We start from the raw sequence: 57,671 nt of genomic DNA, 5'->3' as shown, positions 1-57,671 counted from the left end.
ATTGAAGTTGTCAGTGAAGGTTACCAACACTGGCTATTGCTGCGCCTAGTAAGCTCACCGGCTGAAATGCAACAAGGCATAGATAAACTTAAACAAACCACTAAGCTCTACCCTTACGGTAAAAAAGACAGCACTGAGTTTATTGATATTTCGGGCGTAGACTACAACACCATTCACGCGATGGATGCCACTTTCTACGACGAAATCAACGCGCTGATACAATATGAGCCAACGGCTATTTTTAATGCCGAATGGCTTTCGCTCGCCAAAAACCTTGGCATTGAAAAAGGTAAAGAGTTTACACCTGATGCGCGAATGCAACGGATTCTAACGGAAGCAGCTAAGCTCGCGACGGCAGAGGCTCGCTCAACCTACTTTCATCCGAAACAAGCAATGTTCCGCTATGAAGACAGACAGTGGTTTACGCCATTAGTCTCGGGCCATGAATTTAAAGATGACAATGGCGTGATAGACGCTGACATGCGCGCGACCTTCCACTTTATGGCCACCGGTATCACGCCAGACATGGTGACAAAAACCGTCGGTAAAGGCTCAGATTATTTACTGGCAACACGGGATGCTAACAAACAAGTTCTCGATGGCAGCAAACACTATACCGTTACCTTGCCGGCTAATGCACCGGTTGACAAGTTTTGGTCGTTTATGATTTATGACAACCAAACTCGTTCGATGTTAGAAACCGACCAAAAATCCGCAGGATTAGACGGTTTAAGTAAAAACATAAAACAAAATGCTGACGGCTCTATCACAGTACATTTTTCGCCAAACGCACCAAAAGGCATGGAAGGAAACTGGGTGCAAACCACGAAAGGTAAAGGCTTTAATATTATTTTTAGGATGTACTCACCAACCCAAGCTTGGTTTGATAACAGCTGGAAACCCAGTGACTTTATCGAAGTAAAATAAGCCTTTAATCCCTGCCCCCTTTACCGGGGGCATTACGCAAAGGCGGTAACAACAAGTTACAATGAGCTAAAGCCATTAATGAGATATCCACGCAATGAATATTCATACTAGCCATCAGTTAAATAGAGTCGACCTCAACCTATTAGTGGCTTTGGATGTGTTACTTAAAGAGCAGAATGTGACTCATGCAGCCCAAGTACTGTTTGTGTCCCAGTCAGCCATGAGCAGAAGTTTAAAGCGCTTACGGGAAACCTTTGACGACCCACTTTTTATTCGTACTGCTACAGGCCTGACCCCCACCACCAAAGCGCTTGAACTTGGCCAAGAGCTGCAAGCGATTCTGCCCCAGCTCAATGCCCTGTTTAAACAAGGCCAGTTTAACCCTGCAGAGTGTAATGACACCTTTTCCATCTCATTACCGACATTTTTGAGCAGTGCCGTTCTGCCAAGCCTAGTCTTATCGCTATGTAACGAAGCGCCCAACGTCAGTTTGATAGAAATGGCAGCTAAAAGTAACCCTTTCGATTTATTGGATAAAGGCAAACTCGACTTTGCCATTCATTATACTTGTCCTGCGGAATCAAAATATAAAGCGAGTAAAATCGGCAGTATTTATCCTAAGCTGTATGTCAGAAAAAACCACCCTTTGGCGAATAAGCCTTCCAGTTTACAAGAGATATTGCGCTATCCGGTGTTAGCGATGAATGTAGAAGATGATCACAAGCAGACTTTTAACACGCCATTACAACGAATTTTAAACCAACTCAAAAATCAGCCGCGGCCTAAGCTTCGCAGTACTCAAACTCACGTGTTAATGCAAATAGCAACACATTCCGATGCCGTCATATTTGGCATGAACGCGTTAAACTCAATGGCTCATTTCAATGCAGCGTTTGTTGATATTCATGACTTCGTAGACAGCCCCCAGTACCACGTTGACCTTTATTTACTGCGGCACCAACGTACGTTTACGTCTGCCGCTCATTCATGGATGGCAAACAAGCTGATCGAGACGTTAAAAAAGAGCATTTAACGCCAGCTATCCTCGTCATGAAACAACATCATGAGCCTCCGTAGCGGCAAAGGGGGAAGGTTACCTCTGCACGAGAACAAGTCTGACTATTCAATGCCGCTTAAATATGTACCAGCAAAAAGTGGCTAACACACGCACTTTCAGGTAAACGGCCAAATCAAGCATTACTGAATAATCGCGTAATCATTAAGTTGGATATTGTTAGCGTCAAGCGTGTCGGCGCCTTGTAACACGGCGGAGTCGTGATAAAGCTCGACTACTTTGACTTTAATATTACTCTTTTCCTGGCGAAAACGGACGATGCCAAATTGATCGGTATAACTGCCGTTGTGCATCAAGGTTAATCGCTCCCCGACTTTCAGACCATTTTTACGCCCTAGGTTTATTTGGATTTTATTATCACGAATAGCAATAACTTTGGCTTGGGGCGCTTCACAGGCTAACGCGGTTGAAGTATCTAACATCACTTCATCCATCACGGTTAACAATGATTGGCCGTAAGGGCTCCGCCAGAACTTCATGGATGCCAGGTCAATACGCGCTGTTTCTTTAAAGCCCCAAGTTGCCTGACGTCGGTAATGCTTACGCTCAAGGAGATCGCCACTTAAGCCGTCAAATAAATAAGTCACCAAGTAAAAATGACGCGGCGGATCTTTCACCCAAAAATCAAGCGCAGAACGTTCTTCCAGCTCAACCGATACATCTTCAATGGAGCCGAGCAATACAAATTGGGTATCTGCACGTTTGGCAAGCGCCTTTATTTGCTGCCTTACGGTTTCATTGCGAGCATCGAGTTTAGCTGGGTCAAAGCTGACATTTTGATTGATAAACTGGCGGATATCAAAACTGGTGTGATTGAGTTCCATCAGGTTATTTAGTTTATCCGAAAAGACTCGGTTTAACTCACTGATATCCCCTACTCTCGCCTGGTCTCGATTTTTCATCTTGAACCTTACCAAGGCCAAAGACTTAGCATACGCTTGCCCTTTGCATTGCTGCGCACGGGCTTGTGGAAAGACGTCTACTTGCACTGTAACGGTGATGGTATTCTTATCAAGAGTTTCATTGGTTACTTTCAATGCGCGGATATCCCCGCCGCCACTGACCGACAAGCTCTGTTGCTCGAGCACACCGTTGTTCACTTGCTGCAAACTCTGGATTGAACCGCCTGAATACAATAAAGCTTGTTTTACCGCGTCTTGTATCGCCGCATCTCTGGCAGCTTTTACATCATTACCGACGATAGCTTGACCTTGAGCTTCGAACCATTTAGCCCAACTCGGTTGTAACACCAGCGGCAAAACCAACAATAGAAGATAAATAACACGTTTCATCTCGTTACCTTATTCATTTATCGGCGTTACTTAATATCTCGTTTAACTATACACCCCATAGCTTGAGAGCATAGCGAATCACGGCTTCAAAGCGATTATGCTTGCTGTCTATTGTCGCGGCGATTTGAAAAACAAAGTAAGCCTGTTAATTTTGTATTAATGCAATCACTGTGCCATTTACAAGCGTCAAGAAATAGCCAACCAGATCTAAGCAAACATGGCACGTTTAGTGCTTTATTTTTATCATCATCGTGAATCGCCAAATTTCAGTCTGCTAGACTGCCATTTTCCCTTGGCAATTGAATTTAGCACTGCCTTTGGTAAATGATTCAAGCTTTGTTCGTAAAGGCCGATATTAACAATATGGTTTAACGTGCAGTAAAAATGTACAAGGTAAACGACTTTGTACTGCATTAAGGATTGCTCATGAAAGTCGCTCTCGCTGCCCTTTGCAGCTTCAGTTTATTGGCTTGTGCTACATCACAACCGTCTCAAGAAGAGGCGCCGCAAACTAATGAAACTAAGACCGGTTATTACGGTTCATACGTATCACCCGGATATAAAAGCTGGGGCCACGACACCCCGCCAGGTAAATATGCTATGCCAGGCGACAGAGCGGTAGAGCTAGATTACATCATTCGCGGCTTGGCCGATGAAATGTTTAAAAACCAAAACAGCCAAACTAAAAACACACCTATTGCAGTGACATCACTGGCGAACATGGACGACCTACAAAATACAAATTGGCTAGGGCTGGCCATTTCTGAAGCCTTTATCCATGAGCTTCACGTTCGCAACATGCCAGTGATTGACCACAAGCTCACGGGGAAAATTAAAGTCACTCCCGATGGCGACTTTGTATTTAGTCGCGAGTGGCAGGAATTAAAAGCCCGGATACCTGTTTACCGGATCTTTACTGGCACCATGTCTCGCAATAGTGAAGGCGTCATCGTCAATCTTAGAACCATAAATATGCAAAACTATTTGGTAGAGTCAACTGCCCGAGCATTTGTGCCCAACCGTTTACTGACAGGTGGCGTTAACAGTTTAGATACTGCGAATAAAGGCATTTATATTCAAAGGCACAGCGAGCCCAATGGCGAGCTAGGCCGTAAAGTCGAATTGGTTAAGTAGGGAGCGATAATGTCATTAAAACGAACTTATCTGATTGGCGTTTTATGCGCTAGCGTAGCATTAACGGCTTGCTCTAACTTCAGCAATACCCATGTTGAGTATGAAACCGCAAAACCGGATGAGTTTCCGGTGTTGGTTGCGGTAGGCTATGCCCCAATCGCTAACCAACCGGGTAAAAATAAGCAGCAAAAGATGCTCAACGCCATGCGAGCATCAAAAATTGACGCGTATCGGGAATTGGCGGAGCAACTTCATGGGCTGCAACTCACCAGCGGCAGTAATATGCATGAACAAACGCTCAGCGGCGATTACATCAAGGCAAAAGTGGATGGGGCTATTCGCGGCGCACGCGTCGTGCAAACCTACCCAGTCGGTGAGATGTATGCCACAGAGCTTGAACTCAACACTAAAACGCTGTTTTATATTAATGAAGTACAAACTCCGGCGCAAAAAGTGAAAGACATCACCTATTATTAAGTGCTGCCAGTAGTTTTTAACGTATCCAAAAAAGCCCGCATAATGCGGGCTTTCTTTTTGGTCGACAAACAGAAACTAAGTCACTGCTATTTCATGTTCTCTACGGCCCACGAAATAATCTCAGAGCGCTCTGAAACATTGGCTTCGGTAAACCAATAGGTCAACATGTCATAACCTTTTGAGCCTGGCTTAGCTTGACCCTTAATGGCTTTACGGTTCTTCAACGCCCAATCAATGAAGGCCTCTTGCTCAGCAGGTGTGACTTTATTAAACCAATGCTGCAACATTTGCGCTTCGGTAGAGAAATCAGAATTAGCACGGGTAATTGCCCCGGCGCTTGTTGCTGCAACGGCAGTCGTTGCTACAGGCGCCGCTGCAGGTGCAGACGAAGCTATTTCCCCACCACCAACGTTGTAGTCTTGTTGTGCTTTTTGATAACGCTTAACTAACCCTTGAATGTATGCAGCAGGAACCTCAAACTCAAGGCCTTTTTCTGCACCAGATACTAGTATTTCAAAAGGTAAACCAGTGTCTTTCGCAGCAACTAAAGTTGCAGTAGGTATAGGAAATTCAAACCACTGATTATTCATACAGTTATCATTACACATCTGGCTTGTCACTTTTTGTGCAGTCACTTTGCCTCGAATTCCGTCTACTCGATAATCTTCAAACTCTGATGTTGTTTGAAAATAAGATAACTCCATATGCACAATGGCATCACTTTCAGCCGGAGACGTTTTTGAAAAGCTTGTAGTAATATAGTACTGAGCAGCCGTTACTTTCGCGCCGGCTTCGCTGGTTGGCTTGGCTTGTACTTTTGTACCTTGCACTCGAACTGCGTTATAACCGATATCAATTTGCGTTTCCTTTGCAAACTCTTCAGATGAAGTAGAATTGGGATTAGCAGCGCAAGCCATTAAGCTAGCTGAAAGTGAAACGATCAATATTTTTTTTAGCATATAACTACCTATTTTTTTCAGCCATCTTAACATTTAATTTTTTTTTACTGCAATAAAAAACGCCAGCTTACGCTGGCGTTTAAGAGGTAGATACCGTTTTAAGCTTAGCTTAGAAACCGTATTCTAGACCAACACGTACAACGATGTCATCGTTCTCACCACGCCAGTCGATGATATCACGCTGGGCAACACGTAGGTAAGGTACGAAACCGTTTACTACGTACATAACTTGACCAGAAATGATGCTATCTTCATCAGATTGCTTAACACCTTCAACTTCAGACTCAAGGTTAGCAGTGTAACCTAGTTTAAAGCCTAGAGAGCCAGCCCAGTATTGCCCGATCACAGAGTAAGAATCCTGTTCACTCTTAACAGTTGTTGCGCCAGTTTTGTCTTTCGACTCACCAGATTTGTATGCAGCCGCTAGACCGAAACCTGCAGGTAGGCTAGCTTCGAAACCTACTAACCAACCAAATGTGTCAACATCAGCGCTACCGCGGAAATCTTGAGCAGCTTCTAGACCTGCGTGTAGGGTAACCATGTCAGCGAAACGGTAGTGAGCCGCAGCACCGTAGAAGTAAGAATCTTTAGATGCGTTGTCTTGACCACTTGAACTTTGAGAGCTAGGGTTAGCATCGTCATCACGACCTACAGCAAGAGCAAAGTTGAAGTTACCGAAAGATGGAGAATCGTAACGAATAGTGTTTGATTGACGATCGTAGTAGTATGCTACGTCACCGCCCCAGTCCCAAGAAGCACCTAGACCTGGGTTAGCGTATGGCCAGTCAATGATTTCGTACATTGGCGTTAGAACGCGACCGAAACGCACTTTACCCCAGTCGCCTTTAAGACCAACAAAAGTATCACGGAAACCTAACACACCACCGTGAACACCACCGTGTCCCCAGTCTACGTTATCTACGTAGCCAGATTCAACTTGCATGAAAACGTCGATGTTTTCAGTCATTGCTTTACCCGCACGGAAACCGATACGTGATTCATTCTCGATAACTGGACCTTTGTTCAGCTCCGGGTTTACGTCACCGCCAATAGCGTCACCGTAGCTAACTACAGAGATAGCTGCTACACCGTATACTTCTACGTTGAAATCGTTGTTTTCACCGATTTGGTACGCGTTTGCGCCCATAGATGCAGTTGCAAGCGCAGCTGCTACTAGAGTTTTCTTAAACATGTTCTCTCCTTGAGAATAGACTCAGCGTTTTAAGTCGACCCCTAATTGTCCATAAATTCCTATGTCCGTGGGGTCTGTCTTTCTTTTAAAATTGTAACCACATGGTTACAAATCCGTTTTAGGTAAAAAGCGATTTTCTTGCCTTCACCTCATGGGTACTCATACTACCTCTGCGATGGGATTTAGCAACACAATTTACCGAGTAAGAACTAAAAAACAGAGGTGAATCACAAAATAAAATTGAACTTTTTAAAACTCATTTTAAATCAGCAGGTTGAAAAATAAAAGAGATAGGAAATAGGTATATTTAGAGAGGGTTTAGAGTGATTTCATGAAAAAATCTAGCCCTAAATCACATAAAGTGAGCAGTCTTAAACCGCACTTTTATCCAGAACAATGTCATTTAAATCTCATTGACTTTGAATAGGATGCCAACATTATAGACACTTACGCTATACCAACAACGATTTAGGTTAAGTCAGTGGCGACAATTTGACCTAGCTCCGCTTTTTTGGCGTTTAATAAACCCATTACTTTAAAAAAAATGGATTCATCATGGCACTTTCTATACTCATCACAGGTTGTTCCAGTGGCATTGGCCAATATTGTGCCAAACAACTTGCCCTCGCAGGCCATCAAGTCTTTGCAACCGTGCGTCGAGAACAAGAGCATGCAGCTTTACTTGCTTGCGGCATTCAACCGATCCACATGGATCTCGCTGATCTCTCTTCGATCCAGCAAGGTTTTGCCGACATGATGCGATACTCAGGGGGGAAAATTGACATTCTTTTCAATAACGCAGCTTATGGCCAACCCGGCGCGGTAGAAGATTTACCCACAGCAGTACTCATCGAGCAATTTCAGGTCAATGTATTTGCGTGGCATGAACTATCACAACTCGCTTTAAAAACGATGAGGCAACAAAACAGCGGCCGGATAATTCAAAATAGCTCAGTATTAGGTGTTGTCGCGATGAAGTATCGTGGCGCTTATAATGCCAGTAAGTTTGCTTTAGAAGGGTTAACAGATACCATGCGGTTAGAATTAGGTGATACCAATATACATATAAGCCTGATTGAACCGGGGCCAATCGTATCTCGATTTAGAGAGCATGCCTTGGCAGCGTTTAGAGCCAACATTAACATAGAGGCAAGCCCACATAAAAAGGCTTACCAACAAACCCTCGCGCGATTAGCCGCAACCGAATCGAATAACAAGTTTACACTCGGGCCAGAAGCGGTATACCAAGCGCTATTAGAGGCCATTCATGCTAAACGCCCAAAAGCACGCTATCGAGTGACGACGCCAACCAAAGTGTTTGCCATGTTAAAAAGGCTGTTACCCACCTCATTGCTCGACAAACTATTAAAGCAGGTAGCTTAACCATGCCATTATCTCGCCTTTGCACTGTCATCTGTATTTTGCTTTTGCTGGTTGTAAGCACACCAGCGGGCTTTGCCAGTAACAGCCAACCGGCCTATTGGCAGCTGATTCATCAAAATGGCACCAAACTGACGGTATTGGGTTCAATCCACATCGGCCATAAAGGCCTATACCCATTGCCAATGCCGTTAATGCAAGCATTCAATGAAGCTGACAGCTTGATAGTTGAAGTCAATATCGCCGCAATCAGTCCGCAACATAAGCTGCAAGCGGCAAATATTATCCGCTTAACGCCAGGAAAATCTTTGCCGGACGTACTCAATGAGACAGACTGGCAAGCTTTACAGCAAGCCGCGACCAAGTTATCGCTCGACCTCAAAAGCTTTTACGGGTTTCAGCCTTGGTTTGTAACATTGAATCTCATGCAAACTGCCTTTGCAAAACAAGGCTATCAAGTAGATAAAGGCATCGATCAATATTTCTTAACCCAAGCTTTACTAAGCAGTAAACCCATCGTTCAATTTGAAACATTACCGCAGCAAATGCAACTTTTAAGAGAAGTTGCTTTACGGGACAACCTGACATTAGCTGAGGGTTTAACCCAACTTGATAAAGTCGCTAACGTTACTCAACAATCTTTGCAGGCGTGGCAACGCGGTGATTTAGATCAATTAGAGCAGTTATTATTAGCATTGGATGATATGCCGCCAGGCTCGCCCAGTTACCAACTGATGCTGACAAGCAGAAATCACGCTTGGGTTGATATCATTCAACAGCAACCTATCAAAAAGCACTATTTTATCTTGGTTGGTGCATTGCACCTTACCGGACCAGACAGCTTGATTACTCTGTTAAAGCATGCCGGCTTTCAAGTCCAAAGGAAACCTAAAGCAGATTGATCCAGATCATAACGCTCTGTTCACTTAATTTTTACACTTAAGAAAAAATGAACAGGAGAAATATGATGGATTTATGGATGGACTTATTATTTGGCAACGCCATTGGCCTCGCTTCAGTCAGTGTCATCGCTACCACTGTGGCTTTATGTACCTTCTATGCTGTCTATTTCTTACTGAAAGTAAAAAATGCCACGCCACAAGATTAAAATAGCCTTTTAACAAAGAAAAGCAGGCATTTAGCCTGCTTTTTTTATATCATCTGTTTGATAATGAAGTTTTTAGCATAACAATAACAAATATGTTTTGGATTGAGCCAAGGATCAGGTCTCTTTTTAGTAGATAGACAAAGGTGGCGGATCCATTATGGCATTCAGTAATTCAAATACTCACTCGCAGCAAAGCTCTATTCTCAGCGAACAAGAATTAGCACTTCTTACCGCCGATCCAAAACCTAAGGATCTCAACTTTGCAGTCTACAGCTATTGCCCCGATCTTGCGTTGCAGCATATTACCAGCCACGACTATTATGATCTTGCGACCCTACTGCCCGCATTAGCCACCAGCCCACGAGGCATAGCAGTAATCTTAAGCGACCGCGTCAGTCAGCAGCCACTGACGGACGATCTTTTACAGCTTTTGCAAAAACGCAAAGACATCAACTTATTCTGGTACGGTGAAATGCCGGATATGAACCTTGATATTCCGGCTTTTACTTACTGCCAAAGCCTAGCGTCTTTAGAAAATCAGTTACAGGCTTGGCAAACTAGGCGACAACAAATCTACCAACAATGGTTGGCCAGGTACCCTGTTACGCTGGTGGATCACCATGACGTAGCCAATAAACAACAGCTTTTGACGCAATGTGGCGTGCAAACGTTGACGCTTACCCGAGCGTCGCTACCAGAAAGTACCACTGAAGGTGCGCAATTGATCATAATTAACCTCGATCTTCCCGATCTGAGATTGATCGACTTGCTCACGGCACTGTCTCATCAGGATCAACGGCCACTTTTTTTGCTTTATGGTCAAATTAGTGAGAATCTCAGCCGCGCGGTGTACGCCATGGTAGAAAGTTATTCTTTCCCAGTACTTGCTTGCTTGACGTCAGTGCCAGATAAACGGCAATGGCAAAAATTGTTTATTACGCTTTTTAGCCGCTTATATTTAAAGCATTGGTTAGGGCAGCACTCAAAAATGGAAGGCGCTTTCCCCGTTCACCGGTTATCAGATAAAGCGATGCAGAGTTATTTATGCATGCCAAGCATGAGTATTGAAGAAATTGCGGCGCTGCCTAGCCATCAAGCATTACATAAAATCTTGTTTATCGATAGCCTATACGACTGGTTTCCAGAAGGCATTAAACGGGTCCATCGCCAGCAATTGGCACAAACACTGAACTGTTCCCCTGATCATATTGATATTTTATTTAATGATACAAGCAAAGCTCGGCCCGGTAATATCTTGTTTGCGTTATTGGTGATGACGCGCCTGGCAGGCTCTAAGGTTTATTGGTTAGTCGAGCGAGAGCAAGATTTGTCTGTCGACTTGCTAAAAGGCTTGCCCGTTTCTGACATTTTATTGTCTTCGCCATTAAGCCAGTTGCTGCTGAGCAAACCGACCGAAGAACTGCTGTCGTTCATTGAACTAGCCAAAGATCTCAATATACGTTTAGGTGCGACCTTGTCTAAAAATCAAAGCGCAACTTACGGCTTACATATGTACGGTATTGAGTTTATTTTAGATGATCGCCACTCGATTGAGCAGCTCAAGCAACCTACGCATTTAAGTTTAGTGGCTCACCAATAATATAACTAGCCGCCAAACCTCTACCTTTAATATACCCAACAAATTGCGCGACAAACCAGCGCAATAGGCCAATCACCTTAGAGCATCTCGGTTAAGTGGTGAGTTTGTTGCGTAAGTTGAATGATTTGACAGCTCAAAAGGTGATCCCCTTGACCAGTCGCGCCGCGCATCGTGGCAGTTTGCCACCGACAAAGTTGTCGCGCGTATTGCTCTCCCGCTTCTATAGTCAGTTGTAATTGCTTACTAAGGTGTTGATCTCCGCTGATAGTTTCAAGCTCAGACATTGCCTTAATTGCTGAAAGCTTTGCGGTTTCATACGCTAATTGTTGCTGTTTTAACAGCGTTTCTAAGCAGGGTTTAAGTGCAATGCGATTCGCTGCTTGCTGCCAACACACATCTAGGGGAGTCATAACTGCTGAAGTTCGTAAGTCTTTGCCACCCGCTAATCGCTCAGTGGAACTCTGGGTGGTAGTAGCTTCTTTTGGATGCGCACTTTCAGCAAAGCAAGAAGCGCTTACTGCAGAGCAAGCTAAAGCCAAGATCAGTAGCAAGTAGCCAACAAAGGGGCCACAAAAAGTGATAATAGTTCTGCAACAATTCATTTTGATACTCCAAACCACCGGCTTAAACATGAGAAAGCGTTTCCACCACCACTTCACTCAGCACTTTTAGCAATACCTCTACATCAATACTTTTGTGACTCAGGTGGCTTTAAGGTGCGGTTGAGATAATTAAGCTGTTTAAATTCACCTTCAATGGTGAGCTTACTAATGCTGCCATAATCCAAGCCCAACTTTACAGACTCAGTCACTGCAAGGTTGAGTTCATGTGCTACCACCGAGCGGATCACGCCAGCATGGCAAACAAGGGCTATGCACTGCCCTTGATGTGCCTGGGCAAGTGCTTGCCAAGCGGCTATCACTCGTCGGTGAAACTGACTTAAACTTTCTCCTCCAGGAATGCAAAAATGCAGTAACTCCTGTTGCCAAGCCGTTATCTGTGTCCGGCTGATTTCACTCCAGTTTTTTCCTTCCCAATGCCCAAAGTGGAATTCTTTGAGGCTATCAATTACTTGATAAGAAGAGTTCGATAAAGCGGAGAGTTGCTGCGCAAGTCCCGTGCACCGTGTTAATGGGCTAGTATATACCTGAGTGATGCCTTTGCCCTTTCCCCATTCTAACAAGCTGGCTTGCTGTAGCTGACCAAATTGACTCAGGCTGAGGTCAAGTTGGCCATAACACATGCCTGTCGCGATATCCGGTTGCGGGTGACGAATTAAGTAACAGCGCACAAGGTTGACCCTAACAATAAATAGACAGTGACTTCATATATTTGCTGAGAAGCGCCCAAACAGTCACCGGTAATCCCGCCCAATTGCTTTTTAAACCAACGATTGAGCAATATACACATCAAACTTAAGCAGGCTATTAATACGAGAATCGACTGCCAAGGCAGAAATGCCAGAGCCAATAGTGGCCAAATAGCCGCAAACATCAACTCAGGTAATGATAATGAAAGCTTGTGCTGCGCGCTTTTACTGTCAGTGTGCTCTCTAACGTATGGCAATAACGACATGCTTAGCAATGGAAAAAACCGGCTAACAGTATGCCCAACAAATAAAGCTAAAATGGGCTCAGCGGAGTCAGACAGCGATTGAAATTTAAGCAGCAGCAAAATGGTTAACCCAACGCTGGCATACGTGCCCACACGAGAGTCTTTCATGATGGTTAAAATCGCTTTTTTACCATAGCCCCCACCAAAACCATCACAGGTATCTGCAAAACCATCTTCGTGAAAACTTCCAGTCAACCAGATGGTTGCAGCCATCGACAGCAACACTGCTATCGGCAATGAAAACAGCATACCTGAAACATAAAGCACAAGAGCGGCAAACGCAGCCACCAAATAACCAATCAAGGGAAAAAAAACATTCCCTCGAGTCAGAGTTTCAGGGTCGTACTGCACACTCTTTGGGCCTGGAATACGAGTATAAAATGTTAAAGCATGAATAAATCGGGGCCACACCTTAGCCATCTTTACTGACACCCGCATCTTCAAATGACGCCATTTGATTGACAAACAGTACCGCAGACTGAACCAAGGGGTAAGCCACAGCCACGCCACTGCCTTCACCCAAACGCATATCCAAATCAATCAAAGCTTCTACCGCCATGGCTTTAAGCATCTTCTTATGTCCCAGCTCTTTCGAGCGATGACAAAAAATGGCGTATTGTAAAAATGCCGGATGCATCTTACTGGCCAACAAGGCCGCGCTGGAAGCAATAAAACCATCCACCAATACCAACATACGCAGCTCGGCGGCTTTAAGCATGGCTCCGCACATCATCGCAATTTCGAAGCCACCGAACTCGGCCAATACCTGCATAGGCGTGGACTTTTTCAACTGCGCCCGCTTCAAGGCTTTATTGATAAGTTTGGCTTTCCGCTCGACCCCTGCCTTGTCAAGTCCAGTGCCGACGCCTGTACATTCTTGTGCATCCAGATTCAGCACTGCCGCCATTATCGCAGCCGCAGAGCTAGTATTACCGATTCCCATTTCACCAAAACCAATGACATTAGAGCCGCGCTTGTGCCTATCGGCCACGAGTTCTGAGCCTTTTTCTAGCGCTTGTTGGCACTGTAAATCTGTCATTGCAGCTTGTTTGACAAAGTTTTGGGTACCTTTGCTAATACTTGCGTCTATTAAACCAACATGTTCTGGCAGCTCACCATTAATACCCGCATTAACCACTCTAAATTCAATGCCATGTTGCTGACAAAATACATTAATGGCCGCGCCGCCTTGCAAGAAGTTCATCACCATTTGCTGCGTGACAGCTTGTGGAAATGGGCTTACGCCAGACTCTACTACCCCATGGTCACCGGCAAATACCAACATTTGCGGCTCTTTCAGTTGTGGTGTGAGCGTCTGCTGCACTTGGCATATCTGTTTGGCTAACAGCTCTAACTTGCCTAGGCTGCCTATTGGCTTGGTCTTGTTGTCAATACAGTGAGCGATATCTGCATCTAAGCCGGTATTGAGAAGTGGAATGTCAAAAATCATGGCGATACCATTTTACAGGAGAGAATATGAAATAAGAGGCGGCAATTTGCGTCGAACATCTCGCCTCTTAAGCTGCCTTTTATGGGCTATAAGGTAGCATAAATCCCAGCCTAACTATAATGACATAGACTTGCCACAGTCAGTTATCGGTGGGCAGTCGACAACTATGTGACTTAAAGCAAAGGACTGAAGAGGTAACAGACGTTCTCAACAAAACGACGACCCACGCTACGTTGTCGCCATTGCTGTAAATCCAACCGATTAGAAGCTAAAAGATAGTGCATTTGCAAATTTAACACCGCTCCTGCAAAGTCGGCGTCATCAATTAACATGGTGATTTCAAAGTTTAACCAAAAACTGCGGCGGTCAAGGTTTACCGTTCCAACCAAAGCAACGCGTTCATCCACCACGATACTCTTAGTGTGCAACAAGCCGCCGGTAAACTTATGAATTTCCACCCCATCAGCCATTAGCTCGTCATAAAATGCGCTGGCTGCAAACTTCACCAGTAAGGAGTCATTTTTCGCAGGCATAATCACTTTAACTTTAACCCCGCGCTGCGCTGCCGCTCTTAGGGCCGCATGTAAGCCTTCATCAGGCACAAAGTAAGGCGTGGTTAAGACCAAACTGTGCTTAGCGGCATAGACCGAGGTTAATAAGATCTGATGGATGCAGTCTCCTTTAGGGAAAGGTCCAGAAGGTATTAGCTGTACATTGCCCTTCATGCCAGATACTTGCTGCGGCTGTACCGGAATGGTTTTGATTACGCGCTCACCGGTTTCCATTTCCCAATCGCACGCCAGCACTGCCCAAATAAAGCTGACAGCAGGCCCTTGCACCCTGACCATAATATCGACCCATTCGCCAACGCCCGCTTCTTTTTTAAAATACAAAGGATCGACCAGGTTCATGCTGCCGGTATAAGCGATGGTTTTATCTATGCTGATAAGTTTGCGATGCATGCGCAGGTCTTGCCGCTGCAAGAACATACGCCATGCTCCAACAGGTAATACTTCAACCAGTTGCACGCCACTTGCACGCATTTTTTTTGGCCAAGCCGACTTAAAAAAAGCTTTACTGCCAACCGAGTCTAGTAATACGCGGCATTGTACTCCCCGCTCTGCTGCATCACATAAAGCTTGCGCCATTAGATCTGCCAACCCGCCAGGGTGCCAAATGTAAAACTCTAAAAAGCAGCTGTGTTTTGCGTTGTGTAACTGTTCAATGATTTCGGTCAGGATTTTGTCCGTGTTATCGAGCAAGGTCAGCTGATTGCCTTTGAGGCTGGGAATATTGAGCAGGCTTTCGGTCAATTTGTGCATCGGCATTGCAATATCCGATATGACCGCGGTTTTTGCGCAAAGCTGCTGTTTGAGATCTTCCATAGTTTGCACAAATGGCTCAAACATGTCGGTGGCACGCTGCGCCCTTTTGCGGCCTAAGTTTAATTCACCAAATAAAAGGTAAAACCCTACCCCAGCAAAAGGTACGGCATAAATAATGGCAAGCCAAGACAAAGAGATACCTATCTCTCGGCGTTTCATAATTACCCGCAGCGATACCGAGCCGACAATAAGGGCATGAAAGGTGATAATTACCCATCCCCACACATCACCTTGTTGTAAATAGAACAGCGCTTTGTCTAGCCACATATTGCTTGTTTAAGAATTGAAATGTATAGCAATCTTAGCTTGTTTATTGGTTACAGCGAAGATAAAAAGCCGCTTCAGCCCTGCGCATGGGCGCGACCACATGATAACCTTGCACCAAGTCGCAACCTAAGTCTTGCACATAATCACTTTGAATATCTGTTTCCACGCCTTCACTGACCACATCAATCGCCAAGTTATCACCGAGAGAAATAATCGATTTAATGATGGCTTTTTCTACCGGGTCAACGTGAGCATTACGTAAAAACTCTCTTGAGATCTTGAGCTTGCCTATCGAGATATTTTTCATATGATAAAGCGAAGAACTGCCCATACCATAATCATCCAAAGCAAGTTGAATCCCAAGTTTGGTAATGTTCTTTAAATTCGCCCGCACCACACTTGAGTCCGCAGATAATACGTCTTCAAACATTTCAAACTCAAGCCATTGCCCTTGGCATTCGCTTTGTTTTAAAACCGCCATTAAATCGGCAATTAAGTTGTTTTGTGTCAGTGAGCTGAGGGAGATATTGACCGCCAAACGGCCAAAGTTTAGTCCTTGATCCTGCCAAGCTTTGGCTTGCAAACACGCTTGTCGAATAACCCAAAAATCGATTTGGCTGATCAAATCACACTCTTCGGCTACCGCAAGAAACTGTGCCGGCTCAATCAAGCCATAACTCGGATGATTCCAACGTAATAAGGTCTCAACCCCAGTGACGCAATTTTGCTTTAGGCTTAACTGAGGCTGGAAATAGACTTCAAACTCATCCTTTCGCAGCGCCATGCGTAGTTCTTTTTCGAGGGTAAACTGACGCTGCGCAGCAAGCGTAATTTCCTCTGTATAAAACTCGTAATAGTGGGTTCGGTCTTGCTTTACCCGTTGTAATGCTGCATCTGCGTTGCCAATCAGGCTATCAGGGGTTTCACCATCATCGGGATAAAGGCTAATGCCAATGTTGCAATTTAGGTACAAAGTATTGCCATCAACCGTCAGGCCGCAAGACAACATTTGTTCTATGTCTTTCGCTACCTGCGCAGCGTCTTGCTCGTTACACAACTCGTCTAAAATGAGCGCGTATTCATCACTGCCAAAACGAGCAACTACGTCCTTTTTATTACAAAAGTGAGTAAGTTGCTGCGCTACCTCTTTCAATAACTTATCACCAAAACCATGGCCTAAATTTTTATTAAAGCGGCTAAATCGCTCTATGTCTAAATGCATGACAGCAAGACAATGGCCATTTCGCTGCGCCCGTTGCATCAATTCATCTAAACGCTGGATAAAAAACAGTCGATTGGCTAATCCGGTTAAACTGTCGTGCATTTTCACGTAACGCAGCTTTTCTTCGGTTTCTTTTAATTTGCTTAAATCGGTAAACGTAGCAACGTAGTTAATAACTTGGCCTTGGGCATCTAGCACAGAAGAAATATTTAGCCACTGGTGAAATAGCTCTCCGTTTTTGCGTTTATTTACGATTTCACCGTGCCAAGAACCATGACTGCCCAACTGGTGCCAAAGTGACTGATAAAATGCCTCATCATGACGACCTGACTTTAGAATGGCTGGGGTAAACCCCACGACGTCGGACTCATTAAAGCCGGTAATACGGGTAAATGAAGGGTTAATCGATAAAATGGTGCCTTCTACGTCAGTAATGAAAATGCCTTCTTGGGTGGTTTCATAGACAATAGCCGCACGCTTCAAGCGCTTTTCAGATTTACGTTTTTCGGTAATATCTCGGCCCACACCCACTAAGCCCATCACCTTGCCTTGCTTATCACTAAAAGGCACTTTCAGCATGTCTATCCAATGCTGCTCACCATTATGATAAGTCAGAATTTCTTCAGAAGTCAGCGATTCACCGGATGTAACCACTTGTAAATCTTGTTGCTGACACATAATGGCTTGCTGACGTTCAAAAAATACGTCATCAGTTTGGCCTAAAATAACACTTTCATCGTGACCAGCAAAAACTTCAAATTGGTTATTACAACCTAAGAAACGACTTTGTTTATCTTTAAAGAAAATGAGATCTGGAATAGAGTTAATTAATGCATTAATGAGTGAATCTTGGTGCTCAATGCGCTGTTGCAAAACCCGATCAGAATGATGGTTTAAACAAAACTCTTTGAGGTTTATTGACTCGGCTTTTTCTGGCAAGGCACTTACCAAGGCTCGCTGAACCTCTGACAGGGGCTCATCGATCAGCAGCAGGCTAAAATCTTGCTGCAAGGCTTGGTTGAAATCGTCATCATTATCGACAAAGGTGATATCACAGTGAAGCGTACCGCTCAGCTGCATGACTAAGGACTTTATGAGAGAAGTATTGCGACCAAAATACAACACTTTTTTTGAATCCATTCTTTACACCTATGTTTAATGGCCAGATAAAATGACAATAGGAAATGCCAAAACAGCCTTTATAACAAAAATAAAACCGACACAAGCAAGCTAACATCCTAATCAACTGCTTATGGAAATATGCATTAATATATTCTGACAGGTTATGTTAAGTATCATCCCATAACCGCTTTTTAATAGTTAGTTAATATTGCGTTAATTGCCGGTAAAGTAACCAAGTTTAAATAAAAAAAAGATGCATAGATAAAGAACTGAGATCAAGGTCAAACTTAATTTATCAATAAAATATAAATTTACATTTCAGTGATAAAAATAAAAAAACGCGGCTTAAAGGCCGCGTTTAATTATTTGTTTAAAGTGTAAGCAACTTAGCCAAGATTGACCCGCGCATTACGGAACATACGCATCCACGGGCTGTCCTCGTTCCAATCACTTGGGTGCCAAGAGTTCGCCACCGAGCGGAAAACACGCTCAGGGTGAGGCATCATGATGGTGACACGACCGTCGGTAGTTGTTAAGCCCGTGATACCGTTTGGCGAGCCATTCGGGTTCGCTGGGTATTGCTCTGTTACTTTACCGTAGTTATCAACGTAACGCGCGGCAATAGTGCCAGAGGCTTCAAGGGCTTTCAGCGCAGAGGCATCAGCCACTTCAACGCGGCCTTCACCATGAGAAACAGCGATAGGCATACGCGAGCCTGCCATACCTTGGAAGAACAAGGACGGGTTTTGCTGAATTTCTACTAGGCTAAAGCGAGCTTCAAAACGCTCTGAATTATTACGTACAAAACGCGGCCAATGTTCCGAGCCTGGGATCAACTCTTTGAGGTTAGACAACATCTGACAACCGTTACATACGCCGAGTGCAAAACTATTATTACGCTCAAAGAAGGCTTGGAATTCTTCTCTTGCTCTTGGATTGAACAAAATAGATTTCGCCCAACCTTCACCCGCGCCTAAAACGTCACCATATGAGAAACCACCACAAGCAACTAAACCGGCAAAGTCTTCCAGTTTAACGTCGCCGGCTAAAATATCACTCATGTGAATGTCCGTCGCGGCAAAACCTGCGCGATCAAACGCGGCGGCCATTTCTAAGTGAGAGTTAACGCCTTGCTCACGCAAAATAGCCATTTTCGGCGCAGCGCCTTTAGCAATAAATGGCGCTGCAACATCTTCATTGATGTCGAATGACAGGTTCACGTTTAGACCAGGGTCGTTGGCATCGGCTTTGGCTTCAAATTCTTGTTGCGCGCACTCAGGGTTATCACGAAGCGCCTGCATTTGGTGAGTAGTTTGCGCCCAAATCACACGAAGATCATTGCGAGACTCACTCAGTACATTTACACCATTACGGCTAAAGCTCACTTGGTCATCTTGAGTGAGACCGCCAATAACGTGGCTACAAGCTGCTAAGCCGTGACCTGCTAATACGTTTAGTACTGATTCTTTGTCTGCTGATGCAACTTGAACCACGGCGCCGAGCTCTTCACTGAATAAAGCAGCCAAGTCGTCATTGCCCAACTGGTCAAGCGCTATGCTGACACCCGTGTGGCCAGCAAATGCCATCTCGGCAACAGTCGTAAATAAACCACCGTCAGAACGGTCATGGTAAGCCAGTAGCTTGTTGTCCGCGACCAAAGCTTGAATCGCATTGTAGAAACCTTTTAGCTGCTCAGCGCTGTCTACGTCAGGCACTGTGTCACCAAGCTGTTTGTATACTTGCGCCAAAGAAGATGCGCCAAGACGGTTTTTACCGTTACCCAAGTCAATCAAGATAAGGTCGGTATCACCTTGATCCGTTTTCAATTCAGGTGTGACTGTACTGCGTACATCTGTCACGCGGGCAAAAGCGGTAATAATGAGTGACAGTGGTGAAGTCACTTCTTTGTTTTCACCGTCTTGCTGCCACTTGGTCTTCATTGACATCGAATCTTTACCAACCGGGATCGTGATGTCTAACTCAGGACATAACTCCTCACCGACCGCTTTAACCGCTTCATACAAACCCGCATCTTCGCCAGGGTGACCGGCTGCTGCCATCCAGTTAGCAGACAACTTAAGACGGTTCATTTCGCCAATTTGCGTGGCAGCAATGTTGGTGATTGACTCCGCCACGGCTAAACGGGCAGAAGCGCCAAAATCAAGTAAAGCCACCGGCGTACGCTCGCCAATCGCCATTGCTTCACCTGCGTAGGTATCATAACTTGCAGCTGTCACCGCGCAGTTCGCTACAGGGATTTGCCAAGGGCCAACCATTTGATCGCGAGCCACTAAGCCCGTCACGGTTCTGTCGCCAATGGTGATCAGGAACGTTTTCTCAGCAATGGCAGGTAAACGCAACAGACGGTGCGCAGCTTCTGACAAGCTCACGTCACTTAACTTCAACGCTTCGCCAGCTGCTTTTTGCGATGTTACGTCGCGGTGCATTTTGGGTGCTTTACCTAATAATACGTCCATTGGTAAATCGATTGGCATATTATTGAAATGTTCATCTTCTAACGTTAAATGCAGCGCTTCAGTTGCTTCACCTAATACAGCAAACGGCGCACGTTCACGCTTACAAATAGCTTCAAAAACAGGCATGTTTTCAGGTTTAATCGCCATCACGTAACGCTCTTGTGACTCGTTACACCAAATAGCGTGAGGCGCCATGCCCGGTTCATCATTTGGAATCGCACGTAACTGGAATTTACCGCCACGACCACCATCATCCACTAGCTCAGGCATCGCATTTGATAAACCGCCCGCACCCACATCGTGGATAAACTGAATCGGGTTGTTGTCCCCTAGTTGCCAACATCTGTCGATCACTTCCTGACAACGACGTTCCATTTCAGGGTTTTCACGTTGCACTGACGCAAAGTCCAAATCTTCAGCAGACTGGCCAGAGTCCATTGACGATGCTGCGCCGCCGCCCAAACCGATATTCATCGCTGGGCCACCTAGGACCACAAGTTTAGCGCCAACCGGGATATCATTTTTCTCAACGTGTTCGCCGCGAATATTGCCTAGACCACCAGCCAACATGATAGGCTTGTGGTAACCGCGGATTTCTAAACCGTTGTGGCTATTTACCTGCTCTTCGTAGGTACGGAAGTAACCCAGAATGTTTGGTCGACCAAATTCGTTGTTAAACGCGGCGCCGCCCAAAGGGCCTTCAAGCATAATATCAAGGGCAGAAACAATGCGCCCAGGCTTGCCAAAGTCTGTCTCCCACGGTTGTTCAAAACCAGGAATGCGCAGGTTAGATACGGTAAAACCAACTAACCCCGCTTTTGGCTTAGAACCAACGCCCGTAGCACCTTCATCACGAATTTCACCGCCAGAGCCCGTTGCAGCGCCCGGCCAAGGAGAGATGGCAGTCGGGTGGTTGTGGGTTTCAACTTTCATCAAAATATGAATATCTTCTTGATGATAGTTGTACTCACGGTTCTCAATGCTTGGGAAGAAACGACCGGCTTTAGAGCCCACCATCACCGCGGCGTTATCTTTATAAGCACTTAATACGTACTCACTGTTATTCTCATAAGTATTTTTAATCATTTTAAATAATGATTTAGCTTGCTTACTGCCATCAATGGTCCAGTCTGCATTAAAAATCTTATGACGACAGTGCTCTGAGTTCGCTTGTGCAAACATCATTAATTCAATGTCATTTGGGTTACGGTTTAGCTTGATAAAGTTTTCAACTAAGTAGTCAATTTCATCTTCAGCCAGCGCCAAGCCTAATTCGGTATTAGCTTGCTCAAGCGCTGCACGCCCGCCACTAAGAATGTCTACGCTGGTCATTTTTCCAGGTTGCTCTGCCACAAACAATTTTGCCGCATCTGACATTTCATCAGAAACCGTTTCCATCATGCGATCGTGTAATACGCCGGCAACAGCAGCCAATTGGCTCTGGCTAAGCTCACCTTCGATGTAATAAGCAATACCACGCTCTAAGCGTTTAACATTTTCAAGGCCGGTATTGTGGGCAATGTCAGTCGCTTTTGATGACCAAGGAGAAATAGTACCTGGACGAGGTGTCACTAACACCAATTGGCCTACTGGCTCATGTTCTTGAATGGTTGGACCGTAAGTCAACAATTTAACAAGTACTTGATGTTGTGATTCAGTCAGTTCCGCTGATAAGTCGGCAAAATGCATGTATTCTGCGTAAATGTTACTAACTGGGAGTGATAAGTCCTGACATGCTTTCAGCAGTTGATTAACTCTGAATGCTGATAATGCTGGCGCACCTCGCAAGATTTCCATTAACGTATTCTCACTTAATAAATGGGTGGGTCTATAGATCGCGCGTATTATAGAGAAATTGTTAAAATAACGCCATACAACTTACGTGGTTTCGTTGTGCAATCTCAGCTTTGCAGCCAAACAGATGACTCTATGGTGGGAACCTGATATAAAAGAATGGTCGTAACAAGGATGTCGTGCAGTACTGTGAATAAATATCTCTTGCAGCCAGTCTTATTTTTGTTGTTCGCCATTATGCTATCTGCCTGTGAACCATTGCCTAGCGATACTCACATGCAACAAATCAAACAGCGTGGCGTGCTTCGCGTTGGCACTTTAAACACCCCGGTGAGCTACCTCTATGAAGGAGAGCAATTATCTGGCTTAGATTATGAGCTGGCTATCGCGTTTGCCGAGCGTTTAGACGTCAAACTGGATATGTCACCGGCGCTATCAATCGACGAATTGTTCAAAGAGCTGGATACCGGCAATATCGATCTGATTGCCGCAGGCTTGACCCTTACTCCAGAGCGAGCGAACAAATACCGCAGTGCCCCACCTTTTTACGAAGTCGCGCAAACCTTGGTCTACCGCACCGGCTCTAAAAAGCCACGTAAGTTTGAAGACATCGACGCTCCGGTATTAGTATTAAAATCGTCGGCCCACGAGGAATTTTTAACGCAATTAAAGTCTGAGCACCCTCACCTTAGTTTGCAAGCTATCGACGAAGAAGATCCGGCCGAGTTACTTAAACAAGTAGAAGACAGCGAAGCAAGCTATGCGCTGGTAAACGACGTGGTACTCGCGCGTTCGCAAAGATATTACCCCAACCTCGCAGAAGGCTTTAGCCTTGAAAACAAAGAGCCTGTGGCTTGGTTATTGAAAAAAAACATTGATGATAGCCTCTACGCTGCTTTGATAGAATACATAGGTGAACAGCATCAAGCAGGCGTGGTAGCCAAGTTAGAAGAAAAATACTTTGGCCACATCAAACGCTTTGATTTTGTGGATACCCGCAGTTTCTTACGCGCGGCAGAAAACGTATTGCCTGATTACAAAGCTTTGTTTGAAAAATACCAAACAGAAGAGTTTGACTGGATCTTACTGGCCGCCACCAGCTACCAAGAAAGCCATTGGAAGCCTAACGCCAAAAGCCGCACAGGGGTACGCGGAATGATGATGCTCACCAACAATACCGCCAAAATGATGGGAGTAAAAAACCGAGTAGATGCCGAAGAAAGTGTACGAGGCGGCGCCAAATACCTGACTTATATTCTATCCCGCATACCCGATAGCATCGACGAGGATGAAAAAATTTGGTTTGCCTTAGCTTCTTATAATCTAGGCTTTGGCCACGTAATGGATGCCAGAAGATTAGCGCGCAGTTTAGGTAAAGATCAAGACAACTGGTCTGACGTTAAGGATATTCTACCGCTATTACAACGCAAAAAATGGCACCAAAAAACCCGTTACGGTTATGCCAGAGGTGGCGAAGCAAAACATTACGTCAATAACATTCGCCAATATCAAGAAAGCTTAACCTGGCTGGTGAGAAAACAAGCAAGAGATAAGTTATTCGAACAACAGTTAGCCTTGCACCCTTGGGTTGAGCTGAGTGAATCCTTGACTGCGCCAAATAGCACACTAACCGACGAAACAACAACCGCAGACAAAAAGCCTGTTACTGAGGAAAAACCCTCCGCTGCAAAAGGGAATAAAGAGCCTTCAGCTAGTAAAAAGCCCTCAGCTAGTAAAGAGCCCTCTGCTGGTAAAGAGCCTTCAGCTAGTAAAAAGCCCTCTGCTGGTAAAAAGCCCTCTGCGACTAAAGCTCCTGTGGCAGATGAGAAACCAATTAAAAAGGAGCCCGGCGACAAACAAAGTGATACCGAAGCCTCAGCAACGGTTGAAACACCCGCAAACTCTACCCCTTCAGCTAAAAGCCTAGATACACCAAATTAGCCATAACTATAGTATGGCTACATACGCCACAGTTGCGTCAAAAACAGTGGCCTCAACAACAGTGACTTCAAAAATAGTCCCTTGATAAAAGCACAAGCCAAATGCTATTTAGCAGCATACTGTCAAAGCTATGTTTCGGCTTGCTGCTTGGCAGCCTTTTTGGCGGCCTTGTGCTGGGCCCGGCGCATTTTAAAAAATGCACTAATTTGTTCGCTGCACTGCTGTGCCAATACCCCTGCTGTGATCTCGGCTTGATGATTTAATTGAGGGTGAGCAGCAATGTTAAATACGCTCCCCGCCGCGCCTGTTTTAGCATCGCTGGCACCATATACCAAACGCTTCACTCGGCTATGTACAATTGCACCAGCGCACATGGGGCAAGGCTCTAGCGTGACGTATAAAGTGGCATCAACTAGGCGGTAATTTTCTACCGCGCGCCCTGCTTGAGTAATGGCCATCATTTCAGCATGCCCGGTAGCATTATGATCACAAATAGAGCGGTTATATCCCTCCCCTATAATGCGGTCGTTTAACACTACTACCGCGCCCACAGGTATTTCACCCAGTTGCTGCGCTTTGTCAGCCAAGGCTAACGCGTGTTGCATCCATTTTTCATCTTGTTGCACAAGGTACCCTTTTATTACTCACTGATATCGAATTCGGCAGAATCGTAAAAGCCGTCAAAAATGTCAAATTTAATCTAACTGTCATCACCAAAAGTTCTCAAAAAAACCTAAAGAAAAGTTACAGGCAATTGTTTTTAATACAAAAATAAATTAACACTTTAAATCTTCAGTTTTCCATTAAGCAAGTTTTCAGCCGCCAAAATACAATGCAATCCGTTCCTACTTCTTGATCATTTTGGAGATTTCCTAACATGTACAATGCTGTTAAGCATCTTACCACTGCGGCCATTATTGGTGGCTTGTGTACTCAACTGGCATTCGCAGGCCCGCAACATAATCATAGCCACCAGCCAGCTCCACAGTTCTCAGCATTTCTCTCACAATCACACATTATGAGTGACCAGTTTGTTAACTTAGACGTTCAAGATAGTTTGAGTTTTGAACTGCCTGAGCTGGGCATGGTAACCGCTGTATTAACCTCTCGGGTTGTTCGAGCAGACGGCTCTTTCTCTTGGTTAGGTCAACTGCAAGGTGACGTAACCGGACAAATTGCGCTGGTTGTTAATCAAGCCAGTATCACAGGTCAGGTGATGCTTGACCAAGCGCAATACAGTATTTACAGTCAAGGCCAAGGCTTAGTTGAAATTAAATCGCTGCCTATTTTGAGCTTACCAGAAAGTGACGGTATTCCCGCACCGACCTCACCCTCCTCCCGCGCTCAATTTCAAGTACCAGCCGCCCTAGCAGCAGGCAAAAGCAATATTGATATTCTGGTGGCTTACACCTCAGAAGCAGAAGCTGAAAGTACTACCAGCATTAAAGATGAAATTCAGTTGGCAGTCGATATCACCAACCAAGCATTTAGCAACAGTAATATCGATATTCAATTGAACTTGGTATTCACATACTTAACCGATTACCAAGAAAACCCTGCCACTTGTAATAAGATGAACACCCCATTAACGCAGCTGCGCTTACCAAACGATGGCGTAATGGATAATGTCAGCAGCTACCGTGAAAAATACGGCGCAGATTTGGTGTCTTTATGGCTCAGAGACGGCTGTGGTTATGGTGGTTTAGGCTATGTTATCCCAGCAGACTCTGCCGATGGCGGAGACTGGGCATTTACGACAATGGCGCGTTATTACGGCTTACACCAGTTAGCACTCGCTCATGAAATTGGTCATAATTTATCTGCATCCCACGACCGCGGCGTAGATCCTGAACACCAGGGCTATAATATTGGCTACGTCGATTACAGTAACCGTTTTCGTACCATCATGGCTTACAACCAGTCATGTTTTGATCAAGGGTATAATTGTACTCGTGTGCCACACTTCTCTAACCCAGCAATTGATTACGAATATCTGCCAGGTCAATTTGCCACCACAGGTGTCGCGATTGGCCTTCCAGAGCAAGCCGATAATGCGAGCGCATTTGCGAACACTCGCCACCAAGTAGCGGCTTTTCGCGATAGCAGCGGTTGTAACCCACAACATTTGCAACTATTTAGCCAAGCCCCCCTTTCCTTAGCACAGTACCAAGTTAATGAAACAATGCCATTAGCCGTGACTGTAGAGAGCTGTGGCCAGAAGGTAATTGGCGCCGAAGTCAGCGCTAACATATTTAATGAAACCGTGACTTTATTTGACGATGGCCTGCATCAAGACGGACAAGCAAACGACGGTATTTACGGTGGAGCTTGGCAGGGTAAAACTCACGGCGAGTACCGCATTGAATACCATGCCGTAAAAGGCAGCCAAGTTTCTGCCGCGCGCTCAGTTGCAGTGTCGGTCAACGCTGATTACATCTTAGATATCTCAGCTAAAGCCACGGTCACCGCCAGTAATGAATACAGTGCAACGTACGCTGCGGAAAAAGTGATAGATGGTAACACTGGGACATTTTGGGCAACTCGCAACTCTCTCTCTGAGAGCATCGATCTTAGCTGGTCACAAACCTACCAAATTGAGTCGGTTACGGTTAACTGGGCTAACAAATATTACGTTAATCAATTCCATGTGGAAGCGCTGCAAAATGGCAACTGGCAAAAAGTCAGTGAAGACATTATTGGCGACCCGCAAACTAACTTGGTACCGCTGAACATTACCGCCGATGCGATTCGTTTAGTGTTAACTAAACCGGCAAGCGACTTTTACGGCATTGGTGAAATTACGGTATTTGGCAAAGACCTGAGCGGCGATAACACGGCTCCAAGTATTGAGCTAATTTACCCTCAAACTGGCGTCACTATTCGCGAAGGTAATAACAGCTTAAGCTTGGTTGCCAAAGCGACAGATGTTGAAGAAGGTGATATAAGCCAAAAAATTGTCTGGTCATCCGACTTACAAGGCGAACTGGGACAAGGCGGTCAAGTCAATGGTATTTCATTGACTGCAGGCAGCCATGTTATCACCGCAAGTATTACTGATTTATCGAATTCAACAGATACTGCGTCATTGATCATTAATGTTGAAGGGGCAGCTAATACACCACCTGTACTAGAAATTCTGTCGCCACGCTATAAGGCTTCTCAAACAGCGGGCAGTCAATGGCAATTAAGCGCCGATGCATTTGACCAAGAAGATGGCAATATCAGCCAGCAAGTACAATGGTCATCGGATCGGGACGGTTTACTGGGTACAGGCGCGAATATCAGCGCAGTCTTAAGCGAAGGCAGCCACACTTTAAAAGCCCTTATCACTGACAGTAAAGGCGTGGAGGTATTTAAGTTTACCCAAGTCGTAGTTAAGCCAAACGAAGTACCAAACACCGCGCCAACATTAAATATCATTGCACCGCAAAATAACGTAGCACAAGCAGAAGGCAGCCAATGGTTACTGAGCGTTGATGCATTTGATGCCGAAGACGGCGATATTGGCCCGCAAGTAAAGTGGTCATCAAGCATTGATGGAGCTTTAGGTACCGGCGCTAGTCTGAATATCGTACTGAGCGCTGGTGAGCACGTGCTGCAAGCCAATGTTGCTGATAGCCAAGGTCTTGAGGTAATTGCATCTACCCAAGTTGTGGTCATTGCAAGCCCGAGTCAAAACTCTTGGGAAAAAACCACTGTTTACCGCAAAGGGGATGAAGTCGTTTACCAAGGCCAAACATATCGCGCGAAATGGTACGCACAAGGTGATGTACCGGGTGCCACGCAGTGGGGTCCTTGGCAAGCCTTGTAAGTTAACCACTTGATGACTTTTCAGCAAACGCGCGAAAGTCATCTCGAAATAATAAAAGCCACTCTTACAAGAGTGGCTTTTTTTCTCGCACAAAGCTCAGCAAGCAGCTTGTTCGATAAGACGCTCACCAAGCCATTAAAAATGATCGTTAGCCATCACCCTGACAAAGTAAATTGCGACAGCGTAATCCCTTTGAAACGCTCGAGTGTACTGACTCACATTCACTCGCAATTACCCCTTTGTGAACCGATCTATTACAATTTCGCAGCTACACTGCCACTTGCTGTACAGTTAAAGAAGCCTTACAACGGTTAGTCTTCAAAGCCCCTCTCTATAAAAAAATGTATAAACCATCTCATTGGGTTGAAGCGAAATGCGGTAGATCCTGCGCCCTTAGCTCTGGGAAGGACTCATTGCATTATCAACAAAATTCAGACTCTACTTGCAACAACACCTAGCAAGTTACGAAGCCCTTGAAAATGAGCGCTTAAATGCTCTTTCTAGCAGCAAAGGCAAGCCGGGCGCCTGCATCACCCTTGCCAATACTCCATGTCTGACAACCAGTCAACGGCTTTCACAAGTCCAGCTCAACTGAGTGACCAAATCCTTGAACAAGCACTGAATCTCGGGCCATTGCACAAGATTTTATGAAGCATTGGCAAGCTCAATTGTATGCTGATAAACGTCAGCATACAGCAGCGGCGAGATCTACATTGCATTGCCAATACTGAAATAAACTAAACAAGAAACTGACTTAATGAATACTTTACAGTGTGCAGAAAGGAGATGTTACCCAAGAACGGCTTGATGGGGTTAAGTCTTTAGGTTAAAAACAAAAAAAGTCCGCAGCTACGCGGACTTAAGTGTAGTTTATTGCCTGTTAGTGCCAGCGCTTGCTAAACGGAGGATTATTCCCACTCAATCGTCGCAGGTGGTTTGCCTGAAACATCGTACACAACCCTTGAGATGCCATCAATTTCGTTAATGATGCGGTTAGATACATGGCCGATTAACTCATATGGCAGGTGTGACCAACGCGCCGTCATAAAATCGATAGTTTCAACACAACGCAGTGATACCACCCAATCGTACTTACGACAATCGCCCATTACGCCTACCGAACGCACAGGTAAGAAAACCACGAAGGCTTGGCTTACTTTATGGTATAGGTCAGCTTTATGCAGCTCTTCGATAAAGATAGCATCGGCGCGGCGAAGTAAGTCACAGTATTCTTTTTTCACTTCACCTAGAACGCGCACACCCAAACCAGGACCAGGGAATGGATGACGATACAGCATGTCATATGGCAGGCCAAGCTCTAGGCCAATCTTGCGCACTTCATCTTTAAATAGCTCACGCAAAGGTTCAACCAAGCCCATTTCCATGTCATCAGGCAAACCGCCTACGTTATGGTGTGACTTGATTACATGTGCCTTGCCAGTTTTAGAGGCTGCAGATTCAATAACATCAGGGTAAATGGTACCTTGCGCTAACCACTTTGCGCTTGATAGTTTCTTCGACTCTTCATCAAAGATATCAACAAAAACATGGCCAATCGTTTTACGCTTTTGTTCAGGATCACTTTGCCCAGCCATCGCATCAAGGAAACGATTTTCGGCATCAACATGCACAATGTTCAAACCAAAGTGGTCACCGAACATCTCCATGACTTGCTGACCTTCGTTCAAACGTAATAAACCGTTATCGACAAACACACAGGTCAGTTTATCACCAATAGCACGTTGAATAAGCATGGCTACAACCGATGAATCAACGCCACCAGACAAACCGAGAATAACCTCGTCGTCACCGACTTGCTCTTTAATGCGAGCAACAGCATCTTCAATAATTGACGCTGACGTCCACAACGCGTCACAACCACAAATGTCTTTTACAAAGTGAGACAGCATGCGCTCACCTTGACGAGTATGAGTTACTTCTGGGTGAAACTGTACGCCGTAGAATTTCTTCTCTTCATTAGCCATTGCCGCAAATTGACAAGTCGCCGTGTTAGCAACCGTAACAAAGCCTTCGGGGATTTGTGATACTTTGTCACCGTGGCTCATCCACACGTCGAGCAAAGGTTTACCATCTGCAGACACTGCGTCTTCAATTGCTTGGAATAATTGCGATTGAGTTTGTACCTCAACTTGGGCGTAACCAAATTCGCCTTCGCCTTCGCCCTTGATGACTTCGCCACCCAATTGTTTCGACATGGTTTGCATGCCGTAACAAATACCCAATACAGGTACACCGGCATTAAACACATATTCAGGAGCACGTGGCGAGCCTTCAGCAGTCACACTTTCTGGGCCGCCCGCAAGGATAATACCGTTAGGGTTAAACTCTTTGATGTCAGCTTCTTCGACATCCCAGCTCCAAAGTTCACAGTAAACGCCAATTTCACGAATTCGACGCGCAATTAACTGAGTATATTGAGAGCCAAAGTCCAAAATAAGAATACGATGATCGTGGATGTTTTTAGTCATATTTCCTGCAACTCCAGGCAAAAAAGATTTCATTAAAAATGACAAAGACGGCCAGTTGGCCGCCTTGGTCTAATTATTCGTCAGCTTAGCCGCCACTGCGATAGTTTGGCGCTTCTTTACTGATGGTTACATCGTGCACGTGGCTCTCGCCCATACCTGCACTGGTGATTTTGACAAATTGTGGCTTAGTGCGCATTTCATCAATGGTAGCACTGCCGGTTAAGCCCATCGAAGAGCGTAAGCCACCCATTTGCTGGTGCACAATTTCTTTTAGGCGACCTTTGTAAGGTACACGGCCTTCAATGCCTTCTGGTACTAGCTTGTCTGCCGCGTTATCTGATTGGAAGTAACGGTCTGATGAACCTTTAGACATGGCACCCAAAGAGCCCATGCCGCGGTAAGACTTAAATGAACGACCTTGGTATAAAATTACTTCACCAGGCGCTTCTTCAGTACCGGCAAACATCGAGCCCATCATGACGCAGCTTGCGCCAGCAACTATGGCCTTGGCGATATCACCAGAGAAACGAATGCCGCCATCTGCAATCACAGGAATACCTGTACCTTCTAGGGCGTCAACCGCGTCAGAGATAGCCGTGATTTGTGGTACACCACAACCGGTTACGATACGAGTAGTACAAATTGAACCCGGGCCAATACCTACTTTTACTGCGTCCACACCAGCAGCGACAAGGGCTTTAGCACCTTCACCGGTTGCTACGTTACCGCCAATAATTTGTAAATCTGGGTAAGCTTCACGGGTCTCACGAATACGTTGCAGTACGCCTTCAGAGTGACCATGTGAAGAGTCAATCAATAGCACGTCTACACCTGCAGCAACAAGTGCAGCAATACGCTCTTCATTGCCAGCGCCAGCACCGACTGCAGCGCCTACACGAAGACGACCCAGCTCATCTTTACAAGCGTGCGGTTTACGCTCCGCTTTTTGGAAATCTTTTACCGTAATCATGCCTTGCAGCTTAAACTTATCGTTCACTACCAGTACTTTTTCAATACGGTTATCGTGCATCAGTTTTAATACTTCTTCACGTGGGGTATCTGCTTTTACTGTGACTAAGCGATCTTTTTTAGTCATAACTGCTGACACAGGAATAGAAAGATCTTCTTCAAAACGCACGTCACGGCTAGTCACAATACCAACAACGTCATCGCCTTCAACCACAGGGTAACCGGCAAAGCCATGTTGCTCGGTCAACGTTTGAATTTCACGCAATGTCATTTCAGGAGAAACAGTAATAGGATTTGCCACTACACCGCTTTCATAGATTTTAACCAAACGCACTTGCTCAGCTTGTGCTTCGATTGACATATTCTTATGAATAAAACCAATGCCGCCCTCTTGCGCCAATGCAATGGCGAAGCGCGCTTCAGTTACAGTATCCATTGCCGCAGAGACAACTGGAATGTTCATGGTAATTTTACGGGTAAGACGAGTAGACAGGTTAGCCGTATTAGGTAGAACCTGTGAGTGAGCCGGTACCAATAGTACGTCATCAAAGGTTAAAGCTTCTTTCGCGATTCTCAGCATTGCAATATCTCAACAAAGGTGGTTGGGAGTAGAATATTGCGACTGGATTATATGGCTTTGTGCGCTATTTCACAAATATAATTTGCAACTATTTTAATACTCATATTTGCATCGTGGCGTCAAATGCTATCATAGCCGTTTTTCTTGCTACAAGGTTTGCCATGAACAGCGTTTATTCCGTTAGCCACCTTAACCGTGCAGTGAAACAGTTATTAGAATCTGGTCTAGGTACGGTGTGGCTCAGCGGTGAAATTTCTAACCTGGCCATGGCAGCTTCTGGTCATTGGTACCTCACCTTAAAAGACAGCCAAGCACAAGTAAAAGCAGCAATGTTTCGCGGGGCTAATCGAAAAGTCAGCTTTAAGCCGGCGAACGGGATGCAGGTACTGGTTCGAGCTAAACTAAGCTTGTACGAGCCTCGTGGCGACTATCAACTGATAATCGAGTCGATGGCTCCTGAAGGTGATGGCCTTCTGCAGCAAGAGTTTGAACAATTAAAAATGCGCCTCGCGGCTGAAGGCCTGTTTGCCAATCAACACAAACAAACATTACCTTCCATGCCAAAAAGCGTCGGCATTATTACTTCGGCTACTGGCGCGGCCTTGCACGATATCGTGTCAGTATTAAAGCGCCGTAACCCCGCATTAAGCATTATCGTTTACCCAAGCCAAGTACAAGGTAAAGCGGCTACACAAAGCTTGGTACAAGCATTAACCTTAGCCAATACTCGCAACGAAGTAGACGTGTTGGTGTTTGGCCGCGGCGGCGGATCCTTAGAAGACTTATGGTGCTTTAACGAGGCCGACGTTGCACGGGCTATTTTCAATAGCCGTATCCCTATCATTAGCGCCGTTGGCCATGAAGTAGATGTGACCATCAGTGACTTTGTCGCCGATGTAAGGGCCGCTACGCCTTCTGCGGCAGCAGAGATTCTCAGCCAAAGTGCTGAGCAATGGCAGCAGCAAATCCGCACTCTTGAAAATCAACTCGTTGCCACTTTGCAGCTGCGCTTAAGTAAGCACAAACAAACTTTACTTCATCTTGAACAAAAGATGCAGCAATACTCGCCGCAAACGCAATTACAGATGCAATCTCAACGCTGCGATGAGCTGACAATGCGATTGCATCAAAGTATGCAACGACAATTAACTCAAGGAGATAAACGATTGGCCATGGCTGAAGCAAAGCTTAAACAATTTAGTCCGCAGCAAACTTTGCAACAATACCGTTTACGCCATCAACAAGCTAAGCAGCGCCTTAGCCAAGCGATGCAAGTATTATTAAGCCAAAAACAATCACAACAACACCAACAAATGCAGCAACTCAACACAGTGAGTCCACTCGCCACGCTTAGCCGAGGCTACTCAATTTCATCGGATAAGCAGGGCAAGTTAATTCGCAGTACAGCCCAGGTCAACTCAGGTGAGCGCATCACCACTCAAGTGACAGATGGGATTATTACCTCAGAGGTCGTGTCGAAGAAACTTACCAAATAAACTATTGTGATAACCAACGCCAAGAATGAAACATGGCCGCTTGGCCATAGTATTTTTGCTGTTGGTCGTACAAATTCCACACTTTAGCTTGTTCAATATAAAACCGTTTGCCACTGGCAGAAATACGGACACCAGTGTAATTATCTATGTACCCATCCTCACTCACCTGTGCTAATAGCTGATTACGCTCTGCTTGCGTCACGGCTTGTGCAGAATAGCGAGAAGGAAGCTGGGTAAAGCTTGCTAAGTCCATTTCAAACAAACTAAGGGCCGTGGTATTCGCAAAATTAAATACAGGATCGGCCTGCGTGCCATGGGAGACTAATGCAAAATCTGCCTGCTGTAAGGCTTGCAATAAATCAGCAGATGCAATGGGTTTTGCAATCAAAGGGGCCCCAAAACAACGCTCAAAGTTCTGTTGTAAAATCAGCGCATGTTGCGCTGCAAAGCTGAGTGTTTGTCTTGCTGGCATGATTATCCCTTTATTTTGACTTTATATTGACCTTAGATACAACCGTAATTCAGCCGGAAAATACCTCTATTCTCCACTGAGCCAAATAAAACAAAACAGTATTTGATAAATAAAAGCGGTTGCAGAAATGACAAGGCGTGAACTTGTAAAAACGCTGCCTGTCATCAAGGCAGCGTAAAGGTATTGAGAAGGGCTTATTGCGGCGTCAGCCGGTAATCCGCGCTGGATTTAGATTTCATTTCATTACATTGATTGCAAAAGAAATCTACAGCACCGCAGGCCTTTAACAGCTCAAGGCGGTCACCACACTGATCACAGTGTACCTGTGCTTGATAACCTTGTTCACAAGCAGCGCATTGATAAACAAACTTACCTTGATACGTCATAATTTGCTGACAACTGGGACAAGCTAATTCTTTCATTGCGCTCTCCTGTTTAACTCTTTTTATGGAATTTCATTAAACGCTTACGTTTGCGCTCTTGCGATGCCGTCAGCTTATTTTTCCTTCCAGCAAAAGGGTTGTCACCTTCTTTAAACTCAACGCGAATCGGCGTCCCCATAATATCTAATGACTTTCTAAAGTAGTTCATTAGATAACGCTTGTAAGAATCAGGCAACGAAGACACTTGGTTACCGTGCACAATGATACGCGGCGGGTTATAACCACCAGCATGAGCATAACGCAACTTAACCCGTCGTCCCCGAACTAAAGGCGGTTGATGATCGTCTGCAGCCATTTGCATAATACGCGTCAGCATAGACGTCGAAACTCGCTTAGTGGCTGAACGGTAGGCTTCTTGAACAGACTCAAACAAGTGCCCTACACCAGTGCCATGCAACGCAGAAATAAAGTGCACTCGAGCAAAGTCAATAAAACCGAGGCGGCGGTCTAATTCACTTTTCACACGTTCTTTAATCTCAGAGTCTAGGCCATCCCACTTATTAATTACCACCACCAAAGAACGTCCAGCGTTAAGCGTAAAGCCTAATAAGCTCAAGTCTTGATCCGAAATATTCTCTCTGGCATCAATCACCAGCATCACAACGTTGGCGTCTTCAATCGCTTTTAAGGTCTTAATCACCGAGAATTTTTCGACAGTTTCATAAACTTTTTTACGCCTTCTTACCCCTGCGGTATCAATCAGCACGTACTCTTGCTCATCTCGCTCCATTGGAATGTAAATACTATCTCGCGTAGTACCAGGTGCATCAAATACCAAAACCCGTTCTTCACCAAGGATACGGTTAGTCAGTGTCGACTTACCCACGTTTGGCCGACCAATAATGGCCAGCTTAATCGGCATATCAGCAAACGCTTGCGCTTCTTGCTCAGCTTCTTCGTCAGTTAAAGCCTCGAATTCTTCAGGCTCATTACTCAATGCATCTTCAAGGCCTTCAAGCTCGTCTTCATCGCGTTCTATTTCAAAGCCATCCAGTGCCTTTTCAATCAAACTACGCACACCTTTACCGTGGGCGGCAGCAATTTGGTAAACTTCGCCTAAAGCTAAGGCGTAGAACTCACCCGTTGCGGAATCAGCATCAATACCGTCAGTTTTATTAGCAACCAAGAATACCTTCTTCTCTTGTTTGCGCAGGTGCATAGCGATCGCTTCGTCTGCAACGGTCAAACCGGCTCTTGCGTCAACTAAGAAAAATACGGCATCAGCCTCTTCAATCGCTTGCAACGATTGTCCGGCCATCAGCGCGTCAATGCCTTCTTCATCACCTGTAATACCGCCAGTATCGACCACAATAAACTCATGGTCTGCAACATTAGCCTGGCCGTATTTGCGATCCCGCGTTAAGCCAGGAAAGTTAGCAACTAATGCATCACGAGTACGAGTAAGACGGTTGAACAAGGTTGATTTGCCGACATTTGGACGGCCAACCAAGGCGAGTACAGGTAACATTTGATAGATCCTATAAAATAACAATAGCCCCTCAAGAGGGGCTATCTAAAAACTGACTTGCTGCTATCGAGCAGCAGACTACTAATGCGTTACGGCTTTTTAAGCGCGAATATCTTACCGCTGCGAGTTTGTAAGATGATTTTATCATCTACAATTATCGGCGCGCTGTATAAACCTTTGCTGTCTAGCTCTTGTTGAGCGACAAACTCTCCGTCCCAATTTAGCCAATGCAAATAGCCTTCGCTGTCACCCACCATTATATATGAGCCTGCGACAACAGGAGAAGTGAGCACACGGTATTCTAATTGGGTATTACTCCAAACTTCAGAGCCGCTTCGACGATCAATCGCGTATAAATGATCTTTTTCATCACTGACAAACAAGACAAAGCCGGCCACATCCATTGAGTTATACGCCGAGTATTTGCGTTTCCACAAGGTCTGGCCATCGCTTAAGTTTATCGCCATTAACTCGCCGTTATAAGCAATAACATAAACGGCTTGGTTTATAACGATAGGCTTAGCGTCAACATCAACGATACGATCAAGCTCGGTAGCCCCTTTCGGACTCGCGATAGCACGCTCCCAAATAGGTACGCCATTATTGACAAATGCCGCGGCTAACTTACCGTCAGCACGACCATAAATGACTGCGCCGCCAACTTCCACGGGCTCGGAAGAACTGCGTAAGGTTAATGCCGGTTGTGATAAAGGCACAGCCCATAAGTATTCACCGGAATACTCATCAAACGCGTAGACGTCGCCACGGCTGGTGTGCACGATGACTTTGCTGTCAACCACGAGCGGTTTAGCAATCACTTCACCTTTAGGGTCTGCTACCCAGCGCACTTCACCCGTGTCATAGTCAAGGGCAAATACTTGGGCATTTTCCGTGCCAAGGTAAATGGCATCGTACCCTGCCGCAATCGCGCCTGAGATTCGAGGGCCACGATTTAGCGCATTTGACTCGTGCTTGCTTAAATCCACTTGCCAGCGCTGCTTGCCGGTTTCTAGGTCAAACGATTTGACCAAACCGTCACGGTCAGCTGCGTATAAATAACCATCGATCACAGCAGGTTGCAGCTGCGAGTAATAGTCCTCAACGCCATTACCAACACTGGCTTGCCATAAGATCTCTGGCTGGTAGCTTTGCGTGATAGACGGAAGCTCCGCCATGACTACCGCATCTTCTTCGCTATCGAATAAAGAACAGCCTTGCAACATAGTTGCAGCAATAATGCCCAGGCCAATCTTTTTCAACCAATTATCCATTTAATGCCTCATCAGCCGACGCTGGCGCTGCCAAATCGTCTAACTTTATTTGTAATGCGGGGTTATTTACCGCGCCACCCGCTGCAACCGCGGCTTGGTATGCTGAACGCGCTTGCTCTGCATTGCCTTGCAACATGTAAATATCACCTTTAACTTCAGACGCTTTAGCCTGAAATGCTTCTGATTTAATTTCAGCCAAGGTCGCAATAGCGGCATCGTATTCGGTCAATTGAGACTGTACCCGCGCTAAACGCAAGTTGACCGTTGCCAGTAAAATGTCGCTGGCTTTATTTTGCTTTATCCACTGTAGCTGCTGCTCGGCTTGTTTAAACTCACCCGCTTCTACTGCGGATTTAGCCAGCATCATCGCGGCAAGTGCTGCGTAGTTATTGTCTTTATTGGCATCAATAAACGCTTGCGTTTCAGTTGCCGCATCAAGCCCTTTGACCGCTAGCTCGTCCATTGTTTGAGTATAAGCGGCAGAAGCCACTTCTTGGGCTTCAATTTTAGCATCATTGTAATAACGCCAGCCCCATAGGCCACCTAAACCAACGACAGCACCAAAAATGACCGCTGTGCCATTTTCTTTCCACCAATTCTTTATCGCTTCTACTTGTTGCTCTTCCGTTTCGTATTGCACTTGCCTTACCCCTTAATGCGTTAACATGTTAGTGATGTGGGTACTTACCTCAGCCATCGCTACCGTTTGTTGTTCGTTCTTCCCTGTCAAATCTTTAATGGTGACTTGCTTTTGTTCAAGCTCTGACTCACCTAAAATCAACGCTAAACGAGCACCTGACTTGTCTGCTCGTTTCATCTGTTTCTTAAAGTTCCCGCCGCCACAGTGGTTCATTACTTTTAGCTCAGGTAACTGGTTGCGGACTTGCTCGGCCAATAACATACCCTGAATGTCGGTTCCGGCGCCAACTAAAACCGTATAAATATCTACTTCAGCGGCAATATCTTGATTAAGTTCAAGCTCTTCAAGCATCAATACTAAGCGCTCCATGCCCATAGCAAAGCCTACGCCAGGAGTGGCTTTGCCACCAAGCTGTTCAACCAGGCCATCATAGCGCCCGCCGGCACATACAGTACCTTGCGCACCTAAGCTTTCAGTGACCCATTCAAACACGGTGCGATTGTAGTAATCAAGTCCACGCACTAAACGCTCATTCACCACGTATTGAATACCCGCGGCATCAAGCAAAGCTTTTAGTTGTGCAAAATGTGTCACCGATTCTTCGTCTAAATAATCAGACAATTTTGGCGCATCAACTAAAATGGCTTGTACATCAGGGTTCTTTGAGTCCAATACCCGCATCGGGTTGGTATGCATGCGTCGCTTGCTGTCTTCATCAAGGCTCGCTTCATGTTGCGTTAAAAACTCAACCAAAGCATCACGATACACCGCACGAGCTTCGTTTGAGCCCAGCGAATTCAACTGTAATTCCACGTGTTTATCTATGCCAAGCTCTCGCCATAACCGTGCTGTCAGCAAGATGACCTCAGCATCAATGTCAGCGCTCGCCATGCCAAATACTTCCACTCCGAACTGGTGAAACTGACGGTAGCGGCCTTTTTGAGGGCGTTCATGACGAAACATCGGCCCCATGTACCACATTCGGCGTTCTTGGTTATAGAGCAAACCGTGCTCATTTCCGGCACGAACACATGATGCGGTGCCCTCTGGTCGCAGCGTCAAACTGTCGCCACCGTCATCAAAGGTGTACATTTCTTTTTCAACGATATCGGTAACATCACCGATCGAGCGCTTGAACAAATCGGTGCTTTCTACGATTGGCATTCTAATTTCAGAGTAACCGTAACTGCTCACAACCTGCTTTAGGTGGTTCTCTAATTTTTGCCAAATGGGAGTTTGTTCAGGTAGGCAATCATTCATGCCTCTAATTGCTTGGATCTTTTTAGCCACTGGGTGTTCCGATTTCTGTCTGTGCCACAATTGACGGGCATTATATGAATTTTTCAAAGCCAGGTAAAACCTGGCTCTTTTATATTTTGCTAGGTATTTTTAATACTTATCTTTTGCTTCGGATCCACCGTTGCGACCCGAGCGCGAATTTTAGCTTCCAATGAGTCAACTAAATCGTCATTCTCAAAGCGCTCTTTTTGCCTGACGCCATCCTCATAAAAGCCGCTACGGTTATTACCACCTGTTATGCCAAGGTCTGAGATTAACGCTTCACCTGGGCCGTTTACGACGCAACCTATAATGGACACATCTAACGGCACAGCAATATCTTCAAGGCGTTGCTCCAATTCGTTTACCGTGTTAATCACATCAAACTCTTGACGCGAGCAACTTGGACAAGCAATAAAGTTAATGCCGCGACTACGAATGCGCAATGATTTAAGAATATCAAAACCGACTTTGATTTCCTCAACGGGATCTGCTGCTAACGAAATACGTAAGGTATCCCCGATACCTTCAGAAAGTAACATGCCAAGCCCCACTGCAGATTTTACCGCACCACTGCGAAAACCACCGGCTTCAGTAATGCCTAAATGCAGCGGCTGTTCAATTTCTTTAGCGAGCAAGCGATAAGCGCCAACTGCTAAAAAAACATCTGAGGCTTTTACACTGACCTTAAACTGATCGAAGTTTAAACGGTCAAGAATATCTACGTGGCGCATGGCTGATTCAAGTAACGCTTCTGCCGTAGGCTCGCCGAACTTTTCTTGGATATCTTTTTCTAGCGACCCGCCATTAACACCGATTCGAATCGGGATATTTTTATCTTTTGCGCAGTCAACGACCGCTCGAACACGGTCTTCACGGCCAATGTTGCCAGGGTTAATTCGCAAGCAATCAACACCATACTCCGCCACTTTTAAAGCAATGCGATAATCAAAGTGGATGTCGGCAACCAAAGGCACATCGACTTGCTGCTTGATTTGCTTAAATGCTTCAGCAGCGTCCATAGTCGGCACAGATACACGAACAATATCGGCTCCTACATCTTCTAGCGCTTTAATTTGCGCAACGGTAGCGGCAACATCAGTCGTACGGGTATTGGTCATCGATTGCACTGAAATTGGCGCGTCTCCGCCAACAGGCACATTGCCCACCATAATTTGCTTACTTTTTCGGCGAACGATTGGGTTTGCGTTGTGCATAATAAAACTACTTATTCTGGCAATTGAAAACGTGCGATTTTACCAGCTTGGAACTGACTCATATCGAACTGGGTATTGTTATAACTGATGGTGATGGCTTGTGGTGCGCCTATGATAAATTTAAGCGGATGCGTGCCTGTAACGGTGAGTTTATCACCGCCTTTTTTCACACCAATTGCCAGCTCTTTGCCCTCTGCATCGGTGACTTTTATCCAGCAATCATTACTAAAACTTAACTCGGCGCTTAACTCATTACTGGCGACAATCGGTTCTGCAGTCCCTTGCGCTTCTGTGGTAGAGGCAGTAGATTCCGGCTCGTCATTTGATGTTGTTTGTACTGTCTCAGGAGTGGATTGTGCTGCTTCCTCTGTCACTTGGGTTTCCTCAGCAACAGACGATTCAATATCTTGACCTTGCGGGGCAACATTTTCCAACTGTGCGTCTGTTTCTTCCATCACTTGCGAGACTGGCTCAAACACTTCTTCGATTGGGGCCGCAACCGCAGGGGTGATTAATAACTCTTCGCTGACCAGTTGTTCTGACGTGGCAGGCTCTGTGGTGGGCTTTTGCAGCCACCACCATACCAGTGCGGCTACAATACTGATGCCAACGGCATAGCTTACCCAAGTTAATCGAGTATTTTGAGCTTCTTGTTGCGTGCGCTGAGAAAAGCTCTGCATGTTGGCATATTTCGCTTCACCTAAGCCAAGTGCTTTAAAAGCATCAAGTACATCAAACTCCGATACCCCAACAATACGAGCGTAAGCTTTTAAGTACCCTTTGATGAAAGCAGTGGGCACTTTAGGGTCGTAGTCATCCGTTTCAATATCATGAATGTTATGGGCACGTAAGTTCAACCTTGAAGCAATGTCTTCTTGGCTAAGGTTTAGTGCTTCACGAGCCTCTTTTAGCAGTTGTCCTGGACCTGCAACTGAGATCGGCTCTGAGTGTTCAATATCGTTGTGATCAGTATTCATTATTTAAGTATTTTTGCGATTCTTTAGAATTAGGAAATTTTTTGACTAAACGTCTGCCAAACGATTTGACCGCAGTTTCTCGGTTTTGTGCCGACTCAAGGCTGATCCATGTCCATAAACTGTGAGCTGTATCTGAAGATAGCTGTTGATACTTCAATAAGTAAGCTCGTGCACCATCATAGTCTTGCTGTTCTACAGCAATAGCAGCCATTTCAACCAAAGAGAGCGGCTTTTGAGGATTGTGAGACAAAGCACTATTAAAGTACTCTTTCGCTTTTTCTAGTTCTCCTGCCTTACGGGCACATAAACCGGCATTTTCGTATGTGTCATCAACGCGTATGTAGGATTTTTGCTTTACCGCATTCTTAAATTGTTTTTCAGCTTCTTCAAACTTTTCTTGGCGACATAAGAAGGTACCGTAGTTATTCATCGTGTCTGCGTTACTTCGATCGTATGACAGCGCTTTTTTATAGGCATCTTCTGCCTGGAGAGGCTCATTAACTACTTCATAGTAGTAAGCTAAAGTACGGTGAATTTCAGGATTTCTTGGATCGTATTCAAGTGCTTTTTCAAGATTAAATTTAGCCTGTTGAGTATTGCCTTGTTTCAAATACTCAATGCCTAACGACATACGAGTTTTAGCTGCAGACTCAAGATTCGGTGAAGCTTCTACTCGTTTACCATCAATGGTTGTCTCACTGACACAAGCGCTTAAGCTCAACACAGCACTAGCAACTAATAAGAATTTTTTCATTATTCAACATCTAATTAGGTTATTTAGTCATTGTGACCGAAATTGCTTCGCCTTGCATCCGTTTTTTAGCGGTTCTTTTTGTTCGGTCAATAACATCACCGACTAATTGACCACATGCAGCATCGATGTCATCACCGCGAGTTTTCCTCACCGTCACCGTGTAACCGTATTCTTGTAACACCTTATTAAAACGATCTACCCGGCTATTACTTGGTTTCGCGTAGTCTGAATTAGGAAAAGGGTTAAACGGGATCAAGTTTATTTTACTCGGCGTATCTTTTAATAAGTGGGCCAACTCATGGGCTTGTTCCATGCTGTCGTTATAATGGTCAAGCAACACATACTCTACTGTTACTTTTCCGCGATTCGCTTTTGACTTAGCGATATAACGCTTTACCCCTTGTAGAAAATCATGGATATCGTATTTATCATTGATTGGCATCATTTCCGAACGCAGTTGATCATTGGGTGCATGAAGTGAAATAGCCAGCGCCACATCCACTTTATCGCCTAACACGTCTAACGCAGGCACCACGCCAGAAGTCGAAACGGTGACCCGGCGTTTAGAAAGCGCAAAACCTAAATCATCGAGCATTAGCTCTAATGCAGGCACTAAGTTTTTCATGTTCAATAACGGTTCACCCATGCCCATCATTACCACATTGGTAATCGGACGCACGCCATTATCTTTGACGGGACCAATAATCTGCGCCGCACGCCATACTTGACCAATAATCTCAGAAACCGTCAAATTACGGTTAAAGCCTTGTTGTGCCGTTGAACAAAACTTACACTCTAACGCGCACCCTACTTGAGAAGAAACGCATAAAGTGGCACGATCACCGTCTGGTATGTAAACAGTTTCCACGTCTTGGTTACCCACACGCATCGCCCATTTAATCGTGCCGTCATTACTGCGTTGCTCAACGGATACTTCAGGCGCTTTAATTTCAGCAATTTGCTTTAATTTTTCGCGCATTTTTTTATTGAGATTGGTCATCTCATCAAAGTCATCACAACAATAGTGATAAATCCACTTCATCACTTGATCAGCGCGAAATGGCTTTTCACCGATATCGGCAAAAAATTGACGTAACCCTTCACGGTTTAAATCAAGTAAATTGGTTTTTTGATCACTCATAACAGCTCGCTTGGTAAACAGCAAAAAAACGGTGGCGAATTATACAAAGTTTAGCGGGGATTAGCCAGAGAGGAAAAGCGCTATTGCTAGCGCTTTAAAGGGATTATCGTGCACACACTTCGTCAGGAGTGAAGAAATAATTGATTTCACGACTCGCTGACTCAGGGCTGTCTGAACCATGAACGCAGTTTTCACGCACTGAAGAAGCGAAATCCGCACGAATAGTGCCAGGCGCGGCTTCTTCAAAATTGGTTTTACCCATGATTTCACGGTTTTTCGCAATGGCGTTTTCACCTTCAAGGACTTGCACCATGATAGGGCCAGAAGTCATAAACTTCACTAGCGGTTCATAAAACTCGCGGCCTTCATGCTCAGCGTAAAAGCCTTCTGCTTTTGCTTGGTCTAAATGCAGCATCTTAGCCGCAACGACTTTTAAACCGGCCGCTTCAAAACGTTGATAAATGGTGCCGATCAGATCACGACGCACGGCATCCGGTTTAACGATGGAAAAAGTTCTTTCTACAACCATGTAAAATCATCCTAATTAAAAAATCGCAATGGCAGTGATATACAACCATTGAAATCAACACGTTATACAAAAGGCATATTACCTATCAAGCTTCGCCGGCTATCTTACCCCGTTAACATGACATTTTCTTGTTTAAATATGGCTTTTATTATTTCAATAGTAAGCCAACTCAATAAAGCGCAAATTTTAATCAATTACAGTCATTTCATTAAGCCTGCGGACAATGTAAGTTGAAAAGCGGCTAAAACCGACTAATCATTAAGTAATGTGCTAATTGGAGTGAGCATTATGGACGATGATATTTTGATCATTAATGACGATGTTCTTCAGCTCGTTGAACAACTGCCCGGCTGGCGCATCATGATAGTTGATGATGAAGAAGAAGTGCATCGTATCACCGAGCTCACCTTGAAGCAGTTTCAGTTTGATAACAAATCTTTAGAGTTTTTGCATGCTTACTCCGGCGAGCAAGCAAGGGAAATGTTGCTAAAAGAGCCTAATATTGCGCTGGTTTTGTTAGACGTGGTGATGGAAACCGATGATGCCGGCTTGGCTATGGTGAAGTATATTCGCCAGCAGCTCAACAACAAGTGCATTCGTATCGTGCTACGCACAGGTCAGCCCGGTCATGCCCCTGAAGATGACGTAGTTGAGCAGTACGACATTAATGATTACAAATCTAAAACCGAGTTAACGTCTCAGAAATTACGCACCCTGCTTCGCTCTAGCCTGCGATCGTACCGCGATATTTGTAACTTAGAGCGCAATAAATTAGGACTAGAAAAAGTTATTCAGGCGTCCAAAGGCATATTTGAGCAAGGTGCGTTAGACAGCTTCATTGAAGGAACCTCTGAGCAGTTAGCAGCTATCTTAGAGCTGGGTGATATCGCTATTTACCAGTTAAATTATTTAGCAGATGATCCGACTCCCTTGCTTACCACTTTTGCCAAAGCCCGCCATAAATCTAAAACCCTAGCGATCTCGGAATTAACAGCGCAGTCCCAATTGGCCCTTAACCAAGCGATTACTGCTCAGTCAAACCAATACCTTGACGGTGAAGTTGTCATTTTTGCAAAAAACAGCCGTCACAATGTTTTGTTCCATGTCAAAGGCACCCAAGTGCTATCGGATATTGATATCCACTTACTCAATTTGTTTACTGAAAATATCAACGTAGCGTTAGAAAACATTCGTTTAAATGAAGTCATTGCCGATAATCATAGAGAAATTATGTATCGACTCGGGGAAGTGGTCGAAACTCGCTCAAAAGAGTCCGGCTCCCATGTCAAACGCGTGGCACATTATACGGCGCTGTTAGCAAGGCTGTCGGGGTTAGATCTTGAGAGTATCGAAAACCTGAAACAAGCGTCGGCTTTGCACGACATAGGTAAGGTTGCCATACCGGATGCGATTTTAAACAAGCCGGGTAAACTCGACCAAGGGGAATGGCGAACCATGCAGCAACACGCCCAAGTTGGCCACGATATGCTCGTAGACTCTGATATTCCCTTGTTGCAAGTAGGCGCTCTTATTTCTAAGTACCACCATGAAAAGTGGGATGGTACGGGCTACCCTGATGGCCTAGCGGGTGAAACGATTCCTTTAGCTGGGCGCATTACAGCGTTAGCAGATGTGTTTGATGCTCTCAGTACCAAGCGCTGCTACAAAGAAGCGTGGAAGATTGAGCAGGTCATGGAGTTAATAGAGCAAGAATCTGGACGCCATTTTGATCCCAGTCTAGTAGAATTGTTGAAACAAAACTTAACCGACTTTCTACTCATCAGAGAAAAGTACAAATAAGAGATGACACAAGCAAATCGATGTCTTGGGGTGTATCAGTGAGTAGGTCTAGGGACTGTTACGGGAGTGCTAAAGTAAAACTAAGAACTGGCGGAGTGGACGGGACTCGAACCCGCGACCCCCGGCGTGACAGGCCGGTATTCTAACCAACTGAACTACCACTCCGCAGTATGGGGTCTAATTATTAGATAGTGGCGGAGCGGACGGGACTCGAACCCGCGACCCCCGGCGTGACAGGCCGGTATTCTAACCAACTGAACTACCGCTCCAGCGTATCTATAACTAGAAAATTGTCATGCTTAATTGGCGGAGCGGACGGGACTCGAACCCGCGACCCCCGGCGTGACAGGCCGGTATTCTAACCAACTGAACTACCGCTCCAGCGTATCTATAACTAGAAAATTGTCATGCTTAATTGGCGGAGCGGACGGGACTCGAACCCGCGACCCCCGGCGTGACAGGCCGGTATTCTAACCAACTGAACTACCGCTCCAGCGTATCTATAACTAGAAAATTGTCATGCTTAATTGGCGGAGCGGACGGGACTCGAACCCGCGACCCCCGGCGTGACAGGCCGGTATTCTAACCAACTGAACTACCGCTCCAGCGTATCTATAACTAGAAAATTGTCATGCTTAATTGGCGGAGCGGACGGGACTCGAACCCGCGACCCCCGGCGTGACAGGCCGGTATTCTAACCAACTGAACTACCGCTCCACAATCAAAGCATAATCAGAAATATTGGCGGAGTGGACGGGACTCGAACCCGCGACCCCCGGCGTGACAGGCCGGTATTCTAACCAACTGAACTACCACTCCGCAAAATTGCATATTAATTGTTTAATGAGAATTAACCTCAGCACACAAAAGTTGGCGGAGTGGACGGGACTCGAACCCGCGACCCCCGGCGTGACAGGCCGGTATTCTAACCAACTGAACTACCACTCCGCGTTTCAACTTTGCGTTACCGCTCTGTTGTGTGCGGCGCAGATAATACGTATATGCCTAATACGAGTCAACAAAGAAATGCGAAAAAAAACGCAAAAGTGACACTTTGATTTCATATCGACCAATATCTGTTGATTTATTGAACGCAGGTCACTTTAGTGGCGTTTATTTAGTCTATTTTAAGCTCTTCTTCAGGTGTCGACACTTCTGTTGCCTCGCCTTCAACCTCTTGTTGCTGTAATACACGTTGAACGCTGCGTTTTTTCCACCAAATCAACCCGCCAAGCACCACTGCGATGAGAATAAACAAGCCACCTGCTATCCCAAGGTAAAGAGCTAAATTACTTTCAGGCTCTTCCGGTTCAAGCTCAGGCTGGGAATCCGGTGTTGGTGCCATACTCGGCTCGGGAGGCACAACGCGAAAGCTCTGCTCCTCGAGTTCAAGCACTATTTCTCTGCCATTGATTGTGGTAGCAAATATTTGCCCTTCCACACTGTATTTACCTGCGGAGGAAGGTTGAGGAATAACAATGTCAAACTTGTTTTGCCCTGCTTGGCCTTGTCCTGAATACTGGATCGAATCTTCTAATACGCCTTCGTATAAACCGTCAACAATCACCGACTCAGGAATAACCTCTTCGCTGTCAATGTTGAATTGGAAGACCACGCCTTCGTCTTGGTTTTCATCCAAAATGGTTAACTTAACAGGGTTGGGATAAACCAGTATCTCTTGCCTAAACGCACGAGCAAACACCTCGTTCTTAGTGGTCACTTCAACACGGTACTTGCCAGCCGGCACATCAATATGCGGGTACGCCGTTAATAAACCATCAGCTTTATGCTCATCATGCCCTTTACCGTCATCTTTAAAAACTTGAGTAAACGTTTCGTTGTAAGCAAAGTTATCGTCTTCTTTTCGATTGAGTGTTGACAGTGTGAGGGTAATAGAGAGGTCTTCGAAATAATCATCATTAATCGCCTTTCCTTCTCTATTAATTAGGGCCGTTACCATTTTGATTTTTTCACGGCTGTATAATCGCAATGGAAACGCACGCATTTCTAACTGCAACGGACTCACGACACGAATAGCATTTTCAGGGTCAATTCTCCCTACAGCTTGCCAAGGCCCAGGCATAGGGTTCTTCATCGTGATGATGTCAAATGTATCCCCCTCAAGCCACTGTACACTGTCATCATGTCGATTAACGTATAGCTTACTGCCATCCGGCCTCACCAATACCACAGCAGGTGAACGAGGCAGTCTTTTAATCACAAAAGTGACTTCTTCTATTGCGCCGTCGATACGAAAGCGATTATCAAGCAAGCGAATATCATTTCGCTCGTAAAATTTTATATCGGCCCAAGACGCGCTCGGCCACGCAACAGTAAACAGCAGTAAACAGCAATGGATTAAGGAATTTCTCGCCATAAGCACTGACCCCCTTTTGCTACTAAGTCTAACCTTGATTCATGGGCTTGCTGTTCTTGCTCTGTCACATTAATGACTTTTAGTGCTGGCCGCTCAGCTGATAACCTTCGAATGCCGACATCAGAGCCACCGCCAGAGTCATCACCTTGTGACAGGTTTAGCGCGGTTTGCCCGCCGGTCATCAGTAAAAATACGTCAGCAAGGATTTCGGCGTCTAACAATGCGCCGTGCAAAGTACGGTGAGAGTTATCTATGCCATAGCGGTCACATAATACATCTAGGTTGTTCCGCTTACCGGGAAAACGTTCTTTAGCCAGCTGTAAACTGTCGGTAATTTTGCAAATATCGGCCGTCTTTGGCAGGCCCCGCTTGAGCTTGGCAAACTCATAGTCCATAAAGCCCACGTCAAACGATGCGTTGTGAGCAATGACCTCAGCCCCATCGATAAATGCAAGAAACTCATCGACAATGTCGGAAAATACCGGTTTATCATGCAAAAAAGCGTCGGTGATACCATGTACGGCAATAGCTTCAGGATCAATTTTTCGATCAGGCTTAACATAAACGTGGTAATGGCGACCCGTGAGTTTGCGATTTATGACTTCTACGCAACCTATCTCAATAATGTTGTGATTAAGATGTGGAGGTCCACCCTCTTGGTTCATACCCGTGGTTTCAGTATCAAGAACCACTTGTCTGACTGCCTGCTCTGTGTTCATATGCCACTCAAGATTTTAATGATTATGCTTAGTCTACCAAATATGAGTAAACAGGTTGAAGTTTATACTGACGGTTCTTGCTTAGGAAACCCAGGGCCTGGGGGTTATGGCGTGGTACTCAAATACCGAGGCCATCAAAAAGAACTATCGCAAGGTTATCGCCTAACGACAAATAACCGAATGGAGTTACTCGCCTGTATTGTCGGCTTGAACGCACTCACTCGCCCTTGTGAAGTAATATTAACCACAGATAGCCAATACGTGCGCCAAGGCATCACTCAGTGGATCCACGGTTGGAAACGTAAAGGTTGGGTGACAGCCAATAAACAGGCGGTTAAAAACGTCGATTTATGGCAACAACTCGACGCTGCGAATCAGCTTCATAAGATAGATTGGCGCTGGGTAAAAGGCCACTCTGGCCACCCTGATAATGAGCGCTGCGACGACTTAGCGCGCACCGCTGCAGAATCACATGAACTTATCCCTGACGACGGTTACTTGAGCGACAATTCGCCATCGGCACGCTAATTAAGCGTGGCTTTAAGCGCCACTTTTCTTTTATTGGTGTGAGTGGATGTGTGCGCTTTTTAGCAACAATGAAATAGTTATCGCACATTACTGGCATATAGCGCTGCGCCATATGTTCTATGCACTGTAAAGTACGATAACGGCCAGAATTGAAGCCAAAGCCAAAAGCTTCATCCGCTAAAATTTCAAACCCCAATAAATGCAGCCAATCTCGTACGCGAGCCGGAGTAAACATGCGGCCATTCCAGGGCGACTTATGCCTGACAATCGGCAATAATCGACCAAGGCCAACCCAACTAAACGGGTTAAAACCGGATAAGATTAAGCAACCATCCGCCGTCAGCACTCGTTCAATCTCCCGCAAAACCTGATGCGGATCAGAGCTAAAATCTAGGCCATGAGTCAGAATGCATGCATCTATGGTCGAGGCCTGAATCGGCAAGGCTTGGCTACTGGCAAACAAGCCTATTTTGTTGCCGCCTTTAGCAATAGAAACCTGATGACGAATGGTGCTGCTGTGAGTATCTAACTCATTGCTAAGCGAGCCAAGCTTTATCAAATGATAACCAAACAACTGAGGACACCAAGTGTCTAGCCGATTTTGCAATTGCTCTGCAATCCATAGCCCAGACGCAATGTCTTGCCATTTTATTGGCCGTTCAAATTGGCGTTGCGTTTTTGCTGGGCGCATTAAAAAACCTCAAATATACTCGTGGTTTGCTTTATGATGGCACTGAGTTGTTTAACTAATGGGAATACCATGCTTAAAATTATCACAATTCCTGCATTCCAAGATAATTACATTTGGCTAATTCAAAGTACTGAACCAGCCGTTAGCATTTTAGTTGATCCTGGCGATGCAAATGCAGCTTGTGATTACTTATCAAAGCATAACATAAGTTTAGACGCTATCTTATTGACGCATTATCACGGCGACCACATGGGTGCGGTGCTTGAAATCTGTCACCAACAAGACGCTGACGTAACAATTTACGCCCCCCATTGGCAGGACACCCCTGCGGGCTTAAAAGTTCCTACCAAGTATAACATCAGCCAACATGCTACCAAGGTCTCACCCGGCGACACGATTGATATCAAGGGGCTGAGTTTTACCGTTATGGACTTAAGCGGTCACACATTGGAGCACGTGGGGTATTTACACCAAGACCATCTTTTCTCCGGCGATAGTCTGTTTTCAGCCGGCTGCGGCCGGGTCTTTGAAGGCTCAATGGCACAGATGCAACAGAGCTTAGCCCGCATTGCGGCGCTGCCTCAAGACACCGTCATCTATCCAGCCCATGAATACACTCTTAACAATTTGAGTTTTGCACTCAAAGTCGAACCAGACAACCAAGATTTACTACGCAGATTAAAGCAAGTGGCTAAATGCCAGCAACAAGGCGTGCCTTCTGTTCCTGTCACCTTAGCTCAAGAGATCACGTATAATCCGTTTCTTCGCGTTCAACATGCCAGCGTTCAACATGCTGTCCAGCTGCACTTTGCCTTGCCCACACAAGATAACTTAGAAGTATTTAGCTTACTGCGAAAATGGAAAGATGAGAGTTAGTCCCTTGCACCATGGATAAGCAACCTCTAACATACCTGCTGATTTTTAGGAAGCTGGTATACCATGAAGTTAAAATATTTATTGCCCCTTGCGGTGGTGCTAACAGGATGTCAAACCACTCACACTTCGGTTGAACAAGAAGAGGCAGTGAATACTGTTAGCAGTCATGATAACTCTGCTGGGATGGTGCCTGAAACAGTCAAGCCCATCGTGAAGTTAGCCCCCAAAGCACACCTTGATTTATGGGATGAAATCGAAGCAGGTTTCCATATTCCAGTGCCCGACAATGACCGTATCACCAAACACAGAAACTGGTACTTAAAACACCCAGAACACATGCGCCGTGTTGCTGCTCGCGCAGAGCCATTTATGTACTTAGTTGTTCAGGAAATCAAAAAACGCGATATGCCGCTGGAGTTGGCGTTGCTACCTGTTGTTGAAAGCGCCTTTGATCCATTTGCATATTCCCATGGTGGCGCAGCTGGCATGTGGCAAATTATTTCATCAACGGGTAAACGTTTTGGCCTTGAGCAAGATTGGTGGTATGACGGCCGACGTGACGTTATTCGCTCCACAAACGCCGCATTAGATTACTTAGAATACTTACATAAGATGATGGATGGAGACTGGTTACACGCCATTGCAGCGTATAATTCCGGTGAGGGCCGTGTGCTTCGCGCTATTAAAAAGAATCGCATAGCAGGTAAACCTGCGGACTTTTGGAACCTTGAACTCCCCAAAGAAACTAAAGCATATGTACCCAAATTACTGGCACTCACCGACCTTCTCAGTCGCAGTGAAGAGTACAACATCAATGTTCCGCCAATAGCCAACACCCCCGTACTGGCAAAAGTCGAAACCGGCGCTCAAATCGATTTAGCCTATGCCGCAGAGCTTGCTGAAATGGACTTACAAGCGCTGCACCTAATTAACCCGGCATTTAATCGTTGGGCCACCTCACCTAATGGCCCCCATGAATTGCTAGTGCCAGTTGAAAAAGCTGAGAACTTCGCCCTTGCATTGGCAAAAATACCATATGCCAAAAGAGTTCAGTGGCAAAGATACAAGATCCAACCCGGTGATTCATTAGGCGGCATTGCGCAAAAGTTTGATACCCAAGTAAAAGTATTGAAAAGTGCTAACAACCTTTCTAGCAATAATATTCGTGCCGGTAAATACCTATTAATCCCTTCTGCAAACCCGTCACAATCATCGTATCAAATAAGCGCGCAGCCGAAGCTCGCCAAAAAACAGCAGGTGAAGGGCAAAGTAAAGCACAAATACAAGGTCAAGTCAGGCGATACATTATGGCAGATAGCGCGCCAGTATAAGGTAAATTATAAAGACTTAGCGCGCTGGAATGGCATCAGCACAAAAACCACCTTGAAGCTCGGGCAAGAGTTAATCATTTGGCAGCCTAAAGCGACCGCAGCAAACACTTCAACATCCAAACAAGTAAACCCGCTCACGCAAAAACGCATTACCTACACGGTGAGAAATGGCGACTCACTGAGCACGATTGCCGCCAAGTTTAAGTTGCGTGTTGCCGATGTCATCGAGTGGAATAAGCTAAACAGTAATCAATACTTGCAGCCAGGTCAGAAATTAAAGTTATTTGTTGATGTGACGGACCAAAGCGCTTAATCAAGCAATTTAAACCTCGCCTGTATCGGGTGGTGATCAGATGCTTGAGTAGGTTTCACAGTGGCCTGCTCAAGCTTTAAACCACGGTAGTACACATGATCAAGTGGATAGCCCCAAAACTGACTACGCTGATCATCTGCCAGCGACACCGTCTTTAATCCAAGTTGACTCAGCCCTTTATCGAGTAACTCGCTGCGGCTTTGACTCCAAGTATTCATGTCGCCAGCAAAAATAACTGGCCCTTGATGCTGTTGTACCATCAAAAGTAGAGGGTCGAGTTGCCGCTGTAAGTCTTCATCATCATAGGTGAAATTTACGCCGTGAATATTCACCACAAGTAGCGCTTTATCTGCGATAGGAAAAACTGCCGCTAAGGCCGTCTTTGGAAATACAATCCAAGGCTCTTGGTATTTGGTCACACAGGCTTTTAAAGGCGCCCCTTGGTAAAGCAGCTGTGCTCCCATCACCGCTTCTTTATCCGAAAATGCAGCCGCTATCAGCCAACCATATTGATAATCTTTCCACATGGCTCGAGTCGACGGTTTAATGACGGCTTCTTGTAATAGAATCAGCTGATTTTGCTGTGCAGCGTGTTGAATTTCCTGAGCCCAGCCCTGAGACTGAAACTTATAAACGTTCCAACTGAGTAATGTAAACACGTCAAGCAAAGGTTTGGGATGTGAAAATTCGGTAAAGGCTGGACAGGTGGCCAGCTCTATCGCGGTGCCTTTACCAGAGTAGAATGCAGTCGTTTCAGGGAATATCGTTATGTCGGCCAGTTTGTATAGACTTAAACAACCAATCCCAGCAAGCAAGAAAATGCCAAAAATATAAGTTGCCAGACCAGGTCTTTTTTTTAACATAATATTCACATTCTTTGTCTATACTCAAAAACCGAATTAAAACACTGCAACGCATTGAGGGCTACATGAGCAATAAATTGTATCGAGTTACCTACTTTAGCGAAGACGGCTGTAAAGGACAAATGACCTTAGAAACCCCTTACTATATTTGCCGAAACCACGATACTGAATTGTGTATTTATGATGAAAAAGCGTATTTAGGCAGTGACGATATGTTGCAACTGATGATTAATCAGCAGCTGCAACAAACAGCAGATTGGTGCGTAGTAAACGTAGAAGCACTCTTGATTTAGTGGGTTAAAGACTTAATGAGTATTTTTGAGTTACGTTGAAAGTTATACATTTGCTGCTTTTTATCCGGTAAATCCTGAATATCTGCCGGCTCAAAACCACGCTCACGAAACCAATGAATACTCTGCGTCGTTAGCACATAAATTTTCTCTAAACCCATTTTAATGGCCTGAGCTTCAATATGCCTAACTAAGCTGTCTCCTCGGCTACCTCTTCGATATTTAGGGTGACTGACCACACAAGCCAACTCCCCCATTTTATTCTCAGGGAAACAATAGAGCGCTGCGCAACCAATAATCATGCCGTCTCGCTCTACTACGGTGAAGCGTTCAATTTCAGATTCAAGCAGTTCACGAGAGCGTTTAACCAAGATGCCTTTTTCTTCTAAAGGTTGGATCAACTCTAAGATACCGCCTATGTCTTCAATATTAGCATCGCGGACTTTTTCGTAACTTTCAGTGACAATTTGTGTACCAACACCGTCGCGAGTAAATAACTCTTTTAAAAGTGCGCCACTTTCTTGGTAGCTCACCAAATGACTGCGTTTGACCCCGGCATAGCAAGAGGCAATAGCAGCTCTTAAATAACGCACAGTACCCGAATCAGAGTCCGTTAACTCGGTTAAGCGAGTTTCTGCTTCGGAAGGTAACATCTCATTGATAACACGGTCTTTATCATCCAATACGCCTTGATTCGAACAAAAACCAATGATCTTATCGGCTTTTAACCCTATCGCAACTTGAGTCGCCACTTCTTCTGCAGACAAATTAAATGCTTCACCCGTGATCGAATAACCAATTGGTGGCACGACCACAATAGCCCCTTGATTTAATTGCCAGCGAATGCTGTCAGTATCCACACGACGAATTTTACCCGTGTGACAAAAGTCGATGCCATCGCGCACGCCAATAGGTTGGGCGACCATAAAGTTACCCGACATGACGTTAATACGAGAGCCTTGCATCGGTGAGTTGACCACACCCATAGAAAAAGTGGCCTGGATATCGATCAGCAGTTTACCCACAACTTGCTTTACAACATCTAATCCTTGGTCATCCGTAATGCGCAGGTTATCTGCGAAGCGGCTAGGTAAATCACGGGCTAATAATGCCGCATCAATTTGCGGTCGAAAACCAAACACCAAAACCAGCTTCACGCCTAAGCTGTTAAGCAAAGCAATATCACTGACAATATCTTGGAAGTTTTCATGATCAAGGGCTTCACCGCCAAGCATTAATACAAAGGTTTTATTTCGGTGGGCATTAATGTAAGGGGCGGAATGCCTAAAACTGCTTACTATGACATCTGTATCTTGGGCCAACGCTGACGACTCCTTTGCGGCAATAGACCTAAAACGGCTTTATCGTGACAGCTAGTTTAACCGGTATTAATGCAGAACCAAAATCTTGTCTGCATTAATACCAAAAGAAATGAAAATTGGACTAACTGACCAGCACGACAATACTGCGTGGTTTAACGGTATATTTTTTTCCTTTTACAATTGTATCAGGTAATCCCCTCACAATATCGTTAGGCGATGGCTGACCGGTATCAATAGCGACACGCCACACGCCGGAGGGCGCAGCAGGTAGCTGAAACTCTAACGGCTCCCAGTAAGCGTTCAAAATACAGTACATGCCATAAGTGCGGCCGTAAGGGGATGTCTCTATAGCGAGAGCACGAGAATGCTCGCTCCAATCAGGCTTGCCAACTTCCACTCCATGCCATTTTATGTTGGACTCTTTTAATACTTGGTCTAGCGGCGTACGCTTAGTGGCCCGAAATACCTGTTCGCCCTGAGCCACTTTTAGATGGATAAGGGTTTTGGTAAATTCAAACATGTCAGCATTTTTTTCGATAAGGCTCCAGTCTAACCAAAAGTCCTCACTATTTTGACAATAACCGTTGTTGTTTCCATGTTGAGTACGCGCCATTTCATCACCCATTTGGATCATTGGCGTGCCTAACGATAATAACGTAATGGTCAGCAAATTCTTCATTTGCTGAAGTCGTAAAGACTCAATCACGGGGTCTTCGCTGGGTCCCTCAACACCATGGTTCCAGCTATAGTTTTCGTTTGTACCGTCGCGGTTTTCTTCACCGTTGGCTTGGTTATGCTTTTCGTTATATGCAACTAAGTCATAAAGCGTAAAACCATCGTGACAGGTAATAAAGTTGATCGTCTTATCCGGCTCTACTTGATGATGACCATAGATATCTGGGCTGCCAATCAACCTATTAGCCAATTTACTTAACATGTCTTCATCACCGCGAACAAAACGCCTAACATCATCTCTGAACTGTCCGTTCCATTCACGCCAACGTTGACCTGCTAAGTTACCTACTTGATATAGACCGCCAGCATCCCAAGCTTCTGCTATCAACTTAGTCGACGATAAAACCGGATCTGTGTCTATGCTCCATAGCGTAGGAGGGTTCGCCATCGGCATGCCACTTTCATCACGGGATAAAATAGAGGCAAGATCAAAGCGAAAACCATCAACATGCATCTTTTCAACCCAAAAGTGCAAGCTATCAGTGATTAACCGGCGACAGACAGAATGGGTACCATTAAAAGTATTGCCACAGCCGCTGTAGTTCTTATACTCGCTGCGGTCTTCAGACAAAATATAATATGAACCATTATCGAAGCCTCTAAACGAAAGCGTCGGTCCCCCATCGCCCCCTTCGGCAGTGTGGTTATAAACCACATCTAGAATAACTTCGATATCAGCCTTATGCAGGGCTTTAACCATGTCCCTGAATTCGTTAAGCGGCCCAAGTAGCGATTTATCTGAGCTGTAACCTCGATGCGGCGCAAAAAACGAAATTGGGCTATAACCCCAATAATTACACAATCCGGCATGATGCTCATCTTCATCAAATTGATACACGGGGAGCAACTCTACCGCGGTAACACCGAGCTCTTTTAAATATGGGATCTTTTCGATTAAGCCTGCGTAAGTGCCTTTTTTATCATCTGCCACTTGTGAGCTTGAATGACGAGTAAAGCCCCCCACGTGCATTTCATAAATTACTGTTTTTTTGAAAGAATGACGAGGATGCTCATCATCTTCCCAGTCATAATCATCCACATCCGCAACAATGCTTTTCAAACAAGCCGCTTCATTACAGCCAGGTTTCGCCGCGAGATGGCGATCATAATTATCGCCTTTGGAAACCAACACCCCATAAGGATCTAGTAGCACCTTTTCTTTATCAAATGCGGTGCCTTCACTCGGTCGATATGGCCCATTGACACGAAAACCGTATAGTTGTCCGGGTTTCACTCCTTCAATAAAGATATGCCAATAATATGCGGTACGGTTTTCTGTTTCAGACAAGCGAAAGATATGGGAAGCTTCGGTGTCATTCTCATCATCAAAAAATAACAGCTCAACGTCTTCGGCCAGACGGGTATAAATACAAAAGTTGGCGCCAGAGCGAGTCAGAGTCACCCCCAGCTTTTCAGACCAACCATTTTTCACTCGGAAATTCATAGCTATCCCTTTCATTTTTATTACATCCAGTAAAGCATACTTTATCGAATATTTATGACGGATATTATCAAAAGAAAATTAGGAAATAGCAGAAAGTGAGCAAGATCAGCTTTTAATTAAAATAAAATGATGTGGAATGATAATTTTGCAATATATTTTAGGCATAAAAAAAGGCCATCCGTTAGGATGGCCTTTTCTCTAATTCAAAGCTTGGCGGTGACCTACTCTCACATGGGGAAACCCCACACTACCATCGGCGCTACTGCGTTTCACTTCTGAGTTCGGCATGGGATCAGGTGGGGCCACAGCGCTATGGCCGCCAAGCATAAACTTTAATTCGGAAAGCCGCTATCAGTTCTCAAACTTCTCGTTCACAAGCACTTCGTAATTCTTTGGCTTCAACACCGCTTAGGTGTTGTATGGTTAAGCCT

The 57,671-nt window shown here is 45.2% G+C and carries 46 protein-coding genes, 8 tRNA genes and 1 rRNA gene (1 of these 55 running past the window's edge); 16 read left to right on the top strand and 39 right to left on the bottom strand.

The window, feature by feature from the left end; all coding sequences use genetic code 11:
* Positions 1-927 carry the 3' portion of a DUF1254 domain-containing protein gene (locus D1Z90_RS16645; protein ID WP_119911925.1) on the top strand. The gene continues 564 nt to the left of window position 1, outside the view, so 927 of the gene's 1,491 nt are visible here — the last part of the coding sequence; the start codon falls outside the window, past its left edge; its stop codon occupies positions 925-927.
* Between the two features lie 94 nt (positions 928-1,021).
* The gene (locus D1Z90_RS16640; RefSeq protein ID WP_119911924.1) at positions 1,022-1,960 is read left to right on the top strand and encodes a LysR family transcriptional regulator; all 939 of its coding nucleotides are present in this window, start codon (positions 1,022-1,024) and stop codon (positions 1,958-1,960) included.
* A 164-nt stretch (positions 1,961-2,124) separates the two neighbouring features.
* Here the strand turns inward: D1Z90_RS16640 and D1Z90_RS16635 are convergent, their stop codons facing one another.
* Positions 2,125-3,294 (bottom strand): flagellar assembly protein T N-terminal domain-containing protein, encoded by a 1,170-nt coding sequence (locus tag D1Z90_RS16635; protein ID WP_119911923.1) that lies wholly within the window; start codon positions 3,292-3,294, stop codon positions 2,125-2,127.
* 426 nt (positions 3,295-3,720) lie between these two features.
* Here D1Z90_RS16635 and D1Z90_RS16630 point away from each other — a divergent pair, with 426 nt between their 5' ends.
* The gene (locus D1Z90_RS16630; RefSeq protein WP_119911922.1) at positions 3,721-4,428 is read left to right on the top strand and encodes a FlgO family outer membrane protein; all 708 of its coding nucleotides are present in this window, start codon (positions 3,721-3,723) and stop codon (positions 4,426-4,428) included.
* A gap of 9 nt (positions 4,429-4,437) precedes the next feature.
* Positions 4,438-4,905, top strand: coding sequence for an LPP20 family lipoprotein (locus D1Z90_RS16625; protein ID WP_119911921.1), 468 nt, complete (start codon positions 4,438-4,440; stop codon positions 4,903-4,905).
* 86 nt (positions 4,906-4,991) lie between these two features.
* Here D1Z90_RS16625 and D1Z90_RS16620 read toward each other — a convergent pair whose 3' ends face one another.
* Positions 4,992-5,864: a DUF2057 family protein gene (locus D1Z90_RS16620; protein ID WP_158587173.1), complete on the bottom strand. Its 873-nt coding sequence runs from the start codon at positions 5,862-5,864 to the stop codon at positions 4,992-4,994.
* Between the two features lie 109 nt (positions 5,865-5,973).
* Entirely contained in the window at positions 5,974-7,056 is a 1,083-nt protein-coding gene (locus D1Z90_RS16615; RefSeq protein ID WP_119911919.1) for a porin, read from the bottom strand.
* 555 nt (positions 7,057-7,611) lie between these two features.
* Between D1Z90_RS16615 and D1Z90_RS16610 the strand changes: the two genes are divergently transcribed.
* The 4 genes from D1Z90_RS16610 (at position 7,612) to D1Z90_RS16595 (ending at position 11,144) form a co-directional block, all read left to right on the top strand.
* Complete coding sequence (locus D1Z90_RS16610; protein ID WP_119911918.1) at positions 7,612-8,439, top strand: SDR family oxidoreductase; 828 nt, start codon at positions 7,612-7,614, stop codon at positions 8,437-8,439.
* A 2-nt stretch (positions 8,440-8,441) separates the two neighbouring features.
* On the top strand, positions 8,442-9,338 hold the full coding sequence (locus D1Z90_RS16605) for a TraB/GumN family protein (protein ID WP_119911917.1): 897 nt from the start codon (positions 8,442-8,444) through the stop codon (positions 9,336-9,338).
* 62 nt (positions 9,339-9,400) lie between these two features.
* The gene (locus D1Z90_RS16600) at positions 9,401-9,544 is read left to right on the top strand and encodes a DUF3149 domain-containing protein (protein ID WP_369122275.1); all 144 of its coding nucleotides are present in this window, start codon (positions 9,401-9,403) and stop codon (positions 9,542-9,544) included.
* A 157-nt stretch (positions 9,545-9,701) separates the two neighbouring features.
* The gene (locus D1Z90_RS16595) at positions 9,702-11,144 is read left to right on the top strand and encodes a hypothetical protein (protein ID WP_119911915.1); all 1,443 of its coding nucleotides are present in this window, start codon (positions 9,702-9,704) and stop codon (positions 11,142-11,144) included.
* A gap of 77 nt (positions 11,145-11,221) precedes the next feature.
* Here D1Z90_RS16595 and D1Z90_RS16590 read toward each other — a convergent pair whose 3' ends face one another.
* From D1Z90_RS16590 to purL, 7 genes are all read right to left on the bottom strand, one after another.
* Complete coding sequence (locus D1Z90_RS16590) at positions 11,222-11,746, bottom strand: hypothetical protein (RefSeq protein WP_147378787.1); 525 nt, start codon at positions 11,744-11,746, stop codon at positions 11,222-11,224.
* 83 nt (positions 11,747-11,829) lie between these two features.
* Positions 11,830-12,435, bottom strand: a complete 606-nt coding sequence (cobC, locus tag D1Z90_RS16585) for an alpha-ribazole phosphatase (protein WP_119911913.1) — start codon at positions 12,433-12,435, stop codon at positions 11,830-11,832.
* Positions 12,420-13,178 (bottom strand): adenosylcobinamide-GDP ribazoletransferase, encoded by a 759-nt coding sequence (gene cobS, locus D1Z90_RS16580; protein ID WP_119911912.1) that lies wholly within the window; start codon positions 13,176-13,178, stop codon positions 12,420-12,422. The genes cobC and cobS overlap by 16 nt, the downstream gene beginning before the upstream one ends.
* Positions 13,171-14,208: a nicotinate-nucleotide--dimethylbenzimidazole phosphoribosyltransferase gene (gene cobT / locus D1Z90_RS16575; RefSeq protein ID WP_119911911.1), complete on the bottom strand. Its 1,038-nt coding sequence runs from the start codon at positions 14,206-14,208 to the stop codon at positions 13,171-13,173. Before cobT ends, cobS begins: the two co-directional genes overlap by 8 nt.
* Before the next feature lie 173 nt (positions 14,209-14,381).
* Positions 14,382-15,860: a cardiolipin synthase gene (gene cls, locus D1Z90_RS16570; RefSeq protein WP_119911910.1), complete on the bottom strand. Its 1,479-nt coding sequence runs from the start codon at positions 15,858-15,860 to the stop codon at positions 14,382-14,384.
* A 43-nt stretch (positions 15,861-15,903) separates the two neighbouring features.
* A complete protein-coding gene (locus D1Z90_RS16565) occupies positions 15,904-18,222 on the bottom strand; it encodes a putative bifunctional diguanylate cyclase/phosphodiesterase (RefSeq protein WP_119911909.1) in 2,319 nt (772 codons plus the stop codon).
* Positions 18,223-18,590: 368 nt separating this feature from the next.
* Positions 18,591-22,478, bottom strand: a complete 3,888-nt coding sequence (gene purL, locus D1Z90_RS16560; RefSeq protein ID WP_119911908.1) for a phosphoribosylformylglycinamidine synthase — start codon at positions 22,476-22,478, stop codon at positions 18,591-18,593.
* A gap of 186 nt (positions 22,479-22,664) precedes the next feature.
* On the opposite strand from purL, the gene mltF reads away from it, so the two are divergent.
* Positions 22,665-24,416, top strand: a complete 1,752-nt coding sequence (mltF, locus tag D1Z90_RS16555; RefSeq protein WP_158587172.1) for a membrane-bound lytic murein transglycosylase MltF — start codon at positions 22,665-22,667, stop codon at positions 24,414-24,416.
* A gap of 128 nt (positions 24,417-24,544) precedes the next feature.
* On the opposite strand, the gene tadA is transcribed toward mltF, so the two are convergent.
* Positions 24,545-25,042 (bottom strand): tRNA adenosine(34) deaminase TadA, encoded by a 498-nt coding sequence (gene tadA, locus D1Z90_RS16550; RefSeq protein ID WP_269777048.1) that lies wholly within the window; start codon positions 25,040-25,042, stop codon positions 24,545-24,547.
* 251 nt (positions 25,043-25,293) lie between these two features.
* Between tadA and D1Z90_RS16545 the strand changes: the two genes are divergently transcribed.
* On the top strand, positions 25,294-28,227 hold the full coding sequence (locus tag D1Z90_RS16545; RefSeq protein ID WP_119911906.1) for a M12 family metallo-peptidase: 2,934 nt from the start codon (positions 25,294-25,296) through the stop codon (positions 28,225-28,227).
* 908 nt (positions 28,228-29,135) lie between these two features.
* Here the strand turns inward: D1Z90_RS16545 and guaA are convergent.
* Together guaA and guaB are read right to left on the bottom strand one after the other, a co-directional pair.
* Positions 29,136-30,716 (bottom strand): glutamine-hydrolyzing GMP synthase, encoded by a 1,581-nt coding sequence (guaA, locus tag D1Z90_RS16540; RefSeq protein WP_119911905.1) that lies wholly within the window; start codon positions 30,714-30,716, stop codon positions 29,136-29,138.
* 85 nt (positions 30,717-30,801) lie between these two features.
* A complete protein-coding gene (gene guaB, locus D1Z90_RS16535) occupies positions 30,802-32,265 on the bottom strand; it encodes an IMP dehydrogenase (protein ID WP_119911904.1) in 1,464 nt (487 codons plus the stop codon).
* Positions 32,266-32,426: 161 nt separating this feature from the next.
* Here guaB and xseA point away from each other — a divergent pair, with 161 nt between their 5' ends.
* A complete protein-coding gene (xseA, locus tag D1Z90_RS16530) occupies positions 32,427-33,761 on the top strand; it encodes an exodeoxyribonuclease VII large subunit (RefSeq protein WP_119911903.1) in 1,335 nt (444 codons plus the stop codon).
* Position 33,762: 1 nt separating this feature from the next.
* Here xseA and D1Z90_RS16525 read toward each other — a convergent pair whose 3' ends face one another.
* From D1Z90_RS16525 to ndk, 11 genes are all read right to left on the bottom strand, one after another.
* Positions 33,763-34,233, bottom strand: a complete 471-nt coding sequence (locus D1Z90_RS16525; protein WP_119911902.1) for an MEKHLA domain-containing protein — start codon at positions 34,231-34,233, stop codon at positions 33,763-33,765.
* Between the two features lie 194 nt (positions 34,234-34,427).
* The gene (locus D1Z90_RS16520; RefSeq protein ID WP_119911901.1) at positions 34,428-34,655 is read right to left on the bottom strand and encodes a zinc ribbon domain-containing protein; all 228 of its coding nucleotides are present in this window, start codon (positions 34,653-34,655) and stop codon (positions 34,428-34,430) included.
* A 13-nt stretch (positions 34,656-34,668) separates the two neighbouring features.
* Entirely contained in the window at positions 34,669-36,144 is a 1,476-nt protein-coding gene (gene der / locus D1Z90_RS16515) for a ribosome biogenesis GTPase Der (RefSeq protein WP_119911900.1), read from the bottom strand.
* 89 nt (positions 36,145-36,233) lie between these two features.
* The gene (bamB, locus tag D1Z90_RS16510; RefSeq protein WP_119911899.1) at positions 36,234-37,415 is read right to left on the bottom strand and encodes an outer membrane protein assembly factor BamB; all 1,182 of its coding nucleotides are present in this window, start codon (positions 37,413-37,415) and stop codon (positions 36,234-36,236) included.
* Positions 37,408-38,055, bottom strand: coding sequence for a YfgM family protein (locus D1Z90_RS16505; RefSeq protein WP_119911898.1), 648 nt, complete (start codon positions 38,053-38,055; stop codon positions 37,408-37,410). Before D1Z90_RS16505 ends, bamB begins: the two co-directional genes overlap by 8 nt.
* Positions 38,056-38,067: 12 nt before the next feature.
* Entirely contained in the window at positions 38,068-39,345 is a 1,278-nt protein-coding gene (hisS, locus tag D1Z90_RS16500) for a histidine--tRNA ligase (RefSeq protein WP_119911897.1), read from the bottom strand.
* An 89-nt stretch (positions 39,346-39,434) separates the two neighbouring features.
* A complete protein-coding gene (gene ispG / locus D1Z90_RS16495; RefSeq protein WP_119911896.1) occupies positions 39,435-40,550 on the bottom strand; it encodes a flavodoxin-dependent (E)-4-hydroxy-3-methylbut-2-enyl-diphosphate synthase in 1,116 nt (371 codons plus the stop codon).
* Positions 40,551-40,561: 11 nt separating this feature from the next.
* Entirely contained in the window at positions 40,562-41,527 is a 966-nt protein-coding gene (locus D1Z90_RS16490; RefSeq protein WP_119911895.1) for a RodZ domain-containing protein, read from the bottom strand.
* Positions 41,517-42,281 (bottom strand): type IV pilus biogenesis/stability protein PilW, encoded by a 765-nt coding sequence (gene pilW, locus D1Z90_RS16485; RefSeq protein WP_119911894.1) that lies wholly within the window; start codon positions 42,279-42,281, stop codon positions 41,517-41,519. Before pilW ends, D1Z90_RS16490 begins: the two co-directional genes overlap by 11 nt.
* 19 nt (positions 42,282-42,300) lie before the next feature.
* Positions 42,301-43,422, bottom strand: coding sequence for a dual-specificity RNA methyltransferase RlmN (gene rlmN / locus D1Z90_RS16480; protein WP_119911893.1), 1,122 nt, complete (start codon positions 43,420-43,422; stop codon positions 42,301-42,303).
* Positions 43,423-43,525: 103 nt separating this feature from the next.
* Positions 43,526-43,951 carry a nucleoside-diphosphate kinase gene (gene ndk / locus D1Z90_RS16475; protein ID WP_119911892.1) on the bottom strand — a complete coding sequence of 142 codons (426 nt, stop codon included), beginning with the start codon at positions 43,949-43,951 and terminating at the stop codon, positions 43,526-43,528.
* A 288-nt stretch (positions 43,952-44,239) separates the two neighbouring features.
* Between ndk and D1Z90_RS16470 the strand changes: the two genes are divergently transcribed.
* Positions 44,240-45,751: an HD domain-containing phosphohydrolase gene (locus D1Z90_RS16470; RefSeq protein ID WP_119911891.1), complete on the top strand. Its 1,512-nt coding sequence runs from the start codon at positions 44,240-44,242 to the stop codon at positions 45,749-45,751.
* A gap of 88 nt (positions 45,752-45,839) precedes the next feature.
* Here D1Z90_RS16470 and D1Z90_RS16465 read toward each other — a convergent pair.
* The 10 genes from D1Z90_RS16465 to dnaQ all read right to left on the bottom strand — a co-directional run bounded on the left by D1Z90_RS16465 (position 45,840) and on the right by dnaQ (position 48,847).
* Positions 45,840-45,916: transfer RNA gene (locus D1Z90_RS16465), tRNA-Asp, on the bottom strand.
* Positions 45,917-45,943: 27 nt separating this feature from the next.
* Positions 45,944-46,020 (bottom strand) — tRNA-Asp (locus tag D1Z90_RS16460).
* A 35-nt stretch (positions 46,021-46,055) separates the two neighbouring features.
* A tRNA-Asp gene (locus tag D1Z90_RS16455) sits at positions 46,056-46,132 on the bottom strand.
* Positions 46,133-46,167: 35 nt separating this feature from the next.
* Positions 46,168-46,244 (bottom strand) — tRNA-Asp (locus D1Z90_RS16450).
* Between the two features lie 35 nt (positions 46,245-46,279).
* Positions 46,280-46,356 (bottom strand) — tRNA-Asp (locus D1Z90_RS16445).
* A 35-nt stretch (positions 46,357-46,391) separates the two neighbouring features.
* Positions 46,392-46,468: transfer RNA gene (locus D1Z90_RS16440), tRNA-Asp, on the bottom strand.
* Between the two features lie 25 nt (positions 46,469-46,493).
* Positions 46,494-46,570: transfer RNA gene (locus D1Z90_RS16435), tRNA-Asp, on the bottom strand.
* Between the two features lie 52 nt (positions 46,571-46,622).
* Positions 46,623-46,699 (bottom strand) — tRNA-Asp (locus D1Z90_RS16430).
* Positions 46,700-46,868: 169 nt separating this feature from the next.
* The gene (locus tag D1Z90_RS16425; protein WP_119911890.1) at positions 46,869-48,128 is read right to left on the bottom strand and encodes a TIGR03503 family protein; all 1,260 of its coding nucleotides are present in this window, start codon (positions 48,126-48,128) and stop codon (positions 46,869-46,871) included.
* Positions 48,110-48,847 (bottom strand): DNA polymerase III subunit epsilon, encoded by a 738-nt coding sequence (dnaQ, locus tag D1Z90_RS16420; protein WP_119911889.1) that lies wholly within the window; start codon positions 48,845-48,847, stop codon positions 48,110-48,112. Before dnaQ ends, D1Z90_RS16425 begins: the two co-directional genes overlap by 19 nt.
* Before the next feature lie 42 nt (positions 48,848-48,889).
* On the opposite strand from dnaQ, the gene rnhA reads away from it, so the two are divergent.
* Complete coding sequence (gene rnhA, locus D1Z90_RS16415) at positions 48,890-49,375, top strand: ribonuclease HI (protein ID WP_119911927.1); 486 nt, start codon at positions 48,890-48,892, stop codon at positions 49,373-49,375.
* On the opposite strand, the gene D1Z90_RS16410 is transcribed toward rnhA, so the two are convergent.
* The gene (locus tag D1Z90_RS16410) at positions 49,326-50,066 is read right to left on the bottom strand and encodes a class I SAM-dependent methyltransferase (RefSeq protein ID WP_119911888.1); all 741 of its coding nucleotides are present in this window, start codon (positions 50,064-50,066) and stop codon (positions 49,326-49,328) included. The two genes, rnhA and D1Z90_RS16410, sit on opposite strands and share 50 nt — an antisense overlap.
* Positions 50,067-50,135: 69 nt before the next feature.
* On the opposite strand from D1Z90_RS16410, the gene gloB reads away from it, so the two are divergent.
* Positions 50,136-50,942 carry a hydroxyacylglutathione hydrolase gene (gene gloB, locus D1Z90_RS16405; RefSeq protein ID WP_119911887.1) on the top strand — a complete coding sequence of 269 codons (807 nt, stop codon included), beginning with the start codon at positions 50,136-50,138 and terminating at the stop codon, positions 50,940-50,942.
* 63 nt (positions 50,943-51,005) lie between these two features.
* The gene (locus D1Z90_RS16400; protein ID WP_119911886.1) at positions 51,006-52,586 is read left to right on the top strand and encodes a LysM peptidoglycan-binding domain-containing protein; all 1,581 of its coding nucleotides are present in this window, start codon (positions 51,006-51,008) and stop codon (positions 52,584-52,586) included.
* On the opposite strand, the gene D1Z90_RS16395 is transcribed toward D1Z90_RS16400, so the two are convergent.
* Positions 52,583-53,449 (bottom strand): endonuclease/exonuclease/phosphatase family protein, encoded by an 867-nt coding sequence (locus D1Z90_RS16395; protein WP_119911885.1) that lies wholly within the window; start codon positions 53,447-53,449, stop codon positions 52,583-52,585. The two genes, D1Z90_RS16400 and D1Z90_RS16395, sit on opposite strands and share 4 nt — an antisense overlap.
* Before the next feature lie 65 nt (positions 53,450-53,514).
* On the opposite strand from D1Z90_RS16395, the gene D1Z90_RS16390 reads away from it, so the two are divergent.
* Positions 53,515-53,742 carry a hypothetical protein gene (locus D1Z90_RS16390; RefSeq protein ID WP_119911884.1) on the top strand — a complete coding sequence of 76 codons (228 nt, stop codon included), beginning with the start codon at positions 53,515-53,517 and terminating at the stop codon, positions 53,740-53,742.
* Here D1Z90_RS16390 and argA read toward each other — a convergent pair.
* The 3 genes from argA to rrf all read right to left on the bottom strand — a co-directional run bounded on the left by argA (position 53,739) and on the right by rrf (position 57,564).
* Positions 53,739-55,061, bottom strand: coding sequence for an amino-acid N-acetyltransferase (argA, locus tag D1Z90_RS16385; protein ID WP_119911883.1), 1,323 nt, complete (start codon positions 55,059-55,061; stop codon positions 53,739-53,741). The two genes, D1Z90_RS16390 and argA, sit on opposite strands and share 4 nt — an antisense overlap.
* Before the next feature lie 121 nt (positions 55,062-55,182).
* Positions 55,183-57,255 carry a glycogen debranching protein GlgX gene (gene glgX / locus D1Z90_RS16380; protein ID WP_232525279.1) on the bottom strand — a complete coding sequence of 691 codons (2,073 nt, stop codon included), beginning with the start codon at positions 57,253-57,255 and terminating at the stop codon, positions 55,183-55,185.
* 193 nt (positions 57,256-57,448) lie between these two features.
* Positions 57,449-57,564, bottom strand: a 5S ribosomal RNA gene (gene rrf, locus D1Z90_RS16375).
* Positions 57,565-57,671 lie beyond the last annotated feature (107 nt).

The organism is Motilimonas pumila (assembly GCF_003596335.1).
GTDB lineage: Bacteria > Pseudomonadota > Gammaproteobacteria > Enterobacterales > CBDFNC01 > Motilimonas > Motilimonas pumila.
This window is presented reverse-complemented; position numbering and strand designations above follow the sequence as displayed.

Excerpts from the sequence above, each read along its gene's own strand:
- D1Z90_RS16640 (WP_119911924.1), top strand. The coding sequence starts at position 1,022 with ATGAATATTCATACTAGCCATCAGTTAAATAGAGTCGACCTCAACCTA.
- D1Z90_RS16635 (WP_119911923.1), bottom strand. The coding sequence starts at position 3,294 with ATGAAACGTGTTATTTATCTTCTATTGTTGGTTTTGCCGCTGGTGTTA.
- D1Z90_RS16630 (WP_119911922.1), top strand. The coding sequence starts at position 3,721 with ATGAAAGTCGCTCTCGCTGCCCTTTGCAGCTTCAGTTTATTGGCTTGT.
- D1Z90_RS16625 (WP_119911921.1), top strand. The coding sequence starts at position 4,438 with ATGTCATTAAAACGAACTTATCTGATTGGCGTTTTATGCGCTAGCGTA.
- D1Z90_RS16620 (WP_158587173.1), bottom strand. The coding sequence starts at position 5,864 with ATGCTAAAAAAAATATTGATCGTTTCACTTTCAGCTAGCTTAATGGCT.
- D1Z90_RS16615 (WP_119911919.1), bottom strand. The coding sequence starts at position 7,056 with ATGTTTAAGAAAACTCTAGTAGCAGCTGCGCTTGCAACTGCATCTATG.
- D1Z90_RS16610 (WP_119911918.1), top strand. The coding sequence starts at position 7,612 with ATGGCACTTTCTATACTCATCACAGGTTGTTCCAGTGGCATTGGCCAA.
- D1Z90_RS16605 (WP_119911917.1), top strand. The coding sequence starts at position 8,442 with ATGCCATTATCTCGCCTTTGCACTGTCATCTGTATTTTGCTTTTGCTG.
- D1Z90_RS16600 (WP_369122275.1), top strand. The coding sequence starts at position 9,401 with ATGATGGATTTATGGATGGACTTATTATTTGGCAACGCCATTGGCCTC.
- D1Z90_RS16595 (WP_119911915.1), top strand. The coding sequence starts at position 9,702 with ATGGCATTCAGTAATTCAAATACTCACTCGCAGCAAAGCTCTATTCTC.
- D1Z90_RS16590 (WP_147378787.1), bottom strand. The coding sequence starts at position 11,746 with ATGAATTGTTGCAGAACTATTATCACTTTTTGTGGCCCCTTTGTTGGC.
- cobS (WP_119911912.1), bottom strand. The coding sequence starts at position 13,178 with ATGGCTAAGGTGTGGCCCCGATTTATTCATGCTTTAACATTTTATACT.
- cobT (WP_119911911.1), bottom strand. The coding sequence starts at position 14,208 with ATGATTTTTGACATTCCACTTCTCAATACCGGCTTAGATGCAGATATC.
- cls (WP_119911910.1), bottom strand. The coding sequence starts at position 15,860 with ATGTGGCTAGACAAAGCGCTGTTCTATTTACAACAAGGTGATGTGTGG.
- D1Z90_RS16565 (WP_119911909.1), bottom strand. The coding sequence starts at position 18,222 with ATGGATTCAAAAAAAGTGTTGTATTTTGGTCGCAATACTTCTCTCATA.
- purL (WP_119911908.1), bottom strand. The coding sequence starts at position 22,478 with ATGGAAATCTTGCGAGGTGCGCCAGCATTATCAGCATTCAGAGTTAAT.
- D1Z90_RS16545 (WP_119911906.1), top strand. The coding sequence starts at position 25,294 with ATGTACAATGCTGTTAAGCATCTTACCACTGCGGCCATTATTGGTGGC.
- guaA (WP_119911905.1), bottom strand. The coding sequence starts at position 30,716 with ATGACTAAAAACATCCACGATCATCGTATTCTTATTTTGGACTTTGGC.
- guaB (WP_119911904.1), bottom strand. The coding sequence starts at position 32,265 with ATGCTGAGAATCGCGAAAGAAGCTTTAACCTTTGATGACGTACTATTG.
- xseA (WP_119911903.1), top strand. The coding sequence starts at position 32,427 with ATGAACAGCGTTTATTCCGTTAGCCACCTTAACCGTGCAGTGAAACAG.
- D1Z90_RS16525 (WP_119911902.1), bottom strand. The coding sequence starts at position 34,233 with ATGCCAGCAAGACAAACACTCAGCTTTGCAGCGCAACATGCGCTGATT.
- D1Z90_RS16520 (WP_119911901.1), bottom strand. The coding sequence starts at position 34,655 with ATGAAAGAATTAGCTTGTCCCAGTTGTCAGCAAATTATGACGTATCAA.
- der (WP_119911900.1), bottom strand. The coding sequence starts at position 36,144 with ATGTTACCTGTACTCGCCTTGGTTGGCCGTCCAAATGTCGGCAAATCA.
- bamB (WP_119911899.1), bottom strand. The coding sequence starts at position 37,415 with ATGGATAATTGGTTGAAAAAGATTGGCCTGGGCATTATTGCTGCAACT.
- ispG (WP_119911896.1), bottom strand. The coding sequence starts at position 40,550 with ATGCACAACGCAAACCCAATCGTTCGCCGAAAAAGTAAGCAAATTATG.
- D1Z90_RS16490 (WP_119911895.1), bottom strand. The coding sequence starts at position 41,527 with ATGAATACTGATCACAACGATATTGAACACTCAGAGCCGATCTCAGTT.
- pilW (WP_119911894.1), bottom strand. The coding sequence starts at position 42,281 with ATGAAAAAATTCTTATTAGTTGCTAGTGCTGTGTTGAGCTTAAGCGCT.
- rlmN (WP_119911893.1), bottom strand. The coding sequence starts at position 43,422 with ATGAGTGATCAAAAAACCAATTTACTTGATTTAAACCGTGAAGGGTTA.
- ndk (WP_119911892.1), bottom strand. The coding sequence starts at position 43,951 with ATGGTTGTAGAAAGAACTTTTTCCATCGTTAAACCGGATGCCGTGCGT.
- D1Z90_RS16470 (WP_119911891.1), top strand. The coding sequence starts at position 44,240 with ATGGACGATGATATTTTGATCATTAATGACGATGTTCTTCAGCTCGTT.
- D1Z90_RS16425 (WP_119911890.1), bottom strand. The coding sequence starts at position 48,128 with ATGGCGAGAAATTCCTTAATCCATTGCTGTTTACTGCTGTTTACTGTT.
- dnaQ (WP_119911889.1), bottom strand. The coding sequence starts at position 48,847 with ATGAACACAGAGCAGGCAGTCAGACAAGTGGTTCTTGATACTGAAACC.
- rnhA (WP_119911927.1), top strand. The coding sequence starts at position 48,890 with ATGAGTAAACAGGTTGAAGTTTATACTGACGGTTCTTGCTTAGGAAAC.
- D1Z90_RS16410 (WP_119911888.1), bottom strand. The coding sequence starts at position 50,066 with ATGCGCCCAGCAAAAACGCAACGCCAATTTGAACGGCCAATAAAATGG.
- gloB (WP_119911887.1), top strand. The coding sequence starts at position 50,136 with ATGCTTAAAATTATCACAATTCCTGCATTCCAAGATAATTACATTTGG.
- D1Z90_RS16400 (WP_119911886.1), top strand. The coding sequence starts at position 51,006 with ATGAAGTTAAAATATTTATTGCCCCTTGCGGTGGTGCTAACAGGATGT.
- D1Z90_RS16395 (WP_119911885.1), bottom strand. The coding sequence starts at position 53,449 with ATGTTAAAAAAAAGACCTGGTCTGGCAACTTATATTTTTGGCATTTTC.
- D1Z90_RS16390 (WP_119911884.1), top strand. The coding sequence starts at position 53,515 with ATGAGCAATAAATTGTATCGAGTTACCTACTTTAGCGAAGACGGCTGT.
- glgX (WP_232525279.1), bottom strand. The coding sequence starts at position 57,255 with ATGAAAGGGATAGCTATGAATTTCCGAGTGAAAAATGGTTGGTCTGAA.